The organism is Sphingomonas sp. R86520, from assembly GCF_042466285.1.
Lineage (GTDB): Bacteria > Pseudomonadota > Alphaproteobacteria > Sphingomonadales > Sphingomonadaceae > Sphingomonas.
Map to the genome: position 1 here is coordinate 1 of NZ_JAXHBZ010000001.1, position 54512 is coordinate 54512.

Below are 54512 nucleotides of genomic sequence, written 5' to 3' on the forward strand. Positions count from 1 at the left end.
TGCTTTCGCGGATGTAGTCGGTAACGTCGCGGCCGTTGAACTGGATCCGGCCTTTGACCCACCACGTCTTGCCGCGGGGGTAGGGTTCGAGCGGCATGCGCCATCCTCTAAAATATGATCGATCTGCTCGGGCGTAATCAGCATCGCCTTACCGAGCGTAAAATAGGACCCGGTGCTGCGGGCCTTGGCGCGTAGGGTGCGCTCCGACATTTCGATGTCGCGAGCGGCGAAGTGTTCGCACCATTGCGCCGGCGTTTTGGCTCGTTCGTGAGCGTACGTGATATCACCCACCAGCCGCCTCCTTCCCCCGACAACCCCCGCCGTCGCCCCCTGCTCAAGGTGCTGGCGGACGTCATGTGCAAGCTGAGTTAGGGCAACGCCGTCGACTGTCCGCATTCCGAGGCCCAGCGCGATCGCTCCCCGCGCAGTCCCGTTCGGCCAGAGCCAGTAGCCCACGCCGAAATTGATCGCGTTTCGTAGACCCCTGGCTGCCTTCACCCTCCGTTAGCTTCGCCGCCACGTCTGCAAAAGCCCCCGCCTCGGTGTTGGTGGTCGTCATTGCAGGGCTCCAAACAGGTTCATTCTCAGACGAAGGATTCGCGCGTTCTTTCGCCTTGCCTTACTGTCGGCCGGGTACTTGCGGTCCATGTGCGCGTTCATCTCGGCGTCGGTTTCGAGCGAATGGAGGAAGTCAGCCTCCCATACGGTCACCGGCTTTCTCCAGTGACCAAGCTCCACGACCTCGGCGAACATCTTCCCCCGGAACGCGCCGCACTTTCGGCACCAGCCCGCTCCATTGAGGTAGATTGATCGCCCTGGACGCTGACGGCCCCACAGGTGGCGACACGAAAATTCGCTTTCGAATTGTGCGAACGCCTTCACCTCGGCGTCGGCGATCGTCGGACCTTGCCGCGGATGAATGTGCCGGTCGGGAATGCCTCGAAAAACGGGGTGCTTGGGATAATGCCGTGGCCCCACTGGACCGTGCAATCATCCGGCCACGCGCAAGTCGGCGTGTACTGGACGTTCCCCGTCAGCAGTCCCGACAGCTTATGTTCTGCAGTCCCTGCCTGATGATGGCTTGCGATCCTCATCTTCCAGCCCCTTCGTGTTGCGAGCGTGAGGTGGCGAGAGCGTCAGTGAAAGCGGACATTCCACCGCCACCGGGGCTAAAGAACCGCGTGAGAGCTTCCCGGCTCAACACGGCTTTTGCGCGCTCCAAGTCGGCAGGATCGTCAGTGCGGAACGTGGCGATCGGCTTGAGGCCATCCGGGAACGCTGCTGCATAGGCCACGTCGCCCAATCCGCCCGTCAATGGTGTCGTGCAGGCCAGATCGGCTATGGTGCCGATCCGCTCGACCAACGCCACGCGTCGCGCCTCCCCCGCAACCGGCACCGCTTGCTGTTCTGATGTCGTCACTGGCCAGTCCCTCGCGTCCAAGCGCTTTCGCGAGCCTCAACGATGGCCGGATCCGCTGCGATGTTGAGCACGTTCGCAGCTTTGTCCGCAGCCTCGATCGCTTCGGGTGTGGTGGCTGTATCGAACATGGCGACGGTATCCGCGGTATCCGTGTTTGCCGGGGTGAGCTCGGCTTTGCGTTGTTCCATGATCGTCTGGAGCTTGTCGCGGAACGGTCGCATGTTCTTGTGCAGCCAGATCGTCTTCAGCTCGTCGGGAGTCTCAGCAGTGCGGATAGCGTGTTCGGCACCCTCGATCGTCGGCTCGTCGGATGCTGGCGCGACAACCTTCAACGGCTGCACGGTCGTCATCTTACGACTGCCCTTCTTCTCCTGAAGCGCGATCACGAGAGGCGCGGCAATGTCGGACATGCGCGAGACACGAGTACCGCCGACCTTCATGCCGCCCCAGGTCACGCCGGGGTCGGTGTAGAGCTCGATCGACCGACCGCGGTATGCGTTGGCATCGGCTCCCCATGCAGCAACGAGGATGCGGCTGACGGTCTTGCAGGGGCGAAAGACTTTGTCCGAGCCGGCAAGCTTGATCGATACCGGCTGTTCGGTTCCAGGCTTGATCGACACGTCCTCGATCGTGAAGGTGCGGGCGCCTCCTGCGAAGTCGTCGGCATTCCACTGGTCGCTCTTGGCAACGATGACGGATGACATATCCATTAGATGAGCTCTCCCTATAAAAAGAGCCGTGATTTTGTTTGGCGAAAGTTCGATACGCCTCTGCCGCAGCCTCGGGCGTGGGGTGCCTGCCAAGAAAATGGCTGCGCCCTTTCAAGGTCGCGCTAGCCAGCCAGCGGCGATTTTCTTTGTCCGACGTCACGCCCTTAAATCCTGACGTGTTGTGCTTACGTTTCCCGACGTTGCATTTGTTTTTCGCCATCGGTTGCAAGTCTAAGATTGCAGAGACGGTTATCGGATTTGCAGCCGTTGATATGGTCAATGAAACGGTCGGGAAGTTCGCCGTATACGATCCACCAGATCAACCGGTGCGCCACGTATTCTCGACCATTAAAGCCGATCTTCGTGTAGCCATCGTGATCCTTTTTCGAACCAACTACCCGGCGATGCCCGCCCTTAAACAGACGTGTCAGAACGCCGGCCTCTGGGTCATAGTGAAATGCGTCCTCTAGGCGTTCTGGCGCGCGAGCGGTCACAGGTGCATCTCCTGCTCGACGACACGCTCGGTGGGCACCCAACGCAGATCGCCAGCCTCAAGCCGCTTGTGGTAGGTGCCGATGGCGTCCTGCACGCGCTGTTCGAAGTCGCGGCCGGCCGCGATGATCGCGGTTTGCATGGCGTCGTTAGGTTCAACCCGGATCACAGCCATCGGCATGCCACCCGAGTACGACACGTAATCAATCCAGTTGCGTTCGGTGACGACCAGCCCGGATTGCAGCTGCAGGACATGCTCGTCAGGCGTGCCGTCGACGATCGTCTGCACCTGGAACCGTTGGCGGCGTGACTTGGCTTCCGCCTGGCCATCGTCGCCGACCAGCCAATCGGGCGAATACCCGAGCGTGAAACCGTGCAGGCTGTTCGTGATGAACCCGCACTCTGAAACCGTGCCGAACATCTCCGAATAGGCAAGCCGCGCACGGATCTCGTCCTCGTGGCCGCGCAACATTTCATCCCCGATGTAGGTCGGCTCGACATGCTGCGTGATCCGTTGCGCCGCGATCTCCCAAACGTGAGCACGGGTCTTGTCATTGTTCGCCATCTTGAGCGTAGGGGTCGAGGATCAGCTTGACCTCGCTGCGAGTGGAGCAACCCGCATCTGGCTTGAAGCCACGCTTCCGAGCCCTGCTCATACTCGGCATGGCAAACGATGTGCGGCTTCCCGATCGGCGAGTAGCTGGTGAATGCTGCGGGCGCGTTCAACGGACGTTCTCCACACGAGGAAGGGGAGCGGCGCGCGGGCCAGCAGAAACGAGAGTCCGACGCGGCCAAACAGCGGTGACGTAAGCCCCTTGAAAGACCAGCTTGCCGACCGACGTCGGGATCGCGCACCACGTCTGTTTGCACGCGGCCTCGATCGTCCGCTCGCTGGTGACGGCGCTGCGAATGGCGTCGTAGGCTTCGGGCAGCGTCGCCCGGGTGTTGATGTGCGCCTGGTAGGAAAGGGCTGCGGCTAGGGTGATGATCACGAAAGCAAACTCCCGAACAATGCAGCGAAAAAGGTCACGCCCATGATGGCGAAACAGGCGGTGCGAAGGGGGGTGGCGAACTCGGGCTCGACGGCGATTGGCATCAGGGCGATGTCGCGGTCGCGGATCGACAGGGCGGAGGGGTGCTGCCAGATCATGCGTCACCTGCGCGGGCGAGCGTGGCGGCGCGACGGAGGGCGGCGACCACCTCGGGCTGGGTGCGCTCGGGGGAGTCGTTCCAGCTTACGATCGACTGCCGACCGATCACCTTTCGCAGCGTGCTGAATATTACCGTCTCGTCTAGATCTTGGTCGGTACCGGCAGCGCGATCAATGGCACCCATTGCGCAAAAGCATTCTATGCCGTTCCGCTCCCCGACAAATGAGCCGCGTATCCAAGCACCTTCCGGCTCGATCAGATCAGCCGCGCGCTCCAGCACGTCAGCAACACAGAGTGGTGTATCGGTCAGCATGGGGTGGGCTCCTGGGTGCGGGCGCGGAGCATGGCGTCGGCGTACCGATAGGCGTTGCTCGCGCTCGACTGGCGTGGGTCGGGTTCCCAACTGTCTTGATTGGAAACAGCGTGGTTGGAGAGCAAACCGGCGAGCGCTTGACCGGCGAACCAGTCGCGCAAAGTCATGCCAGGCGAGCCTTCGCTGATACCGAACCCGTCGTGCGTGCGAACATCGGGGATCGGGAATGCGGGTGGGTTTTCCATGTTAAATATACCCCAGCTTTGCCAACGCAGCATCACGGTGCGCGTCGAAGGAAAGGTCGATCATCGCCTGCCCAGCAGCACGACGAGTGGCGTAGGTCGGGTCCGACAGCGCCGCCTCGATGCTGGCGATCAGCACGGATGCGTCCTCGTAGTCGTCAGGGTTTGCGAAACGCTGCGGGGTGGCGGTGAAGAAGGCGGTCACGAGAACGCCTCGTCACTGAACGGGTGAACGCTCTCCAGATAATCGGCATAGGAACCCGGCTCGTTGTACCCGAGTGCTCGAAGGCTACCGGCGGCGTGCTCCTGAGGGGCGCCGCGTCCAGTCCGCTGTGTCTGCTTGATTGCCTTGCAGGACTTGGAGCAGAACTTGCCCCAGCCGCGCTTACGATCGGCGACCCGCGCCATGAACGGCTGCTTGCAACGCTGACACTTCACCTCGACGGTTGCGGCGTTGATGGGATGCGCGTGCGTCACGAATACTTCTCCACTTCGCAGTCAGCCTCTTCGATCGCGGCAAGGGCACGCGAGAGGGCTTCGGTGATGGGGGACTCAGCGGGTTGCGCCTGCTCTTTCAGCGCGGCCTCGACGGCGAAGTACGCGCGGCCGAGGTCAGGGTTTGCCCAACCGGTCGGGGCGAACGAGGCGATTGCTGCAGCGCTCACGACCCGAAACCCCAGAACCGCGCGCTACGGATAGCGTCACGCGAGTTGCGATCGATCCGGGCCAGCCGTTCGCGCTCCTGGAACTGCACGATGTGGCGCACAGGCTCGCGGTGGAAATACATCGCCTCGCTGGCGGGGAGCATGGCGCTCACGACCGCACACCCAACGCCAGCTCAGCTTCATCCCGAATGTCGATCAGGATCATGTCGATGCCGCGGTCGATCTCGTCGGCGCCGTAGCTGTACGAGAACTCGCCGGTCAGGAGCCGGATCAGCTCGATCTGCTGGAGAGGGGGAAGGGCCAGCGCGGCTTGCGTCACTACCGACATGGGTAGGTCGTGCTGCGGGGCGGGGAAGCGGATGATGTTGGCGGGGGCGTTCATGCGACCGACTCCCATGCACGCGTCATCAGCGCCTTCATGGCGTCCGGCAGCGCGTCAGCAGCAGCCTTCACGACTGGGTCCTCGCTAGCGAGCGCGGCGGTGACGAGCGGCGTAAAGGGAAGGTTCTCGACGTGGTACTTGAAATCACAGCCAAGAGCCTCGCGCAGATTCTCCAGTGCCTCTGTGTTGTTCGGCGCTTCCTCGCCGTCCTCGCCTTCGACGGCCTCCCGAACTTTCGCGACAATGTTCGAGGCATGGTACTGCGTGTTCCAGACGCCGTTCTTGAACGCGTCCCACTTGCCTTCGTCCAGCGTCAGATCGGCGAAGTGGCGAGCGTTCAGGACTTCCGGCTTCTCAGCGGCCTCGGTGTTCTTTTCAGCCGCCTTGCTATCCGCGATAGCCTGCGCTTCCGCTTCGGTCCGCCACGCTTCGCTCTCGCGAACGATCCACGACGAACTGCCGCTGATGCTGGAGCGATATTTGACGGCTTGGCCTACGTGCAATTCCATGCCGGTAAGCGTGCGAGCGAGTGCCTTGCCAGCCCAATGCTCAACGTCGAGCGAGGGAAGGTCTCGGTTACCGTAGTAGCTCTTAGAGCAGCGCGGGCAGTCGGTTGTGAACTCGCCGCCAGCAGGCGAGAGGACCGCCCACTTCTTCGCGCCCAAGCAATCGGGGCACGGCAGCTTCTCAGTCTGACGCTCGACGCTTGCAACGTAAACAGTCTCACCGATCGCGAACATCGGCGTCGGTGCGGTAATGGTCTGGGACATAACGCCTCCAAATCGACGCGACCGAATGTCGCTGTCGTTGGAGGTGTTATGTGGGACGCATCCTACGGCGTCAAGCGCTAAATGTGGGACCTATCCCACTTTCCTCAATCGTCGTCCCAGACCGGGTCCGGCCAAAAGCCATCTGCGCCTGGTTCGGGCGCGTGTGGCTTCGGAGCGGGAAGCACCGGCTCTTCACTGTCGAATGCCACGCGGATCCAGCCGACCTTAGGCTCTAGCGCTTGGAAAATGGCTGCGGCCTCGTGACCCTGTCGACGCAGGGTGCCGATAAGCACGGCGCGCTCGGAGGCGAGGTAGCCGAGCTGAATACCGCGGCAGGAGAACACGGCTATGGCGTGCTCGTCGTGCGGGTTGTTCGGTTCTGGCCGCAGCTCGATCGGCTCGCCGGGGCGGCATATCTCAAGCTCGAAGCGGCGGGCCGGGCCGCGCTTGTTCGGGTAATCTATGCCGACGATAGCTAGGCTAAGAGGCCTCACCCCAATTTAGAAACTGCCGTTGCGACGACAACTAGAGCAGCGACCAGCCCAAGGTATATCTGCATCTTCAGCAACAGCTTATCGCCCAGAGTCGTCAAATCGGTTTTTGTCGCGACGGTTGCCTTAAGCACGGCGACGTCAGTTTTAATATCACTGACGTTAGGCTCGATCTTGCCTAAACGCGTATCCAAACTGGTAAGGCGAGTCTCAACGCTGTTCTGCCACGGGTCCATAGGCCCTGATGTGCTCCCTCCATCGTCGCCATGCAAGGGACCAGCCTTCCCACCTCTAGGAAACGTGTAGACTTTGCCATACTCAGCCATTCGGAACCGCGCCTTTACCCTCTAACAGGGTTTTCAATTCATCTGCAAAGCTTAGCCCCAATTCCATTGCCGCAAACTGCCTATAGAATCCGCACTGGGTACACACTGTCGACACGACAGGGAGGCCAGCTGCGGCTTGACCTGGGTAAACACCAAAGGTCGCGACGCCGATTCTATTGACCACCTCCGAGGGAACCTTGCCGCAATTCGGGCAGGGGTCGGAAGGGTCCTTAGCTCTTTGATTGATAGCATTAGCTACCTCGGTCACTTCTTCGTCAGAAAGTATGCCGGTAGGTGCCGGCATTATGCTTCCCGCCCTATCCAAATCACCCGGCCAAGAATGATCAAGTCGCCAGCGTCTACCTCCCGATTCCCTGCGATCGGGTTATCGGAGCGCACCTCGACCTTGCCCTTGCCGATAGCCTTTAGCCGTTTGACCGCACCGGCGCCGTAGACGCTGCATGCCCATATCTTATCGTCCAGGTTCAGTGTGCGCTGCGTCGTGTCGATCAGCACCCAGTCACCGTTCAGCAACGTCGGGAACATGCTGTCGCCGCGCGGACGCACGACGATGACCCGAGCGGCAGGCGATCGTGTGATCGAGCGCAGCAGGTTCAAATCGAACTCGACCGATTCCTCGTCGGCCCAGTCGTCGAGGTTCCCGCCGTCGCCCATCGCCAGGTTTAGGTCGACGACTTTGAGGCTGACGGTGCCGTCATCGGCTTTGCGCATCGGCGGTTGATCAGGCTCTTGTCGGGGTTGCGCCGCTGGAGCCGTCCGCGGAAAAACGATGCCCACAAGCTGCTCTTCCCGCAATCCAAGCACACGCTCAATCGCTCTCAACGTATCAACGCCCGGCTTTTTACTTTTGCCGCGCTCGATATCCCAAAGCGGCTTACCGGTCGTGTTGAGCTCCTTCTTGAGAAGCTGATCGTTCGCGTCACGCGTCCGTCCGGACGCCGCAACAGCATCTCGGATAGCTATCTGCAACGGGGTTGAACTGTCGTCATTCATGTGGGTTTCATCCCACAAATGTAGATCGACGGGAATGCTGGGACGAGTCCCACAGTTATTGCTTGACGGTGGGACGCATCCTACACTACGTTCCTGTTCATGCAGACCGAAACCCTCCCGCTGGGCGACGCAATCTCGACCTTCATCGAAGATCACGAGATGTCGCCGTTCACGTTTGGCCGAAAGGCTCTGCGCGACCCCCATTTCGTCAACCAGCTGCAGAAGGGCAGGCGGGTCTGGCCTGAGACCGAGGCCAAAGTGCGCGACTTCATGGCGTCCTACCAGCCCACCGACGTGCAGGCTGCGGCATGAAGCGCCTTAGCACCCCCACCAAGGCCACAATCCTCGAGTCCACCCCCATCGTCTGCGCCATCCGCAACGGTCCCATGATCAACCTGCACACCTCGCCGACTGAGCGGGTTGCTGTTCGGGTGTTTGGGAAGTGAGTGGGCAGGGTGCCTACTACAACGAGATCGACCCCTTCGCTGCGGCATGGCTGCGCGAACTCATAGCCGCTGGTCACATTGCACCCGGCATCGTCGATGAAAGGGATATCCGCGATGTTAGACCAGATGAGCTTTCTGGATATGTTCAGTGCCATTTCTTCGCCGGAATTGGAGTGTGGTCCTACGCCCTGCGCCGCGCCGGTTGGCCCGACGATCGACCGGTCTGGACCGGTTCCTGCCCATGCCAACCTTTCAGCGCGGCAGGCAAAGGAGGCGGGTTTGGTGACGAGCGGCACCTTTGGCCCGCTTGGCAGTGGCTCGTCGAGCAGTGCGGCCCTGTCGACATCATTGGCGAGCAGGTTGCGAGCAGCAACGTCGATCCTTGGCTCGACCTTGTACAAGCTGACGTGGAAGGAATGGGTTACGCCTTCGGGTGTACGCCGCTCCCGGCTGCGGGCTTCGGCTCTCCGAACATCCGCGACCGAGCGTTCTGGACGGCCCACGCCGATGGCGAAACAGGCAGGGCCGGACTTCGCGGTAGTGAACCGGCCAGGCTCGGGGTCGATGTTACTTCCTGCGGTCGCGACGCTCGCGGGGTGGCCGACGCCTCGTACGGAGGATGGGGAATCCTTGGGGGCTCGATGGGGCCGGGGCACGTTCGACACCCTGACCGCAATGGCGACACACCTAGCGGGCTGGCACACGCCAGTGGTTCGCGACCATCGGAACTCAGCGGGCAACGGGACGAACCCACGCGACCTGCCGCGCTCGGCTCCACTTGCGGGCTGGTCGACACCAGCAGCTTCGGACGGCGAACGGGCGGGTACGGGCATAACTCCGGGGATGACCGGCCAATCGCTGACGCAATCCGCGAAAATGACAGGTCCGCACCGACTAACGGCTTCTGGAGAGATGCTGACTGGCTCGGATGCCGAGATGGAAAGTGGCGGCCAGTTGAACCCGGCACATTCCCGCTGGCTCATGGGGCTCCCGCCCGTGTGGGACGACTGCGCGGTTACGGCAATGCAATTAATGCCGAAGTCGCGACGGGGTTCATCGAAGCCGTAATCGGTCATCTCGATGGCACTCCGGTGCAGGCCATCGCAGCATGAACACCCTCACCACCATCCTCGCCATCTGGCTCCCCGCCAGCGTGATCACCGGTTTCGTACTGGGCCCGATCCTCGCGCGGTCCACCCCAAGCCCCTGCGAACGCGACGCTCAGGATGGGCGCGGTGAGGGTGGCGAAGGGGCGATCCGTACAATTCATAGGAGTGCTTCTAAATGACGCAGCACAACAATTCTGCGGACGACGTCGGCATTGTCAGCCCTGATCGCGTCCAATGTGTATTCAAATCGGTTCTACGGGCGGCGCAGCTTGGCGGTTGGACCGACGAAGCGCTCGGTGCCGCGTCCGGTATTAAGCCACGCCGCATTAAGGCCTATCGGGTTGAGGACAAAGAGCCCCCGTTATCGGTGGCCCTCTCGATCGCAGTCGTCATTGGCAAGCCCGCAGTCGCAGCGATCATGGCAACGATCGGTTATTCCGCAACGCCTACCGACGAGCTGGAGGCCGACTGCCCGCTGGAGAGTGCTGTCGCTGCTATGCAGGCGCTCGGCACGTTCATGGGCTTTGCTGCCGATCGTCGTATCGATCATACTGAGGAAGCGCCGGCGACTGCAGCAGCAGACATCATCATTGCTGAGTTCCTGCCGTTCTCCAGCCAGGCGCGCGCATCATGAAGCGCACATGCACAACCTGCGACGTGGTTCTGCATGGTAGCAACCGCTGCGGCGTCTGCTGGGATTGCCAGAACAAGCGCACCTGCAGCGATTGCGGGGACAAGATCAGCTATCGGTCAAAGGGTCGGTGTCAGGCTTGCACCAACGCGATTGTCAACGCGGATCCGGACAAGCGCGCTTCTATGTCAGTCGCGATGAAGCGCTCATATGCGGATCCGGAAGTTCGCGCCCAGCGGCTCGCATCGGTTCGATCCGTAGCAGTTCGCATGATGCAGGATCCTGCTTACGCGGCTCGGTGCAGCCTTCTGGGTCGTACCGTCGGAGCTCGTAATTTCGAGAAGGGTCGCACGGTCGAGGTTGCCCGGAAGCGCGCGCCTGCGGTTAGCGCTGGCAAGCTGGCCCATATCCACCCTGCCTATCGCGAGCTCTACAAGACACTCCGCGGCAAGCATTTCACCGCCGCAGAGTCCTTGCAGATGGTCGAAGATCAGCGGCAGCAGACGAGCGGAACGCACCGCAGGTCATAGCCGCCAACGAAAACGCGATGGTCGAGAAGCACCGCCGCGAAGTTGCGAGCCGTTACTGATGACCGCCGCCCGTATCGCCCGCGAAGCCGTCCAAGAGGCCGTAAAGGCCGAACCGCTTCGGGTCCGCATCCTCGCGTATCAGTTTCGCTCGGCCATTTCCGACCAGGCTGCGGCTCGGTTGCGGAACCTGCTCAAGTGACCGCCGCGGCCCGCACCAACGTCGTACCGCTGCGTGCGGTGCCGGACATGGACGCTGCGTACCGCGCCGCGGTCAGCATCCACTACCCGAACTGCGACCCTCTTTCGATGGCGACGCGGGTCGAGATCATGGGGCTGCGGGATCGCGCGTCTGCGGCGTTGCGGCGAGCCAATCCCGAGGCACAATTCATTCTCGCCGAGGCTGCACGCATTGCGACGTTGGCATCGCTGTCTAGCGCGGACCCGCAGTCGCTCGCGTTCACCCGGGTCGCGATCGAGTCCCTGATCTTCTCGGCCGACATGATGCGGAGGGCCTACGCATGATCGAGCTCCGCCCGTATCAACAGAACCTGATTGCCGACATTCGCACGCAGTTCCGCAGCATGGACCGCACGGTGCTGGTGCAGCTCGCGACGGGGGGCGGCAAGACCGTCACGTCTGCGTACATGGTCAAGACTGCAGCCGAGCGCGGTCGCCGGTGCTGGTGGGTCGTTCACCGCCGCGAGATCATCCTGCAGGCCAGCCGCACGTTCTGGTCGATGGAGATCCCGCACTCACTGGTCATGGGTGGGTCGATCGGTGATCCCGATGCGATGGTGCAGGTCGGCTCGGTGCAGACCCTTGCGCGCCGGCTCGGCAAGCTTCCTCCGCCCGACCTGATCATCTTCGACGAGTGCCACCACATGGGCGCCGCGCAGTACCAGGCTATCTACGAGGCCTGCCCGCGTGCGCAGATCGTCGGCCTGACCGCCACGCCCTGGCGCCTGGATGGCCGCGGGCTGGGCACATGGTTCGATAGCATGGTGCAGGGGCCATCGGTCGCCGACCTCATGGAGCAGGGTGCGCTGTGCGATTACCAGCTCTACGCGCCGGCGATGTCGACCGACGTGTCGCGCGTCGCCTCGCAGGGCGGCGACTTCAAACGCGACGACCTCGCCAAGATCATGGATAAACCGTCGATCGTCGGCGACGCGGTGTCGCACTATCAGCGGCTCGCAGCAGGCAAGCGCGCGATCGTGTTCGCGGTATCGATCGAGCATAGTCGGAACATCGCTCAGCAGTTCCGCGACGCCGGGATCGCGGCCGCACATGTCGACGGCAGCATGGACAGCGGTGCGCGCGACGCGATCGTATCGGACTTCACCAGCGGCGCGATCACCGTCCTGAGCAACGCTGACCTGTTCGGCGAGGGCTTCGACGTTCCCGCGGTCGAGGCGGTTATCCTGCTGCGTCCGACGCAATCGCTGTCTCTCCACCTTCAACAGATCGGCCGCGGTCTGCGTCCCGCCGAGGGCAAGCCGCACGCGATCATTCTCGACCACGCGGGCAACGCCATGCGTCACGGGCTGCCCGACGACGATCGCGAATGGACCTTGGACGATCGCCCGAAGAAGAAGCGTGGGGAGAAATCCGAGGTGCCGGTCAAGCAATGCCCAAAATGCTTCCTGATCCACGCACCCCAACCTGAGTGCCCCGGCTGCGGCCACACCTACGCGATCCAGAGCCGTGAGATTGAGCAAGTCGAAGGCGAACTCGAGGTAGTCGATCTCGACGCCATCCGCGCGCGCAAGCGTACCGAGCTCAAGTCAGCGCGCACCCTGCAGGATCTGATCGAGCTCGGCCGTCAGCGTCGGTACAAATACCCGTCGCAGTGGGCCGGCCACATCATGCGCCAGCGCCAGCAGTGGGCGGCAGGCGCATGACGCACCACGATCTCGTCAACAAGCTCCTGCTGGCGGTCTCACCGCTCGGTCTCGCGTGGTCGAACAACACCGGCGCGCTCAAGAACGAGGGCCGCATGATCCGGTATGGTCTGCCGGGTTCGGCTGACATCCTCGCCTGCGTCAACGGTCGCATGATCGGCATCGAGGCCAAAGTCGGTCGCGATGCCTGGCGCCCGAAACAACAAGCCTTTGCCGCAGCGCTCAACCGCGCCGGCGGAACATATATTCTCCGCACGCTCCACCGATGGCTCCGGTGATGACGCGGTCGCGCTGACATTGGAACAGATCAATGGGTGAGCCGATCCCTCTCAACGCGTGGCGCGGAAACCTGCAGGTCGGGTCGAAGGGTGAGAAGAAAACGCTCTACAACCTCATGCAGTACATGAAGAATGTACCCGGCCTGGGGAAGCAGATCCGTCACAACGAGCTGACCGGGCAGGTCGAATGGTGCGGCGATCCGCTGTGCGATAGCGATTACGTCGACATTCAGACGATGATCGAGCAGGCCGGGTTCTCGCCAAGCAAGACCGACATCCCGGCTGCGGTCGCACGCACGGCTCTGTTCAATAAATACCATCCGGTGCGCGAATATCTCGACGCGCTGAAGTGGGACGGTACGAAGCGGCTCGATCGGTTCCTGCATATTCTGTTCGGCACCGCGGACGGGCCATACGAGCGCGCGGTCGGTGCCAAGTGGATGATCGGTGCCGTTGCCCGCGTCTATCAGCCCGGCTGCAAAATGGACACGATGCTGGTGTTAGAGGGTCCGCAGGGGCTGAAGAAGTCGACCGCACTGCGCACCCTGTTTGGCGCTTCCTACTTCACGGAAATGGTCAACGAGCTGCGCGACCATAAGCGCTTCGTCGAGCAGATCGCTGGCAAGTGGGTCGTCGAGTTCGCGGAGCTCTCCGCGTTGCGCAAGGCTGATGTCGAGCTCGTCAAGGCGATCATCACGATGCAGGTCGACAAGACCCGCCCGTCGTACGGTCGGCATACCGTCGAGTATCCGCGCCAGTGCGTGCTTGCCGCGTCGGTCAACCCGAAGGCGGGGCAGGGGTATCTTACGGACAGCACCGGCAATCGGCGCTTCTGGCCGGTTGCCTGTACGGCGATCGACCTTCCCCGCCTTGAGCGCAAGCGCGACCAGCTATGGGCTGAGGCGCTGACGAGGTTCCGCGATGGCGAGAACTGGTGGTTGAGCGAGGAAGAGTCCTCTCTGGCGATCCGTGAGCAGGATAGCCGCATGCAGGGCGACGTGTGGGAAGACACGGTCGCAAACCACCTGACGCCAGGGTTTGCGTACACCTCGGCGCAGTTGCTGACCGACGCGCTGAAGATGCCGGTCGCCCAACACGATCAACGCGCAAAGGACCGCATTGCCGCGATCATGGACGATCTGGGATGGTCGCAAGTGGTCCGCAAAGAGCGCCAGCCTGACGGCACCCGCCGCAGCGCGAGGCTCTGGAGGATGCCGGAATGACCCGGACTACACCCCCCATCCGCAAGCGTAGTCAATCGGGGACCAAGCGTAGTCACTTGGGACCGATGCGGCCGTTTGACCACACGCCTGACTACGCATTGACCACACTAGGGTGTAGTCAGCAAAAACGGCATATTTCTGCGGCTTTCACCCCCCTGACTACACTGACTACACCCTATTTTATAAATAAAGATATAGAGTGGAATATAGGGGTGGCTGAGGGTGTTTCAGGCCGGCTTCCGATTTCAACTAGGGGTGTAGTCACCCCGGGTGTGGTCACCGCGCCATGAAATTCCCCCTCACCGATTTCATCGTCGCCATGCTGCGTGCGGACCCGTCAGCGATCAGACGCGCGGACCCCACCAAACTAGCCGCCAAGTACGACATCGAGGTCAGCCACGCCGCTGGGTATCTCGCCCACCACTGCGGATCGCCAATGTCCCCCGTTACGAATGAAGGAGCAGGAAGATGAGTGCATATTACCGTTGGAGCGACAACGATCGCCGGCTGGGCCGCTTCATCTATGCTCGCGAGAAGACCTATCGGCCGCTGGCAGTCGAGATCACGTCGAACGGCGACGAGGATGACGAGCAGTTTTCCACGCTCCGTCTCCGCGCGTTTGGCCACACGCTGATTGTCATTCTGCCGCCCATCGTGAAGCCGTGGAAGCGCTGGGTCGATACCAGCGCCGCGCCGTGGTCGAGCAACCCGGCTGGCGGCTATTGGGATATGGGCAAGCGGGAATATGGCTTCTCGGTCACTGAGGGTTATCTGTCGGTTTCGCTAGGCCGCGTCACGAACGACAGCAGCACCGAGCAACGGTGGGGCTATTTCCTGCCTTGGACGCAATGGCGGTTCGTTGGGCATCGCCTTTACGGCATCGATGGCACGCTGTTCGCCAAGCTTCACAACCGCGCCAAGTGGAGGACACCTGAGAGCGACGAGAACGAGCGGTTGCAGGAGGTATGCCCCCGCGCGCTGTTCGAGTTCGACGACTACGACGGCGAGCGCATCACAGCGACGACGAAGATCGAGGAACGTGAATGGGCGTTCGGCGAGCGCTGGTGCAAGTTCCTGTCGCTGTTTCGCCGCAACAAGGTTCGCCGCTCGCTCGACCTCTGGTTCAGCGCTGAGACTGGCAAGCGCAAGGGATCATGGAAGGGCGGCACGCTGGGCCACAGCATCGATATGCTGCCGGGTGAACTGCATGAAGCTGCATTCCGCCGATACTGCGCTGCGCACGGCATGACTTTCGTTGGCGCCACCCCGGCCACCTCCGCATGACGCATCTTTTTGGGTTGGGGGAGTAGGGGGATTATGAGAACCGAAGACATCGCGATCCATTTCGCAGATCAGCTTTGCCGCACCCGTGCATTGACGACCGCCGAGTCCGATATGCTGCGCGTCGTGGTGATGAAGGAACGCCCGCGGATGACGTGGACGCCTGAGGACGACCAGGTCTTGCGCCGGTTGTCGGCCAGCCTTCCGGCGTATGCGGTCGCCGAGCAGATGGGGCGCACACCGTGGGCTATCAGGAACCGGACGCGGCGGTTGAAGCAGAGGGAGTTTGCACGTGGATAAGCGAGAGGTTGGCCGTCCAACATCGTTCAAGCCCGAGTTTGTCGAGCAGGCGCGTAAGCTAGCTTCGCTGGGGGCTACTGATCGGGAGGCGGCGGAGTTTTTTGAGGTCGCGGAGAGCACTCTCTACCTTTGGAAGCATACCCAGCCGGAATTTTCGGAGGCCCTAAAGGTCGGCAAGGAAACAGCCGATGCGCGTGTGGAGCAATCGCTGTACCGTCGTGCACTCGGTTACAGCCACGATGCGGTCAAGATCATGATGGCTGATGGCGTCCCGATCGTAGAACCCTACGTCGAGCATTATCCGCCAGACACCACCGCCGCTATCTTCTGGCTGAAGAACCGCAAGCCCGAGCAGTGGCGCGACAAGACCACTGTGGAGCATGAACTACCGAAGGACATGGGCGCGTGGCTGGGGGAACGCTGAGTCCCGTAGAGCGCGAGTTCATGGCCACGATGATGGCTCGCTACCCTGACAAGCTGTCGCGGCTCCGGGGGGGGTTCTATGACATCAAGAACAAGCAGGGGCAGCGCGTACCGTTCCGCATGAACGAGGACCAGGAAGAGTTCATTCTGAACCGTTGGAAGCTGGATATCATCCTCAAGGCGCGCCAACGCGGGTTCACGACGGTAATCCAGCTCGACATGTTGGACGACTGCCTATTTCTCGCGGACCTGTCTGCTGGCGTGATTGCGCATAACCTGGTCGATGCGAAGGCCTTCTTTCGCGACAAGATCAAGTATGCCTATGACCACCTGCCGGCGACCTTCCGTAAGATACGCGCAGCCGACAACGACAGCGCGGAAAGCTTGCGGTTCAACAATGGGTCGAGCATCCGCGTCGGCACCTCGTTGCGATCGGGCACGCTACAAAGGCTTCACGTTTCGGAGTTCGGAAAGCTTTGCGCCAAGTACCCCGAGCGTGCCGCAGAGGTCGTGTCAGGTGCGTTCAACACGGTCGCAGCAGGCCAGGTGATCACGATCGAAAGCACCGCGGAAGGGCGCGCTGGCGAGTATCACGATATGGTAAAGACGGCCCGGCAACTCCAAGATGCGGGTAAGAATCTGACGGACTTGGATTTCAGGTTTCACTTTTACCCCTGGTACCGGGATGAGGGATACTCGCTCGACGCTGATGTCGTCGAAACCACAGAGATGCGCGAGTATTTCTCCAAGCTGGCAGTATTCGGCATCAACCTGACCAAGGGGCAGCGCGCTTGGTACGTGAAGAAAGCCGAGCAGCAGGGCGAGAAGATGAAGCAGGAGTTCCCATCCACGCCTGACGAGGCATTCGAGGCCAGTGTGGAGGGCGCGTACTTCGGCCCCCAGATGCTAAAGATGCGCGCGCAGGGCCGGATATGCCGTATCCCGGTGCTAGACATTCCGGTCTACACGACGTGGGATCTGGGCGTCGGGGACGCGATGACGCTCTGCTTCTGGCAAGACGTTGGCATGGAGCGCCGGTTGATCGACTATTACGAGAACAGCGGGGAGGGGTTCAACCATTACGGAGCCGAGTTGACCAGGCGAGGGTACAACTACAGTGAGCACTTCATGCCCCACGATGCTGACCATCGCCGGCTGGGCAAGGACGCCAAGAGCGCCCGCCAGCACGCCGAGGAAGTGGGGATCAAGCCGGTGCGTGTCGTGCCGCGCATTTCGTCTGAACAGGACGGCATTGACGCGAGCCGTGCATACCTGCCCACCGTTTGGATTGACGAAGAGCGTTGCGCCCGACTGGTCGATTGCCTCGACAGCTACCGCAAGGAGTGGGACGATCGCTTGTCGGTGTGGAAGGATAAGCCGCTGCACGATCAGTTCAGCCATGGGTACAAGGCGTTCGAGACTGCTGCAGTCCGCAAGACGGCAAAACCGAAGGCCGCAACATCGGTCGTCGTGCCCTCGATGTCGGTCGGATTCAGGCGAGGTTGAGTGTCCGAGAAAGAGCGTTATCGGACACAGCTAAGACAAACTAAGACAAAATGACCGAACCGGTTCGCGCGCGTAATTGGTTCGGTCATGGCGGACACCGACGACACCACGGCACCCAAGCGCGAGACCACGAGCGAGCGTAACGCGAAGGTCCACGAGCGGGCCATGAAGCGGTTCGACGCGATCTGGGGCGTGGTGCGTGAAGAGCGTATGCAGAACCTGGCTGATCGCCGCTTTGCCCGTATCCGTGGAGCGCAGTGGGAAGGCCAGTACGCGATCGGCGAGACCGTCGACGACAACGGCGACCCGATCGACACCGGCGCGCCCCGCATGGAGGTGCCGAAGTTTCTGCGCCCGATCCGCCGCGTCAAAGGCGAGTACCGTTCGAGCCGCAAGCAGGTCGACTTCAAACCGAAGGGCGACGACAGCGACCGAGCCAGCGCCGACAACCTCGACGGACTGTACCGCGCCGATATGCTCGACAGCCCGGGTGGCTTCGGGTCTGCGCAGGACAACGCGTTCGACGAGGCGATTGACGGCGGGCTGGGTGGCTGGCGTCTGCGTGATCGCTGGGAAGATGACGAAGACGAGGCGAACGAGAATCAGCGTATCGGGTTCGAGCCGATCTATGATGCGGATCAGTCGATGTTCTTCGACCTGGACGCCAAGCACCAGGACAAGTCGGACGCTCGGTTCGCGTTCCTGCTGACCACGCTGAGCCGGGATGCGTTCGAAGAGAAGTACCCCGATGCCACGCCTTCCACGTTCGATGGCGTCAGCAACTATGATTACGACTGGATTCAGCCGGATAGCCTGACGCTGGCTGAGTATTTCGAGGTTGAAGACCGCTCGGTACTGCGCCGCACCTTCCAGATGAAGGGCGTCAATGTACTCGCCGATGACATGCGCCCCGAAGAGCGTACGTTCGATGACGCCGATCTAAAGGCTGAGCGCGACGACCAGCCGACGTTGGAGAGCGAGCTTGAGCAGCAGGGCTACGAGCAGATCAAGCAGCGCCGGATCAAGCGCCAGATCGTTCGCCGCTACCTACTGACTGGCGCGGAATGTCTCGAAGGCCCGACGACGATCCCAGGCAAGTTCATCCCGATCATCCCGCTTTATGCCGAGCGTTCGTATGTGCAGGGCATCGAGCGCGCGCAGGGCATGGTACGGCCGGCGATCGATGCGACCAGGCTTTACAACATCGTCGTCAGCAACCTTGCCGAGTCCGCGAGCGGGCCGAGCGATGACACGCCGATCGTTGCACCTGAGCAGGTCGATACCGCGATCCTCGACGCGTGGGCTAGCCGTAAGGTCAAGCGGCCTGCCGTGCTGTTGCTGAAGCCGATCTACGATGAGAACGGCGCGATCATCCAAGCTGGCATGTCGGGAACGCTGCCCGCCGCTCAGGTCTCGCCCGCGACCGCAGCGCTGATCCAGGTGGCCGGCGCCGACATTCCCGATCTGATGGGGATGAACGACCAGCCCGAGACTGTCCCCGCGAACACGTCGGCCGCTGCAATACAGCTGGTGAACGACCGCGGCGATGTGACAGACTTCCTCTGGCACGATAACTTCTCGCTGGCGCTGACACATTGCGGGCGCGTGTGGCTTTCGATGGCCGGCGATCTCTACGTCGAGGAGGGCCGCAAGATGGTCAGCCTCGACGCCGAGGGTAAGCAGTCCACCATCACGCTCGCCGAGCCGCGTACCGATGATGGCGGCGAGCACCGCGTGAATGACCTGACGACGGGCAAGTACGATGTCGTGGTCGACGTCGGCCCTGCGACCAAGACGCGCCAGGATGCGACGGTGAAGTCGATGACTGGGCTCGCATCGGCCTACACCGCCAATGGCAACGCCGCGAATGCAGACGCCGCACTGGGTGTCGCTGTCCTCAACATGGAGGGCGAAGGCACCGAGGCTTACCGCTCGTTCATCCGTAAGCAGGGGCTCCAAGGCGGCTGGGTCGAGCCGAGTGAGGAAGAGGCGGCGCAGTTGCAGCAGGCCGCAGAGGCTGCGGGTCAGCAGCAGGATCCGAACATGATCGTTGCGCAGTCGCAACTCATGCTCGCCCAGGCTGAGCAGACCAAGGCGCAGGTCGCGCTAATCGAGGCAGAAACGAAGCGGATCACCGCCGAAGCCAACGCCGAGAAGGCCAAGGCGCAGACCGCGGCCGCACTCGCCACGATCGATCGCGACGACCGTGCGCAGGTCTTGGACGAGGTCGAACGCGCCACGAACATCGAGCACACCGACGAACAGCACCAGCACGACCGCACGATGGGCGCAGTCGATGCATCCATGCGCGTCGAGCAGCACGAACGACAGATGAACCAGCCGGAGAGAGACAATGCAAGTTGAAGAAATCCGTATTTGGGCCTTTCAGCAACTGGCCTCTATGCCCGCACCCCCTGGAGGGCTGTTGAACCTGAAGCAGTTCATTGCAGATGCTGATGTATTGGTAAGCTGGGTCGTGCACGGCCATCCGGAGGCGCCGGATGGCAGAGATTAAGCGAGAGCCGATTGTGCGTGATGATGGCGATAGCGTCACGTTTGACGCCGATCATACCCACTCGGACATCTTACGCTACGTTATTGGCGATCTAGGTGCTGAAGACGCTGTATTTCTCATGAACCTACTGGCTGAGGAGGTGCGGGTTGATGGCAACGCAGCTTGAAGACGACTTCACCGAAGACGCACCCGATCTGGATCTCGACGACGAGCAGGAGGCGGATGCTGAGGCGAACGATAACGATCAGGAGCCTGACGATCTCGACGACGACAGCAATGACCAGGACGACGATGCAGAGGAAGACGTCGTCACGTTCGGTGCTGACGATGTCCGCGGCGAGGACGAGCCCGAGGGCATCCGGAATCTTCGCGAGGAACTGAAGCGTCAGAAGGCCCGCGTCCGTGAGCTTGAAGGCGCTGGCGCTGCGCCCGTCGAGGTTGGCGCGCGCCCGAAGCTTGAAGACTTCGACTACGACGAGGACGCGCACGGCGAGGCTGTCGAGGCGTGGATCGACAAGAAGCGCAACGCCGATGCTCAAGTAACGGCTCGCGATGAATTGATCCGCCAGGCGCAGGAGAAGTTCAACACGCAGCAGCGCGCGTTCGAGGACGGCTGGAGCGCTCTACGTGTCACCGGCAAGGATGCGGCGCGCGCTAAGGTCGAGGACACGTTCGATCCAACGCAGCAGGCGATGCTGATCAAGGCGGCGCGAGGCAACGGTGCGGGCCTGATGCTGTATCTCGGCACGTCCGCCGCCAGCCTCGATAAGCTGAAAGCCCTCGTCAACGATCCCGCCGAGTTCATCGCAGAAGCAGCCGTGATGGCGAAGGAGGTCAAGGTGGAACGACGCAAACCGGCAACAACGCCGATCGAGCCGGTGCGGGGCGGCACTGGCGGCGCTGCTAAGGGAGACGCCCGCCGCGCACGCCTGGAACGCGATGCCGACACCAGCGGGGATTACTCCGCACTCATCAAGTACGATCGTGATTTGGAGATGAAACGCCGTGGCTAATCTGACCGCACGCGAAAAGGCGCTGCTTCGTGCAGCGATGGAAACCGAGTTCTCGCGGCTCGACAAGGACGCGCAGAACACGTCCAGCGAATACCTCTCCGCATACCCCCGGATGATGTATCGCATGACCGATGTCGAAGAGACGACGGTCCTGACGACGCACAACGACGGGCGCCCACGCGAGGTGCGGATCGATAACCAGTTCGCCGGGCTGCTGTGCGACACGATCATCGCCGAGACCGCCGACGAGGCCGAGGCGCTGACTGCTGATGGCTGGGATATCAGCCCGCAGGCCGCGCATGGTGTTGTGACCGGGATGGCCGCAGCAACGACCGCGAAGGACGACGAGATCGCCGCGCTGCGTGCCGAGCTGGCGGCTGAGCGTGCGACCAAGACCGGTGGGAAGGGCTCCTCGAAGGGGCCACCGGAAACGCTTGCACTGGCCGAATAGTTCGGGTATCTGGATACCCGCGCCATCGGTCCCCAGACAACCGTGATGTCTGAGTAGCGGCGAAACCGGGCTTCGGCCCCGCTACTCAGGGATCACCACATGGCTTCATCGTTTTTCAAGGAAGAGCGCGTCGCATTCACCAACATGGTGAAGGCATTCGAGGATCAGCTTGCTTACGGGCAGGCCGCGACGCTGTTCGACGAGCTTACCCCGGCCGAAATGGTCTACACGCGCGATCGCGTTTGGGTCGACACGCCGATGATCGGCTCGAGCTACGACGGATTCGATCAGACCAGCAACTTCGACGGCCTGACCGAACTGGTCGTGCCGGCATCGGTCGGCTTCCACAAGGCTAGCCCCAAGGTGCTGTCGTCGAAGAACCTGCGCAACGAGCGGGCAATGACGCGCTGGATGGACTCGGCGAAGGCCAAGCTCGCATCGGACGTGAACGCCGCGGTTCGCCGTCGCGTCGCGCTCGAGGCCGCGATCTTCACCAAACGCACCGTTGCGCCGACCGGCTTCGACGACCTCGCTGTCAGCCAGGCGCAGATGGACGAGATTGGCGTTCCGGTCGACGACCGCGTTGCCTTCATCGGCACGCGCGCCGCGATCGGCATGGCATCCAACCTCGCCAGCCGTCAGACCATGAACGGCGTCAATCTCTCGGCCTACGAGAAGACGAAGCTGATCGATATCGCGAACTACGAGGTCTATCGCGACGACCAGCCCATCCGCCTAGCTGCGGCTGCTGGCGGTGCCACGACCGTCAACGGCGCCAACCAGTACTGGGAGCCTGCCGCGTTCACGACCGAACCGGACGGCGAGCAGGTCAACCGCGACAACCGCTATTCGCAGCTCGTCGTGACTGCTGCTGCAATCGCCTCGGTCAAGCAGGGCGATGCCTTCACGATCGCGGGCGTCAATGCGATGCACCGGATCTCGAAGCAGGACACCGGCCAGCTACAGACGTTCCGCGTGATTGCTGTCAACACGTCGACCAACACGCTGACGATCGCCCCTGCGATCATCTCGAACGGTGGTGCGACGATCGCCGGCCGCGAATACCAGAACGTGACCGCCACGCCTGCAAACGGTGCGACGATCACGTGGCTCAACACCACGACCGCGGAGATCAACCCGTTCTTCTCGCGTCGCTCGGTGCTGCTGCTGCCGGGTTCGTTCAAGGTCGATGCAGGCGACGGCTGGTCGGTGATGAAGGCAACCACGCCGGTTCTCGGTCTTCCGATCACCTACACGCGCCAGGGCAACATCAACGACCTGTCGCTCAAGGCTCGCGTCGACATCGACTTCGGCACGGCGCTTCTCGCGCCCGACCAGGCCGGCGTCGTCATGTTCAATCAGGCATAAGGAGCGGACACGATGACGACCAAGAAAGACACGACCGGCACGAACCTCGCCGACAACGCGCCCGCTGGCCTCACGGTCACGGACGCGGAAGCGGAGAAGGCACGCCACGAAGGCGCTCTGGACGCGGTGAAGGACGCCGCCAAGGATGCCCGTATCTCTCTGACCGATGGCGCGCAGCCGGGCGACCCCGCTGTCGATCGCTGGCCCGGCTCGGACGAGTCGCAGCAGTATGCGTATATGTTGGAGGACGCGCCCGATGCGTTCGACAAGCGCGTGAACGGTAAGGACAGCCCCGTCACCGACGTGATGGCAGCTGGCTTGCTAAAGCTCGAGCGCGCTGGCCAAAATCGTACCCCGTACGTCAAGACGCTGCTGAAGCGCCTCGGCCTCAAGGGTTCGGAGATCGGCGAAGTGACGTCGGCTGGCCCGGCGTACACCAACGACATGTCGCTCATCAGCGGCCTGTAAGCTTGACGTGGGTGGCGCGGGAATACCCCCGACTGCGTCACCCACGTTGAGAACCGGGGCAGGGGGACACCTGATGCGCAATATCATCTTACTGGCGCTGGCATTGGTCGCGTCGCCTGCCACGGCTCAAACCGCCCGCCCCGTCGCCGTTCAGACCCAGTCGAGCGGCGCCGCATCTGGAGCCGTCGTAATGACCGGCGTAGGGCAGGCTAGCAGCGTCAACATCGTCAATGGCGCGACGGCTGGGTACGCCGTACTATACGATAGCCTGACGGTCCCCGCAGACGGCGCGTTGACGCCTTCCCTGATCCGCTGGTGCATGCCTGTCGCGATAAATACCGGGCTGCGCGACACATTCCCCGCGCCCCTCCCATTCTATAACGGGCTTGCCGCGTTCGTATCGTCCACGAGCTGCACGACAAAAGCCGCGGTCGCCTACGCGTTCGCATCGGCGCAGGTCCAGTAATGCGCTGGCTCGCCCTTCTCGCGTTTGTTGCAACGCCTGCGCACGCCCAGCTCGTATCGCCTCCAGGTGTGACGATCGGCCAAGTCCAGGCGCTGATGGACCAGTCTATCGCGCCGGTCTTGGCCAAGGCTGACAGCGCCATGACGAAGGCCGACGCGGCTATCGCCGATGGCCTGACCAGCGCAAACCGTCAGCAGGCGTTGCGGATCCAGGTTACACCCGATGCCAATGGCCGGGCGGTGTTCACCTACCCGATGCCGTACGTTGCTGGGACCAAGCCCGCGGTCACCACGACAGCCGAGACACCCAACGGCGCGACCTATCGCAATGACGCCAGCGTCGAGGAGAACAGCGCCACGAACACGCAGGTCGTGATCCTCGTGCAGCGCGTGCCCAAGACGATCGTCGTCAGCCTGCTGGGCGCTGTCACGAACATCATAGCCCCCGTCACCACCCCTGTCTGGATCAACGTGCTGGTGAGGGCTCCAGTATGACCCATATCGCAAGGAACGCCGCATGACCGTCCGCCTTCTCGTTCCTGCTTATGGCAAGCAGACCAACGCGCTTTACACTGGTACTCAGGCCGCAGAGCGTGCGCTGATCGACGCGGGGCAGGCGGATAACCAGCTTGACGCGTCGTTCGATTACCCGGCTTATCTGGCGGGCAAGTCCATGGCGGTTGGTACATTAACTCAGACCTCGGTAGATGCTGCCGTAGCTTCTGGCGTAGGATTCGCTGACCCCACGGCACGGGCCGTCGTTGCCCGGATAGGCGCATTGCCAAAGTGGCGGAGAGCGATGGCACGTGTGCGGGCGGGTAAAGGTCGGGGACGGATCTTGATTGTCGGGGATAGCACGAAGGTCGGCGTTGGCGCTGGCAGTGGCGGATTTCCCGCGCTTACCGGCGCTCGCGCTCGTAGCTTCGGGGTACGTTTGGCTGAGGGTATTTCCCAAGCCGGCCTACTTGCTGTCCATACGAATTTCATGGGTACTGGCACCACCAAGGGCAGTGGCGGCAACGGTGTTTTCGCAACCGGCTATGATCCGCGTCTGACCTTCGGTGCAGGTTGGACTTACGGGACTGCTGATGGTGTCGGCGGTCCGATGTTCTTCAACGGTACGACGACGAACAGCATGGACTTCGCCATTCCGGGTCAAAGCGACACCATCGAGATATACTCGCCGCGCAATTCCGGGCTGGGGGCCTTCACCGCAGCCGTAGATGGCGGCGCGGTGCTGCAAACGGTTGTCCAGGATGGGGTAGACGGGTTCATTAAAACGACGATCACGGTCACGCGAGGTGCGCACACGCTCAACCTCTCCCGTGTTTCCGGTCTTGTGTTCATCACAGGTGTTATCGCTTTTGATAGCACCGTGCCAGCAGTCGATGTTGTCAGCGCGGGTTGGTCGTCTTCCACCGCTGGCTTATGGGTGTTTGCTAGTTCAGCGTTTACTTTTGGTGCGATTAGGGGGCAGTCGGTAATTGGGCCGGACCTGACAATTATTGCGCTAACAATTAACGAGGCGCTCACAGCAAGCGCAACCCCTATCGCGACCTACCGAACAAGCCTCCAGGCACTCATCACACAGGCAAAGTTGAGCGGCGACTGCCTGTTGATGACAGGTATGCCGAGCGATTTCAGCTTAGCGACGGCCGACGCTCAGGCTCAAGTTGTAGCGGTGATGGCCGAATTAGCAGCATCCAATGATCTCCTGTTTATCAACAACCATGCGCGAACTGGCGGCTGGGCGGCGCTAAACGCGCTTGGGGAGATATTCGACGGCCTCCACGGAAACGACCTTTACTATGCTGACGAGGCCAACGCCACACGCGCATTCTTAATGGACTACATGTAATAACAAAGTGTTAAGACACTTACCAACGGTAAATCCTTCAAATGAGTTTACCGCTTTGGCGTGTCGCGTTATGGCGCTCGCCGGGGGATTAATCTTTCCCGATTAGGCGGTAAAAGAGGTGAGCCTTGATCCGAGCATTTCCTTGGTGCCTACGCATTTTCAGCCGGCTAGCATCGGTTGTGGGAGAGGTTAACAACTCAAGGAGGAGCGCGCAGTCTACCCGCCGGGCGAACCCCGATGGCGGGCGCTGTCACAGTTGCGGGACTGTGACAGATGCTGGTTCCAAGGAGTGCTGGGAATGTGTGCTGGATCGGCAATGGTGACAAGGGCTAGCCAACAACCCCACATTTAAGCTATATCACCACCGTCGAGTAAAAGCGGCGCCGGCACCGCTCCAGCAATTCATGCGGAGCCGTGCTATATGACCACCAGAGCCAGCATCCTCTCTCGAGCCTTCGGACGCCTCGCGATGGGCGACTACGAGTTCGACGTGACGCCTGACGAGCGAGCGCAGGCGCGGGACTCGCTGGATACGATGCTGGGCGAGTGGGCGGCGGTCGGCGTTGATCTCCGTCATACTCCTAGTGATGGCGATAACGACGCCGAAGAGATGACGACGCCCAGCTGGTCGGATCAGGGCGTGATCGCGAACCTCGCGCTCCGGATGGCCGCAGATTTCGGCAAAACGCCGGGTTCTGGCCTCACCAAAGACGCCAAGCGCGGGTATGACCTTGCCACCGCCAAGACGCTCGCAATCCCGACAGCACAGCGCGCGCAGTCCGTCGCGCATGGTGGTGGTGAGCGATACTATCGCCGGTTCTCGTACTGATGGTGCAGATCCCCATCCTGTCGGGCATCTACGCCAAGACGACGGCGGATTTCGCGCGTTCGTTTCCGGTCAACCTAATGCCGATCGCGGAGAGCGGCGACGGCACCGGGACGGGCATCAGCAAAGGCTATCTGAAGGTAGCGCCGGGCTTGCGCAAGATGGCTGACACGCTGGGCGAGGACCGCGGCGGTTATGTCTTCAAGGGTGAGCATCTGCGAGTGCTGGGGACCTTCCTATACCGCGTCGCAACGACCGGCCATGTGCTCGCTGTCGGCAACGTCGGGCTTGGCGGTCCGGTCACGTTTGCAGAGTCCTTCGACCGTCTCGGCATCGCATCGGGCGGTGACCTTTGGTATTACGACGGCACGAACCTGACGCAGGTGACCGATCCCGACCTTGGGCCGGTGCTTTCGATGGCTTGGCAGGATGGCTATTTCATCACAACTGACGGCGCCTCGCTGGTCGTGACTGAACTGAACGATCCGACGTCGGTCGACCCGCTCAAGTACGGATCCTCGGAAGCGGACCCGGACCCGGTAACTGGCGTGCTGGCGTTGCGTGGGCAGGTCTATGCGCTGAACCGCTACACGATCGAGGTCTTTATCAACGGAGGTTCTACCGGCTTCCCGTTCGCGCGGTCGCGTGGTGGGCAGATACCGAAAGGATGCGTCGGACCGCACGGGTTCACGCCGTTCGTCGAGACGTTCGCGTTCTGCGGTTCGGGCCGGAATGAGTCGCCTGCGATCTACCTTGCGGGATCGGGGCAGGGCATTCGGATCAGCCCCCGCGGCCTCGACGACGCTCTGGCCGCGCTCACCGAAAGCGAGTTGGTGCTGGTCGAGCTCGAGGCGCGCAATGGCGCAGGCATGACCGAGTTGCTTGTCCACCTTCCGACCGAATCGTGGGTCTATCACTGGACGGCATCACAGCAATTCGACCTTCCCGTGTGGTCGCGGCTGGCGGGCGGGATTGATCTATCGCTTGCCTACCCCGCGCGGCACTTCACGTTCTATAACAACCAGTGGTGGTGCGGGACCGTCAGCGCGATCGGGGTGGTCGACGAGATGGAGCCGACGCTGTTCGGTGCCGAGTACGCGTTCCAGTTCGACACGCCACTGGTTTACAATGGGCGAGCCGGTGCGATCGTACATGACCTGGAGCTGGTGCCGCTGGGTGGCCGGTCCGTCACCGAGACGTTCGTCGATATGAGCTACACCGACGACGGCGTAACCTGGAGCCAGAAGCGGACGGCATCGCTTGGTGCGATCGGCGAACGTGAGACGCGGCCGGGCTGGCGTCGGGGTGGGCGGATCAGGCGCTGGCGTGGCTACCGGTTCTCCGGGCTGGTCACCGGCGCCGCGGCCTTCGCGCGCTTGGAGGCTCAACTGGAGCCCTTGAATGGTTAGCAGGGTCACAGACAACGAGTACACGTTCCTCACCGATCGCGAGATTGCGGCGTCGGGCATTGGATCCAGCCCGTCTGCGGTTCAGGCTTATGGGGACTTGCAACGCGCCGTTTACGAGCTCGCTCCCGCTGACGTCGGCGATGCGCAGGCTGCTGCTGAGGCCGCGGATGGCAAGGCCACAGGAGCGCAAGAGGCGGCGGAAACAGCGGACGGCAAAGCTGAAGACGCTGGTACGCGGGCGGATGCCGCACAGGGCCGCGCGGATGACGCCTATGACCTCGCGGACACGAAGGTATCGAAAAACGTGGGCCCCGTGTTCTCGGCGCCTAGCGGCGGGGCCTCACGCAGCGCCTTACCCGCCTACGCCGGGGGCACCGCCTCTGCGGTCTACACCCCCTCTGATGTGCAAGCACTGATGGACCAGGTCGCAGCACTTACGTCGCGGGTCGCGGCGCTGATCGTGGATGGGCGCTCGAACCAATCACTGAAGAGCTGATGCTGTCTGTACAGCCGATCAAGGATAGCGCCGCGACCAACGCCATCCTCTGTAACCCGTGGGTGCACGCCAAGCTTGCGCAGGACGGACGCGAGCCTGGTTATATCGACCACCCGCTCGTCAGCTACCACGGCGCCTACGTAGACGGCTCGCTCGTCGGCGTGTTTATCGCCGTTCAGTTCACGCGATGGGAGGTCGAGGTTCACGCCGCGATGCTGCGCCCCGCTATCCCGCACGGTCGCGCGCTCGGGAGGCTGTTCTTGGATACGGTGTTCGCAACCCCTGACGTGTTACGCGCTACCGCCTATGTGCTCGGCTCGTTGCCGTCCGCAGCAAACTACTGCCGGCGTCTAGGCTTTGTCGACGAGGGTGTGCGGCGCTCGGCTTGCATGGTTGGCGGGGTGCCGACTGACATTGTCGTGCTAGGGTTAGTTAGGGGCGCCCTTCTCTCCACAGCGATAGGCCACGGCAGCAACCATTAGTTGCATTGCATCGCCGTTACGCGCCGACGCCGGGAGGAGATCATACACCGCCCGGTATGCTCGGGGCATTTCGGCAGCAGTTGGCAGGCATTTGGCCCCCTGTTTTTCAGCCGATTGCACCGCAACGCCTGCGACCAATAGGCACTTCGCAGCGCTGAAAGGGGCGACATCGTCTACCCCGACCGGAACGTCCTCACCCTTCTCAGCTAGGGCGCAGCCGATGTATAGGTCCTTGGCTTGCGGCACATCATGTCCGTAGCGTTTCGTTGAGCGCGGCGCCGTGGGCTCGGTGACGAGAACGGTTGGCCCGCCATAGCTGCGGCATGTGACCGTATCGAATAAACGATTGCACGTGGTCGTCACCTGCAACGCGACAGCAAGAAACAGCATTCATCCTCCCGCGGGTATTGCAATACCCGAATCGCCGTGGCATACCTTAGCCACCGCGTATTGCACAGTCCGGTCGTGCTCCTGAACTTGTTTCGGAGCAACGGGCTTGAGTTTCATCGGCGACGCGATTGGTTCAGTCCTCGGTGGTATCACCGGCGCGAACCAGTCCGCCAAAGGTGCGCAGGCAGCAGCTCAAACGCAGGCAACCGCCGCAGATAAGGCTATCGCCGAGCAAGTAGCCGCGCGCGGTGAGGCTCGTGGCCTTCAGCAACCATTCGTCAACGCCGGCACCGCTTCCCTCACGCAGCAGATGGCGCTGCTTGGTCTCAACGGCACAGCCGACCAGCAGACGTCGATCAGCGCGCTCCTGTCCTCGCCTCAGTACACCAGCGGCGTCCAGCAGGGCGAGGAAGCGATTCTGGCGAACGCGTCCGCAACTGGCGGGCTTCGGGGCGGCAACACGCAGAACAGCCTGTCGCGCTTTCGTGCCGACCTGCTGAACACGACCATTCAGAACCAGATGCAGAACCTGAACGGGCTGACCTCGCTGGGGCAGAACGCCGCGGCGGGCGTGGGCAACAACGCGATGAACTCGGCGAATAACATCGGCTCGCTGCTCAACCAGCAAGGCGCCGCGATCGCGGGTGGGCAGATCGCCAAGGGCAACGTCGTGGCGAACAATTACAACACCATGCTGCAAGCAGCTGGCGCGATTGCGGGGTTCTGACGATGGCCATGGGACCTATTGATTACAATTCGATGCAGACGCGGTTGGACTTCAGCCCGTTGGTGCAGGGCCTTCAGCTTCGTCAGCAGAAGCAGAACATCGAGGCGGACAACCAGCGGCAGGAGAAGCTGGCCCAACTCGCGCGCGACAAGTTTACGATCGACCAGCAGGAGCACGCCGCATACCTGGCGGATGTCGAAGCGTACAAGGCTGACCCAACGCCAACACGTCTGCGCGATATCGGTCTAAAGCATCCCGAGCAGGCCGCTGCACTTCAGAAGGCAGGCGACAGCTACACGACCTCGCAGAAGCAGGATCTGATCGGGACGGGCTTCGGTGCCCTTGGCGCGCTAGCCGCTGGCAACAATGACCTGGCGGCGTCCACTCTGGAGAAGCGGATCGAGGCACTTAAGAACAGCGGCATCGATACCTCGCACACTCAGGCCGCGGTCGACATGATCAAGGCTGGGAAGGCCAAGGAGGCTACAGCTTACCTGTCGTACGCGATGGCTGGGCTTGTCGGGTCGGATCATGCGGCAAGTGTCATGGAGACGCTCGGCGTTGGTGGTAAGGCCGACGACAAGCGGGCTGACAATGAGCGTGCTGACCGCCGGGCCGAGCTAGAAGAGCGCCGCGTGACGAACAGCGAGCGTGCCACGAACGCGGCCATTGCTCGCGGGGACGCCGCAAGCGCTCGCGCTGAGCGTGCTTCGGATCGTGCCGATCGCAAGGCAGCTGGCGGCGGTAAGGGCGGAAAGAAGGGGGCGTTCAGCGACTCCCAACTTGACGCGTTGATTCAGTAATGGCTGCGACCGGACAGCTAAAGGAGCGGATTCAGCTGCTACAGGCGGCGAAGGCGCGCGCGGAGTCGCTCGGGAAAACGCTGAAGCCAGAGGTCCAGAAGGAACTCGACAGCTATTCGTCTCAGGGGCTGCTGGGTTCGTCTGCGGCCGGCGCTGCGGGCGGCAAGGTATCTGAGGGGGAGCGTAAGACTGCCTTCCTAGCGACACGTCTTGCGGGATCGCTGGACCAGCTCAACGACGTGCCCGCGGATCAGCAGCGACCTGGCTGGTTCCAGGAGGCTGTTCGTGGCGTGGCGCCCGAAGCGATCGCGAACAGCCTAACCGGCAGTGACCGCCAGCGAGTTGAGGCCGCGCAGGGTGACATCCTTGACGCAGCGCTGACACTCGGCACGGGCGCGGCGTATACGAAGGAGCAGCTGACCGGTTACCGTAAGAGCTACTTCCCCCAGCTTGGCGACAGCGACGAGGTTATCAAGGATAAGACGAAGCGGCTCAACACGCTGCTTCAGTCTGCGCGCATCGGCGCCGGTGGCGCTGCTCCACAGATCGATGAGGCTCTGAAGAAGTCCGGGTTCGCGGTTCCCGGTGCGACAGAGGCGAAAGGAGGTGATCCTAAATCCGGCACGACGGGGGCAGCGGTTGCTGCTGGCGGCCAGCCCCCGGCGGGTCCAACTCCGCCAAGCGGTCCTGACAGTCGCGGAGGCGTGCAGTTCAACGGCGAGGGACCGCAACTCGCGGCTGGCGTCTCGAAGCTGTCGCCCGAGGCGCAGGAGAAGCTTTACCAATTCTCGCTGACGAAGCCGAACGCGGCGCAGCTCAAGCAGTATTATGACACGCTGGGCGCCGGTGTGCTGCCTGACGCAAACGCACAGCAAATCGCGGACTATTACGGCAAGGGCGGCACCGAGCGCATCGGTGTCAGCTACGACAAGGCCGAAGTAGCGCCTGTTGATGCTGGCGACGGCTCGGTGGGTGCGGCTGCTCGCGGCGCTGGGAATGCGCTGACGCTGGGCTTTCTCGACGAGGCTGGCGCGCTGGCGGATACCGTCACGCAGGGCGGAACCTACGACCAGAACCTCGACCGTCGCCGCGGCCAGGAACTGTTCGACGAGCAGAACAGCGGTGTCGCGCGCTTCGCCGGGCAGATGGTCGGCTCGCTCCCCTTGGGTGGGATCGAGTTCGCCGGCGCGCGTGCCGCGTCGCGCGCGGCTGGTGTTGCGGCGATCCGGCAGGGGCTGGGTCGTGAAGTTGCCGCGATGCAGGCGAACCGGACCTTTGCCATGCGTTCGGCCATGGAGGGCGCTGGGATCGGTGCCGTCTATGGCGCGGGTGAGGCTGAAGGCGGTCTAGGCGATCGCGCTATCGGCGCGGCTGGTGGCGCTGCTTTCGGCGGTGCTGCTGCGGGTGCGCTGTCGCTTGGTGGGGGTGCAGTGCTGGCGCGTCGGGCTGCTGCTGCGCGTGGCGTGGCTCCAGCGCTTACTGAAGGGCAGCAGACCCTCGCCGCTATGGAGCGGCAGGGTATTACGCCCTTGCCTGCTGACGTTGGCGGTACAGCAACGCGGATGGCGACATCAGGCGTCGCGCAGACGATCGGCGGAGGCGGTGCTGTACGCAGGGCTGCACAAGCTACCGTCGACACTTCGCAGGCTGTCCGCGATCGCGTGGCCGCTTCGCTTGGCATGGCAACTAATCCGGAGGCCGCAGGTGAAGCCGCGCGCGCTGGCGCTGATCAGTACATCCGGACGACCGGGCAACGTATCGGGCGGATCTATGACGTCGCGGAATCTGCTGGCGGCCAAGCCCGGGTGGATACGCCCGACGCGTTGCGCGTGCTCAATCAAGAGATCGGACCGCTTGAAGAAAGCCCAGTTGCGAGCCCCGGCTTGGCGGTCCTCCAAGGCCTTCGCGACGCTTTGCAGCAGCCGAATACTATCCGCGGCCTGCGGAACATGCGGACGGCTGTCCGGGACCAGTTTGAGGCTACGGGCCTTCGCGGTTCCAACATCCAGCGAGTCGCAGATCGTGTCGTTACCGCCGCGACCGACGACATCGTCAATGGCCTGCGATCGCAAGGTCTCGATCGCGCAGCCAATGCATACCGGCGCGCCGATCGCCTTTGGTCCGAGCGCCTGCGCGTTATCGATGACGAGCTCGAGCCTATCCTTGGCAAAAATACCGAGAAGTCGGGCGAACAGATCGTCGGCGCGCTGAAGTCGGCAATGAGCGGCAATAACCGCCGGTTCGTCGGCTTCCTGGATGCATTGCCGGCCAACGAGCAGGGCATCGTTCGCGCGTCCCTAGTCCAGCGGCTTGGGCAGGCGACCAAGGGCAATCAGGACGAGACGGGCGAGGTGTTTTCGCTTTCGACGTTTCTGACACACTGGAACGATATTGGCGAGACCGCAAAGAACCGTCTGCTCGGTGCTGAGGGACGCGCGGCTCTCAACGATCTAGCCCGCGTGGCCTCGTCGGCAAAACAAGCCCAGAAGTTCAATAATCATTCGAACAGCGCATCTGCGCTCGGGGTTGGCGGCGGTGCTATCAAGCTGGCGGAAGGCGCCGCAGCGTACGCCTCGGTCGGCAAGGTTCTTGGTCTTACCTACGGCGCAGGCCGCTTACTGGCATCGCCGCGGTTCGCTCGATGGTTGGCGCGTCCTCCACGCGTACCGACACCCGCAGCCTCTCAAGCTTGGGCAGAGCGCCTAACCCGTATCGCCAAGGCTGAGCCGGCCATCGCTCAAGATGTCCTTGGGATTCAATCGGGGCTTCGGAGACTGACGCAAGGAGCTTCCGTCCCAGCAACCGCGCAGGAAGGCACTGCACCCGCCCAGATAATCGACGGGCAAAACAGCCAGCAACAGGCCCCAGCAGAAGGGGCGCAACAATGATCGCATCCGTGGAGCGTAGCAGCAATGGTTGACAGCACCTATCAGGTTTTCGTCGACCTTGACGCGACGGCGCTAGAGGGCGGTTACGTCTGGGTTGGGCCTGCCTATGGCAACCCGGAGGCGACCCCGAGCCCGTTGTATTGGGACGCCGCTAAGACCATTCCGGCCGCCCAGCCTTTGCGCACGTCGGGCGGGTACATCGTGCGAGACGGTACGCCGTCCGACGTGTTCGGCGAGGACGAGCTTTTCTCTGTCCGGGTGCGTAACCGTGCCGGGCGCATCGTCTATTATGCTGGCTCAACTGGCGCAGGCATCCCCGCGTCACGTCGCAAGTTCCCGATCGCAGCCGGCGCGCAAGGTGATCCCGGTGCGAAGGGCGATAAAGGAGACGAGGGACTTCAGGGCCCAATCGACCAGCATTCAGAGTCTGCCCTAGCTGCGCTACCGCATCTGTCACGCGCAGTCCGCGATCGCGCCTTCTCGACCACGCCGATCAAGATTGCAGGCTTCGGCTCGTCGAACATGCTCAACGAGGATGGAGGGCTGGCTGGGCCCGGCAACAGCCCCGTCGAGATCGCGCTGCGTGAGTTGAAAGCCGCGCTCGATCCGCAGGGTAACTGCGTATGGGAGTTCATCAATCTCGGCGTCAACGGAACGGCCTATTCCGGTTGGAACGCGGCGATCGACCGTCCAAAGTCTCCGCGGGAATATGCCGAGGAGTACGGCCCCGATCTCCTTATCGGCTGCTACGGCACCAACGACTATTCGCCCGAGAACTTCAACGTCGGCGAGACGCGCAGTCTCGTGCCGGTATTCATGGCCGCCATCTACGCTTGGTGCGACGAGCACAACTGCGACGTGATCAACATGATCCCGCCAATGCCGCACGTCGGCAAGTCTAAGCAGACCCGTACGGATCCCGTGACGTTGCTGCCAGTGCAGGGCCGCGCGCTCAATTACACGGTGCCGACGTCGTATCCGACACGCAGTTTCCAGCGCGGGCAGAAGAACGACCAGGCACCCGATGGCGATCTGCTCGTATCGTTCTCTGGCGGCAACACGATCACGTCCGATGCAGGCACGTTCGACGATAGCTCACTCTATCCGGGTGCGATCATCTGGGTAGCAAACCCGGATCTGCTCTCGCCTATCGTCAACGGCGGATATTACCGCATCGCCTCGGTGTCGGTGAACAAGGCGCAGCTCGTCCTGAACAACGTCGCCACGGTCAACGCCTACGACTACGTGATTGGCGCCCCAGTGGCCTTGACGACGGCGGGCCCAACGCGGGTGACGATCTGGCGGGTCGCGATCGATCCGTTCACCGAGTTAACTCCGAGCTTTACAGAGGCGTTCGGGTTCATCGACGTCGACGGTACGCCTGTCGAGATCCTGACGCGAGAGCAATTGGTGTCGCAGGACATCCGACAGCAGACCGCGGCATCAGCGTATAACGCTGTCCTGCTCGACGTGATGTTCGATTACGTTCGGGCCGTCGTGAGGCACGGCGAGGATCGATATTACGACCCGCTGCAGATCGTTCACTGGAACAGCGTCTGTGTCGATGAGGTCATCGCGCCAGCCTTCCGTAAGCTGGCAAAATCGCTGGTCGAGTCTCCAGCGGGAATCGCAGCGGTTCAGCCTGCCTTTGTTCCGCGCATTGCGGTCCGGCCTGAGGGCACGCCTGCGCAAACCGCTGCCGGCATGGGCATCAACCGCGCCGTCGATATCCAGATGGCGATCGGCGAAAGCGCGGTTATCCGCGTGCCCACGTTCGAGGAGATCGCCGGGGCGCTACACACCGAGTTCCTGCCTACCGGCGCCACAATCAGCCACCTCGGCAGCGCCGGCCTACCGTTCAAGCGCGTGCCCATCGTGCTGGTCGAGGCGAACGTATCGCAGACGACCGGCGTCGTTATCCCGCTGCCGGTCAGTACGGTCCTGTACGGCTACATCTTCGGCGAGCAACCCGGCGTTGGCGTGCAGATGCGGCGGATTACGGCGTTCAATTCGGCCGGCGTCATCACGATCCAGGTCAGCAACGAAGCCAGCACTGCCGGCGACGTGTTTTCGATCACGACGCAGACGAACAGCCTGAAGCTGTCGGTCCTTGGCGCCAACACACAGCTCTGGACGGACCTGACGTCGGCACCGTTCACTTATGGGGCGTACCAGTACTGATGACCCACATCCACAACAGGGAGGGGTAGGGGCGTGAACACTTACTGGATCGCACATCTAACCGTCTGGGGCGCTGCGATGCTCTACGCGGCGCCCGGAGCCTATTACGCAGCCTTCCGGCAACGCAGTGCGCGAACCGGAGACGCAATGCGCCTGGCGGTGTTCCTCGTCGCGCTGGTGATGAACTCGCATATCGCCCGCTGGTTAATCGCGCCGAACGACCTGGGGTCATGGAAGGCGATCTACTTCGTCGGCTTCCTGACGGGTCTCTACGTGATCCGGCTGATGGTTTCCTACGGGCGCGGCAAGCCACTGGCTACCGCTGGCGAGGACTTCGACCATGGATAGCATCGCCAAATGGATCGCGGAAATCACGCCAGGCGGGGTTGGAATCTGGACCGCTGTTGGCCTGATCGTCGTCGCGCTGATCCGTCAAAAGCCCATCACACAAAAGCTCACCGACGAACGAGAGGGCAATCTGTTGAAGGAACGCGCGGCGGACATGAAGGGGATGCGGCGTCGGATTACCGAGCTGGAGGCAGAGCAGCGCGTCGATCGGCACAACATCGGCAACCTCGAACAGGTGCTCGATATGATCCTGAACATGATCGAGATCGACCCCGGTCGTGCGGTGGCAATCGCTGCGAAGGCTCGCGAGGTTCGCGCCGCGCAGAAGCTGGAATTGGCGACGGAAAAGGCTGGGCTTCACAGCGGCAAGATAACGGCAGCGGAGGACGCGGAATGACCAAGACCATCGACCAGCTCGTCGACGAGGTAATCGGCAGGGAAGGTGATTATTCGAACCACCCGGCAGACAAGGGCGGGCCGACGCGCTGGGGCGTCACGGAACAGGTGGCGCGGGCGTTCGGCTACAAGGGCGACATGCAGGTGTTCCCGCGCGAATCCGCGGTGACGATCTACAAGCGCCGCTATTGGACCGACGTGCGGTTCGACCAGGTCGCTACGGTCTTCCCGAGGGTCGCTGCCGAGATGTTCGATACGGGCATCAACATGGGGCAGGCGATTGCAGGCGGCTTCCTACAGCGCGCGCTCAACCTGCTGAACGCCGGCGCAACGCTCTATCCGGATATGCTGGTCGACGGCCAGATCGGCGCGATGTCGATAGCCGGTTTGCAAAGCTATAAGCAGCGGCGGGGAGTAGCCGGCGAGGAAGTGCTTCTCAAGACGATCGACGGGTTCCAGGTCGGACGATACGCCGACATCACGGAAGCACGTCCGGCGAATGAGGCGTTCTTCTACGGCTGGATCGCGAACCGCATTGGGATCGCGGCATGATCCAGCGCCCCGAACTAGCCCTAGTCGCCACCCTCTACGACAAGAACGCCAGCGACGTGCCGGCGATGCTGCGCAAGTCGGCGGACAGCATCGAGGCTGAAACCGATGACGACGACCGAACCCGCGCGATGGTCGGCGTGCAACTCAGCCACGGCGAGGCCATCTCGATCTACGGCTGGGGAGCGCTCGACCGGTTCACCGCGATCGGCGTGTTGCAGGCTGCGATCACGAAGCTGACCGATGGCGTGGAGGAGAACGAGATATGAACTCGACCGAGATGCAGTATCGCGCATTCCTCGCGGCAATCGGCGCCGCCCTGATCGTGGCGCTTGCCCCTATTGTCGTCAGCGGCATCCGCGGCGTTGCGCTGCCGGATAGCCTGATCGCGATCGCCGACAAGTCCGTCGTCGCCTTCGCCGGTTTGCTCGGCACCATCGGGGCGCTGCTGTTCCGCCAGAATCAGATCGACGAGAAGCGAGCCGACAACAACACCAAGGCATTCGAAGCGATCGCCGCTGCCCAGGCCAGCACGCCGCCACAGGACGGGCCGACCGGCACGCCTGCAGACCCAGTCAACGTGAAGGACGTTCAACCATGAAAATCCCCGGCCTCGGCGCAATCGCCAACTTACTCCTAAAGCGCATCGTCCTCCCCGCAATCGGAAAGGCCATCGCGGATCCTGCAAACCCGATGACCAAGCAGAAGGTCAAGGACATCCTGGTCGATGCGGTAGAGGCTGAGGCGGGGCGGCAGATCGGGAAGCGGTTGGGGGCTTAATACCGCATAGCCCCGTTCTTCTCCGTAATGACCAACCCCGAGCCAAACGGATCACGCCGCATGTCAGCCCCGTTCGGTCTGGCCTCTTTCGGGCGCTTCCCGCATGCACTGCACCGGAAGAACCGCTTCATCGCCGGCACCTCGTAGTTTCCGGGGTATTTGTCGACGTTGACCACAGCATGACGACCGCAACTGCACCACAGATGGAGCGAGCGGATACCGAGGGACCGCATGTTGTCTAGGTCCATCGGGCTCGTGGTGTCGGTCATGCGCCGCATTAGAACAGGTCGGGAACGATTCCGCTAGGGGTGGTAAGAACAGGTCGGTCTTTCCCGACTGCCAACCCGTTTCCGGGTGAGGTGCATGGCAACCTCCTATGGTCTCGTCTAAAGCCACCCTCAGGCAGCAGCGATACATACCCGCTAGCATTTCTGTCCGAGTCGTGGCAAGAGGGTTTCGCTGCGGCGGTGTCCACTATCGGGCAACAGGTGCGCCAGTAACCGGGTCCGCGGGCCGCAGCGACATAGTTGGGTATGGCATGGTGCTGCTGACGGGATTTCTAGACCCGGAGGCGAATGTGGATCGTAACCGCGCCCGACGCCAGTTTCAGGTCCCCGCTCTGCCATCGCGGCATCGGGCTAGGGTCGGCGGGGTTGGTGTTCGTAGAGCGCCGCCCCGCTGGCTACGGAGCGCGCCTCTTATCTAACTGCGCTGCGAAATGCCCGATGAGGCATCCCATCACGACCATAGCAATCGCATGATACCCCGCCTTGTCCGCGATCGAGGCCAGCAGGACTATGCAGCCTGCGACAATGATGTGCCGGTGCTTCCTCACCCCTCCGATCCTTTCGACAGAGCGAGGGCGTGACGGGCGCGGCGTAGGTGGTCGCCATAGATCGCATAGTCCTCGCCCGCCGCTGGCCTGTAAACGTAGAAGTCTGAAAAGCCGTTCGACTCTCCGACGATCTCACCGGCTTTCGCGAACGGCTGCAATGCTGCCTCCAGTTCCTCGATCCGGTCCGCAGCATCGCCACACCATTTCGCGATCGTGCCGATACCTGGATACGCCATCGCCGGCATAGCAACGAACTGCCGCAGCCGTTCGGCAAGCACCCGCTCTTCAAGCAATCCCATCGTCGGCTCCTGATGTTGGGGGTGGGGTGCGTTTGTGGCGGTCGTCGGCGATCGCGTTCAGCACCCACATGAGGATCGCAGCGGTAAGTGCGATGTCCGTTCGATCGCCAACGTCCCAGCCATCGCGCCAGACAGGCACGTTCAGCGCCTTGCCGATGAACCAGCCCAGCGCGCCGGCGAGAATGATCGCATACAGCCTCATACCGCCACCCCGCCAAGCTGGTCGGTCTCGGAGGTGGGGGTGGGCTCAGGAAACAAGATTGGGCGTATCTGCTGCCAGCTTGCCTCAACCCACGCCTCGTTCTCGCGGTGTTCGCTGACCTCTTCGGGGCTGTGGTAGTGCGGCGTATCCTTGCCGCAAATCGGGCATGCAAATGTTCCGACAGTCGCCGGGTTGTTCTCGCTCATGCTGCTTGCTCCAATTGTATGAGGGGGGAGGCGTCCCGGAACAGTGTCAAGAAACACACCGACAGCACAGCAATCGAAGCCCACCACGGCACTTGATGACGCACCAGCCAGTCAGCGATCAGCACCATAAGTAGAAACAACGGGAAGGGCTTCATGTCAGTGCTCCAGTCTTGGTGGTGGATGGAGTTGGCGATGGCCGCGTATTCCACAGAGCCTGAGCCTCTTCCGCGCTGGTATCGCTCGCTCGTTCAGCCCCACACGCGCCACATTCGACAGACCAGATCGTCAGGTCTTCGGTAGCCCGCGTGATGGACTCTGTGGGCGAGCGCGCTCCACAGAACGGGCAGGGGAGTAGCTCGTGTGACGCATCCGGAACCGAGACCGACTTGCTCGGATACTGCGGATCACGCGCGGCGAGATACGCCGCCACGTAAATCGGGCTATCCTTCAACCGCTCACCACTCAGGTTTCGCGCCTCGCACCAGCCGTCGAAGCCCTCGACGCGATCAATCAGCGCGATAAACGGCTGCATTGCGGCGCGTACATCAGCAACGGCATTGCAGATTATCGAGACGATCTCGCGCTCGTGGTCCAAAGCCCCGACCGAAGTAGACGCCCCGTAGTGGTCGAGCATCATGCAGAAGTTCGCGACGTCGACCGGGTCGCCCTTCTCAGCGTGCGCGTACATTAGCCGCGCAAGGGTATCCGGCGAACACCGCTCGGGGTCGTTCCAGCCCTCTCGCCCCTTGGCTCGGCTTGCGGCCATCTTCGTCCTCATCTTATCCGCGAACGCATCAATGGCAGCGTCGTCGGTCCATGCATCAATCGCTGCGACCAACTCGTCCCGCGTGGCGGCTTGGAGACCCCGGTCGTCGTTGCTGTCGTCCGCGCCATCGTAATCGGGATGCGTAGCCGACCAATCGAACTGCCGGCATGGGATCGGCGGGTGGTCGAACGACAACAGCCAGCCCTTGTAGCGATCCTGGGTGACATTCTGTGTCATGCTGAATGATCCTTTTTGACGAGGGCGCGAGCTTCTTGACGCGCGGCATGCCGAAGCGATTTTGCCACGGCCTTCGCGTGCTGCTTGGGATTGTCGGCAGTTCGGTGATGGACGCAGTGTCCGCCGTCGCTGCGCCCGCGATTGTTATCGGGTCCGTAGGGCTTCATGCCGCCCCTCCACACCAGCCGACACACTCGCTATCGGCAGCGTCTTCCTCGATGTCGCTCATTGGCAGCAAAGGGTTGTTCTTGATGTGCGCGAGAATGTCCGCGACGCTCATGTAGCCGAACGAGAAGTTGCGCTTGCGCTCGTGCGCGCCCCAATAATTGTCGAGGCCGACCGGGTCGCGGCGAGCGCGAGCAATCCGGGCCTTGTCGCTGAGAAACGGGCAGTTGTCGCAATTGCCGGTGCCGCGTTCGAGCATGAGATTGAACGGCTGGCACTCCCACCAGCGCAGCACGTCAGCCTTACGGACACCGGCGTCGGCGAGGGGGAAACGCAATTTACGGTCGGCGTTGTTCGGCTTGCGGGGCAACTCGTGCACCCGGTCGTATTCGTCGGCGCGGAACCCGATCACTTCGGTGTAAGTGCCGCGCGGGTATCCTTGCGCTTCCATGAAGTCGTGAAGGACACCGACCTTGCAATACTGGGTGCACCAGCGCCCGGTCACGGTCGAGAACAGGGCTTGCTTGCGAGCGATCAGCCGGTCGAGCGGTTCACCCTCACGGCTAGCGCTGTTGTAACCGACTTCCTCGTACCGGCTGGTCGCGCCACCCTTGCGAAGATCGGTAACGAACTCCAGCCAATGGATATGAACGCCCCAGCGCGTACCGCACTCGTGAACGAAGCGGAGGGTTTCCTCGCGCTCCTTCCCGGTGTTGGCGAAACACACGAACACGTCATCTGGCAGCTTGCCGCCGTGCGCCTCGACGATGTGCTTGAGCATTCTGCCCGACGTGCGCCCACCCGAGAACGAGATCAGCGCAGGGCCGGTAATAAAGTACGGGTTGCCGCTCATAGCGCCACCCGATTCGCGAACGTCAAAACCCTTGTACGAGCCGTGTACGCGCGTTCCGGTTTTGTGCGCGTAAATCGCTGCATCAAAGTGCGAGCATGGCGCGAGGCTGGTGGTGAAAACCCTAGGTTTTCTGGTGCACCCGACTGGATTCGAACCAGTGGCCTCTGCCTTCGGAGGGCAGCGCTCTATCCAGCTGAGCTACGGGTGCCGGACGGTCCGCCTAGCAAAGCGAAACGGCGTACGCCAGACGTTTTCGCGATCATGGCGCTTCACTGGCCGGATCGGGGTCCGCTACGGGTGCCGAAGTCGCGCCCGATTTGCTTTTCGGCGGCGGCGTCTTCGGCTTGAACGCGCATAGATCGCGGACGATGCACCGCCAGCATTCGGGGGTCCGCGCCTTGCAGACATAGCGGCCGTGCAGGATCAGCCAGTGATGCGCGTGGAGACGGAACGGTTGCGGCGTCGCCTTGTCGAGTTTCAATTCGACCGCCAGCGGAGTCTTGCCGCGCGCGAGGCCGGTACGGTTGCCGACGCGAAAGATGTGCGTGTCGACCGCGAACGTCTCCGCGCCGAACGCGACGTTCATGACGACGTTGGCGGTCTTGCGACCGACACCCGGCAGGCGTTCGAGCGACTCACGATCGGCGGGCACTTCGCCGCCGAACTCGTCGATCAGCATCTGCGAGAGCGCGATGACGTTCTTCGCCTTGGTGTTGAACAGCCCGATCGTCTTGATGTGGCGCTTCAGCTCGTCGAGCCCGAGCGCGACCATCTTGTCCGGCGTGTCGACCTCGCGGAACAGGGCGCGCGTCGCCTTGTTGACGCCGACGTCGGTGGCTTGCGCCGACAGCGCGACGGCGACCACGAGCGTATAGGGATTGACGAATTCGAGCTCGGTCTCTGGGTGCGGGTCGGCCTCGGCCAGACGCGCGTAGAACTCGATGACGTCGGCCTTCTTCATGCGGTCACAGCCCGAGCACGTCGCCCATCCGGTAGCGGCCGGCGGGCTGGCCGGCGAGCCAGATCGCCGCACGGACCGCGCCGCGCGCGAAGATCGACCGATCGTCGCCGCGGTGGTTGAGTTCGATCCGTTCGCCCTCGCCCGCGAAGATCACGCTGTGGTCGCCGATCACCGATCCGCCGCGCAGCGATGCGAAGCCGATCGTCCCCTCGGTCCGCGCGCCCACGAGACCCGCGCGACTGTCGACGCGAAGTTCGGCGAGCGACGATCCGCGCCCCTTGGCGGCCGCGTCGCCGAGCAGGAGCGCGGTGCCGGACGGCGCGTCGACCTTGTGCTTGTGGTGCATCTCGACGATCTCGACGTCCCAATCGGGGCCGAGCCGCGCGGCGGCTTCGCGAACGAGGATGCCGAGCAACGTCACGCCGAGCGACGTGTTGCCGGTCTGCAGGATGGCAATATCGCGCGCAGCGTCATCGATCATCGACTGATTTTGCGGCGACAGGCCGGTCGTGCCGATGACGATAGCGGTACCAGCGTCGCGCGCGGCGGCGAGATGCGCTTCGACGGCCGAAGCGGTGGAGAAATCGACCAGGACGTCGGCGACCCGTGCAAGCGGCTTGGGGTCTTCTCGTGCATCGACACCGCCGGCGAGCGATGCGCCGGCGGCCTCGATCGCATCGACGATCGCGCGACCCATGCGTCCGGCGCTACCATAGATGCCGATCGAGGTCGTGGCGACGGCGTGCGGGGCGGGCTGCGGTGCGAGATTTTGCATGGCCGCGCTTTGCACCAAGCAGGAGTTCGGTGACAGGGGCGAACGATCATTCGGGGCATTTTCTTCTGCCTCGACCCCGCCTTTCGACGACATTATCCGGCAGCCAGCTAAATCTCCGCCCCCCGGATAATCATCCGTCACCCCAGCAGACGCCGGGGTATCCTGCGTGGCACGCGACCTCGCCTTACGAGGAGATCCCAGCTTTCGCAGGGAGACGGGTGGGGGGAACGGGCAGGGGTAACGGCGGGAAGGCTGACGGATCGTCGCCGTCAGGGTCGCGCGGTCAGTGTCCGGACAAGGTCGAGATCTGCCGGCTTGTCGACGTCGACCGCTGCCAGCCCGAAGGGGGTCGAGACCGCCGCGGCGTTCAGCCCGGCGAGGCGGCCGAGATGGGCGACCGCCGCGACCAGCGTCAGGCGGCCCGACATATAGCGGACGAGCGTACCGATGCCGAGTTTCCGGACGATGCGCCAGGGTCGCTTGCGATCCGCCTCGACCTGCGCCCACAGGTCCAGCGCGGCGACGGCGCGCGGGCTAGCGAAATGGAACAGGTTGCAGCCCGACCAGGCGCCATCGGCAAACCGCAGATACGTACGATGCGTACCCGGCGCAGCAGCCTCGATCACGTCCTTGCGCGCGAGCAGCGCGGCGACATCGGCTTGGGCGGGGACGTCGGCGAGGAAGCGGGTGATCCATTCGGGCCGGAGTAGCGCATGGTCGGCGGTGGTGACGAGCAGCGGCGTGCCTAACGCTTCGATCCCTTCGCGAACGCTGAGGCTGGGGCCTGCGGCGGCGGTCAGGACGGTCAGCCCAAGCTCGGTCGCGTGGGTGCGGACGGCAGCGTCGGAGACCGAAACCGCAATGTCGGTCGCACCCGCGTCTCGCAGCGACTGGGCGACGCGCGCCAGCAACGTCCTGCCGTCGAGCATGATCAGTGCCTTGTGCGACGCGCCGCCATAGGCCGCGACAGGATCGATACCGCCCCGCGAGCCGGCAAGGATCAGAGCACCGAAGCCTGCGCTCATGCGGGTTTCGCACGCTCGTTCGTGCGCGCACGCCACACGCGCCAGAACACGCCGGGCGCGGCGAGGATCGGATGCTTTTCACGCCACGGAGTCAGCGGTACGGGGATGCCGGTATGTCGCTCAACCTTCCATGCGCCGTACCGCGCCGCGCCCTCGAAGGTGAAGGCGGCCCGGACCAACCGGATGACGTTGATCGGCTTGCCCGCCCGTCGCCGATGCCGCCATGCGCGCAACAGCGCCGACCGACGGGGGGCGGAAAGCGTGGGTTCGAGCACGCCTGCCATGTCGGAGAACGCGATGCCGTCGGCTGTCCAGGCGAGCGGCAGAAGCGCGTCGTAGCGCTTCGGGTCGAAGCCGAGGATCTGGCCCTCGCGGCCCTTGCGTTCGACGCGCAGCTCGGCGGCATAGGTCTGGCGGAACAACGCACGCCAGTAATCGTCCGCGGTCCCGCGTTCAGGGCCGAGCGCGGCGGCGAACCGCGCGGCCGACTTGGCGGCGTCGCCGATCGCGACGACGATCGTCTCGGTGTTCGCGCCGTCGCGCACCCAGACCAGCGCCGACGGCTGGACGAAGCGCGTCCAGATCGTGGTGTCGAGCGTCCGCGCCGCCGCAGCCCTGGCGAAGGTCGTCAGCCGCATCGTCGCGATCTTGGCGCGAAGCCGCTCGCCGTGCAGATCGAACTCGCGGTAGCTGACTGTCGGCCAGATGCCACGCTCGGGCGGGCCGGCCGTCAGGACGTAGAAATCGAGCACGCCCTCGGTCGCCCCGGTACGCAGGTTCGACCCATAGAACAGCACGGCGACCACGTCGGCCGGCTCGGCGAGCAGCGCCGCGACGTCGCGAACGGCAGGGATCGTCGGCACCCGAAGCTGGCGCCGAACGACGTCGTCCAGGACCGTCACGGCCTGAGCCTGGTCACGGCCTGAGCCTTGTCACGGGACGACGAAGCGGATCGGCTTGCCTTCGCGCACGATCAGCTCGCCGCCCGGATAGATCTCACCGTCCAGGATGAAGCCCGACTCCATCGACAGATCGAGCGCCGGCGCATCGATCCGGTGATAGCCCGCGCGGTCGAGCCATGCGGCACGCGAACCGGCGACGATCAATGGAGTAGCGGCGGCCAACCAGCGCGGCGGCGCGTCGACGACGAGCGTCTTCATGCCCGCGCGGGGTACGCCGAACGGACGGATGCCGACCGGCATCCGCTTCAAAGTCGAGGCCAGCATCAGATACCGCGCCCGGTCGGTGCAGGCGTTGGCAAGCGGTGCGTGCTCGCCATCCGCCGCGCCGCCCTGATAGCGGATGCCCATCCGGCTGCCCTTGCGCCAGGCGCTGTTGGCGCCGCCGAACAAGGTCTGCAGGATCGCCCAGCACAGCGCCAGCCCGACCGCGACGCCGTTGAAGGCGCCCGCGCGATGCGTCCGCTGCGCCAGAGCCGTCGCCTGGACGAACGCGCCCGCGCCGAACAGGAAGCCGTGAAGGCGCGTGCCGGTATCCTTGCGGACGATCTCGATGGGGCTACGCGTTTTCACGTTGCCGTCGCGGGCCGCCGTCAGCGCCTGATCGAGCGTCCATGTATCGGGGATGCCAAGATCCAGCGCGAGCGCGTTGGTCTTGCCCGAGGGCACGATCGCAACCCGCGGCGCGCGGCCGGTCCAGACGCGCGCGGCGGCCGTCATCACGTCGCGGATCGTGCCGTCGCCGCCGTCGATTACCAGCAATTCGATGCCGTGACGGGCAAAATCGGCCAGCACTTCGGCAAGTTCGGCCTGCGTGCGCGGCGTCACGGCGAGCACGGTTCCCGACAGGAAGGGCTTGGTCGCCTCGACGCTGCTGCGGTTCCGGTGACTCTTGGGGTTGCAGATGATCCCGGTACGGATCTGTGCCGCAGCGTCGCGCGGACTCATGCCGTTGCGCTCGAACGCGGTCCATTCGGGGACAGCGGTGGGCAGCCACGCCGGCGGCGATCCAGCCGGGGGCGGCAGGGGGTTCCCGCCAAAGGCGCGAAAATCGGAAACAGTATCAGCCACAGTTCAAGCTACCCGTCACGGTACGATACCGCTACAAATTTATGTCGGTTATGCGACGGTTTCGTCTCACCGACGATACCGCATCTTCATGCGCACCGTCGATCCGCCTGCCGGCAGGACGAATCGGACCGCCTCGAATGACGGCAATCCAACCGACGTCGGCGCGTCGTTGGAAAAACCGAAGCCCTCCTTCGGCATGAACAGCGTCCGGTTGAAGCTATGGTCGCTGTTCTCGTCGTGATATTGCGCGACCGCGTAATAGCCGGGTTTCAGCCAGAAGCAGGCGCGCGGCGCTCCGGCCGAAACGCGTGCCCGGACCAGCTTGCCGCCTTTCGACAGGAACCGCGACTTGTCGTCCGGATAGACGGTGAAGGCGACCTCGCCCACCGCGTTGTGCATCGTCGTCGCTTCGAGCACGAGTTTCGCCGCGCCGTTGCCCGGCGCGCCTTCGCAAGCCTCGGCCGCGCTGGCTTGCAGCGGCGCAACGAGCGCAGCCGCAGCGAGGCCAATAGAGATCAGATACGTCATCGGTCGACTAAGACCCCGGAAAAGTGGCGATAGAGCGGCGCGCAGATGACATTTGCGACGTGAACGGGGCGTTTATCATCCGCGCCCGGATCGTTCGGCCGAAGCCGGGCGGTGTCACCGATGCGCGCGCGTCATCCTTGCCGCTGCAAACCCCAGCAGGATCGCCACCGCCACGGATCCCGCTGCGACCGCCGCGGCGATGCCCGTCGAGCCGTACGTTGGCATCAGCGCGAATGCCGCGACGAACAACAGGACCACACCGATCGCCCGGATCGCGAACACCGTGCCGGCGCGGTGCAGCGCGGTCATCACCGTGTCCAGGCTGACGGTCGCGAGATCGAAACATCCCGCCGCGGCAAGCCACAACAGCACCGGATAGGCGTGACCGAATGATTTGCCGCCGACCAGCTTCAGGATCGGCTCGCCCACCAGTGCCACGATCGCAAGGATGACGAGCGCCGCCGCGGTCGAGGCGAGCATCGTCCTGACCAGGATGCGACGCAGCCGGGTCGGCTCGGCGACCCGCACCGCGCGAACGATCTCGGGGAACGCGGCGCGCGACATCATCTGCGACAGCTTCGCCAGCGCCTGGGCGAGCTGCGTGGCAAGTCTGAACGCGCCAGCCGCCGCCGGGCCGATCGACGCACCGACCAGCAATAGCGGGATCTGCTTGCTCGACAGCCCGAGCGTCGCGCTGGCGTTGGTACTCAGCGAAAACCGGACGATGCCCGGATTTTCGTCGCGTATCTGCGCCCAGCGTCCTCGACCCGCCGACAGCAGGCGCAAGTCGCCGCTTCTCGCGACCATGATCCAGTAGGTCGCCGCCGTCACGATCTCCGCGGCGGCCCAGGCGAGCATGAACCCGCGAATCGTCGGCTCGAAGATCATCGCGGCGCCTGCGCCCACGAAGCGCATGATCGGCGTCATGCTGTCGGCGACCGCGGACAACGAGAATTTATCGCGCAACCGCAGGATGCCGAGCGGGGTCGAGCGGATGGTGACGAGCTGCACGACCGCGAACATCAGCGTGTCGCGCATCAGGTCGGGCGGGATGCCGAAACCGTCGCTCCAGGCATAGAGTATCCCGACGCTCAGGACCGCACCGACCAGCGCACTGCACAGGTCGAGCAGCGCCGACAGCCGCAGCAGGCGTGCGAGCCGGGGCGTGTCACCATTCTGCATCGGCTCGACGCCGTACTGGACGATGATCTGCCATGTCTGGAAGCCGACGAACGTCGCGAGTGCCTGTGCCGCACCGCTGATGAGTGCGAAGCGGCCGAAATCGACCACGCCGAGCGTGCGTGTCGCGAAGCCGAGATAGAAGAGCGAGAGGATCGCCAGCACGCTGCGGCTCGCGAGCAGCCAGCCAAGGTTGCGTGCTGCTGCCCGGAATATCCCGGTCGAGCCGGCAGGGGCCGGGGAAGGAGCGGGATCCTGAACCATAGTTGCCCGCCCCTATAACGCGATGATCGATGCGGCAAGTGCGCCGCGACAGGTCGCTGGAGAGATCCCGGAGGTGACAAAGCGGCAGCCGGCTTATAGATCGCCGACGATCGGGCGAGCATACCGCCCCGGTATCGAGGATCATTCTCTATCTGCGGAATTGCCGGCCTCTACGCCCGCGGAAGCGGCACGGTGTCCGACCGGCTCGTCGCTGCGCAATGCGATACGATCCTGCACCGCGGACCGGACGATCAGGGTGTGTTGACCGACGGCGACTTCGGATTCGGGATGCGCCGGCTGAGCATCATCGACATCGCCGGCGGACACCAGCCGTTCCATTCGCCCGACCACCGCTATGCGCTGGTGTTCAACGGCGAAATCTACAATTTTCGTGAATTGCGGCGCGAGTTGCAGGGGCTTGGCCGCGTGTTCGAGAGCGCCGGCGATACAGAGGTCATCCTGGCCGGGTACGAGCGCTGGGGCGACGACGTCTGGGCGAAGCTCGACGGGATGTTTGCGGTCGCGGTGTGGGATACGCACGCCCGGCGCCTGACGCTGGCGCGCGATCCGATCGGGATCAAGCCGCTTTATTATACCGACCAGCCCGCCGGCTTCGCGTTCGGCTCCGAGCTGAAGACGCTGACGATGTTGCCGGGCTTCGCGTTCGACGTCGATCGGCGCTCGCTCCACGATTATTTCAGTTTCGGCCATGTCCGCACGCCGCGCTCGATCTACGCGCAGGTCCGGACCTTGCCACCGGGGCATGTCATGATCGTCGAGGGGAGCGGCTCGCCGACGATGCGCGCGTATTGGACGCCTGCCTATCACCCCGCCGAGCCCTTGTCGGAAGCCCAGTGGATCGAGCGGTTTCGCGACGAGTGGCTGGATACGATCCGCGGCCAGATGGTAGCGGATGTCGATGTCGGCGCGTTCCTGTCGGGGGGCGTGGATTCATCGGCGGTGGTCGCAGCGATGGCACAGGTGTCGGACCGGCCGGTGCGGACGTTCACGATCGGCTTCCCCGACCCGCGCTTCGACGAATCGCCGCATGCCGAGGCGATCGCGCGGCACCTCGGTTGCAACCACGTCACGCGCACGCTCGAACTCGCGGATGCGCAGGCGATGCTGCCGGAAGTCCAGCATTGCTATGACGAGCCCTTCGCAGATCCGTCCGCGGTGCCGACCTGGTACGTCAGCCAGATCGCCGCACAGGAGGTGAAGGTCGCGCTGTCGGGCGATGGCGGCGACGAACTGTTCTTCGGGTATAAACGGCACGCGACCGAGCGGCGGATCGGGTCGCTGCCCGCGCCGCTGCGTCGGCTTGCGCGGGCGCTCGATGCGGTACCGACGCTGCCGTCGCGCCATGCGAACGCGGTGTTGCAGCGCTGGCGCAAGACGACCGGCAGCGCTGCGCTCCCGAACGGCGTCGCGCGGTTCTTCGCCAAGACGCAGATTACGAACGAGGCCTTCCGTCGCGAGATCTTCTCGGCGGAGTTCATCGCTGAGGAAGAAGGCGGGATCGCCGCGCTGTGTGCGGAATATTTCCCCGATGCCGACGCGATCTCGTCCGACACGCTGGAGCAGTTCGGCCTCGCCGATCTGGCGCTGAACCTCCCTGGCGCGATGCTGACCAAGGTGGACCGGGCGAGCATGGCGCATTCGCTCGAGGTGCGCGTGCCGATGCTGGGGCAGGGGATGGTAGACCTCGCGCTGTCGATGCCCGCCGACATGAAGCTGAAGGGACGGACGGGCAAATACGTCATCCGCCAGGCAATCGCGCCGTGGCTGCCGGAGGGGATCCTCGACCGGCGGAAACAGGGCTTCCAGATGCCGCTCGCCGCCTGGTTCGCGGGCGATTTCGGCGCGTATGCCGAGCAGTTGTGGCGTGATAGCGGCGTGCGCGAGCAGGGCATCTGGCGTGCCGGCGCGGTCGACAAGGTGTTCGCGGATCACCGCGCCGGGAAGCGGGATTACAGCCGGTTCCTGTATGCGCTGGCGATCTATTGCTTGTGGTGGGTGGGGCGTCCCAAAGCGCTGGTCAACGCAGCCTTCTGATCGTTCTCCTGCGAACGCAGGAGTCCAGGGTCACAGGCGGCGGCATTCGTAACCCTGGGCTCCTGCGTTCGCACGAGAACGAGGGGCTAACCTACGCCAGCCAGCTCACCAACGTCTCACCCTTGGCCTTGCGCATCATCGCCTGCACCAGCCGCACGAGATGCACGACCAGCGAGATCGCAGTCCATGCCGCGACGCCGATGATCCCCCAGTCCGGCCGCGTCACCAGCAGCCCCGCGAACAGGATCACCATGTTCGGGTTCCGCCGCGCGGTGATCAGCCGGAACCAGCTGTCGAACCGCTCCCACACATGGATATGCATCCCGAAGCGGACGATGAACGCGCCCTCGATCAGGCGTTGCGCGACATAGCCGAACAGCATCGTCCCGATCACCGCCCAGAACACGCCGTCCTCAAGCGGTCGGCCATAGGGCGCGCACCCCGCCGCCCAGGCCCACCACCAGAAGGGCGGGTGGACCAGGTCGACGCCGTGATCCCACGCATTGCCGAGCTTCGACGAGGTGATCGTACACCGCGCGAGCTTCCCATCGACGGTGTCGAGCACCATGAAGAACAGCCCGGTGCCGAGCCCGGTCCAGAACCAGCCATACCAGAACGCTACCGTCGCGATGATGCACAGCACCGATCCGAGCGCGGTCACCTGGTTCGGCGTGATTCCGGCGCGCGCGCAGACCCGCGTGATCGCCAGCGCCCATTCCGGCCAGAGATACTTGGTCAGCAGGTCGGTGACACCCTTGTACGCACCGACATAACTCGCGCGCTCGATCGCCGGCACCGCGGCGGGGGTGAGCAATTCGGCGAACGGGCGCTCACGCTTGCGGAGTGCCTCGTTGAAGATTCCCTCCTCGGCCTCGGCGGCGATCACCGTCAGGCCGGTCACCAGCGGCGCCTCGCCGAGCATCGCCGCGGTCATCCGTTCACGTTCGTCGGCGTCGCGGACGTGCGCGAGCACGGGCACGCCGGTGCGCGTCACGACGGTGCCGGGGCGCGTCTTCAGATACGCGATCCACATCGGGTCGAACGCGTAGCAAAGATTGGCGAGGATCACCGGGCCGGTCGCGCTGTCGGTATCGCCGGGAAGCCCCTGCGCGACGCCGATCCGGCGTATCCGCTCGGCATTGGTCATGCCCCATAACAGCGTGTCGTTCGCCCGGACGGTCCGGAGCGCTGGCGTAGGGGAGGTTGGATCTACCATGCCGCACCCGTTACCCGATCTGGTCGTGAAAGCGAGAGGGGGCGGTGATCCGCCGCTGTCCTCGATCGCTTCTTGTTCCCTCGCGAACGCGGGGGCCCAGGATCAAGCAGCGCTGCGGCTGGTATCCTGGACCCCCGCTTCCGCGGGGGAACGGCCATTCACGTGACTGAAGTGGCTTCCAGCAATCGCAGGATCTCTCCAGCCGCCCAAGCCGCACCGCCCTCGACCGCTCCCAGCGATTGCTCGGCAAACTCCGCTTGCACGACCGCATACTCCTGGTGAAGCAACGCCGCGCGATCGACTGCGGCGACCACGTCCGCGACATCGCCGACCACCTCCCCACACGCCCACATTGCGTAGTTCGGATCACCCTCCCACGCGACACCCCCGGCGTTCAGAAACACGCAAGGACGCGGCCGCATCAGGAATTCGATCACCTGGCTCGACGTATCGCCGAGATACACGTCCGCGACGCCGGTATAACTCCCGTCGACCATCGCGAACCCGTCGATGTCGCAGTGGACATGGGGCAGGTCGCCGATCTCGCGCATCAGGTCCGCCACCTCCGGCGCACGCTCGATCAGTCGCTGGTGCGGCGCAAAGATCAAATTGTAGCGTCCGTCCGCGACGATCCGCCGCACCACTTCCGCCCCCCAGCGCCACCAGGACGAGCGATGCTGCTGCCAATGCGGTGTGTAGAGAACGACCGGCCGCGTGTCTGCGAACGGCGGCGATGCGTGCGTACGGTGCCTGAAATCGGCCTTCACATACCCGGTCGCGACGAACCGATCGGGTGCAAATCCGCGATCGAGATACGTCTGTCGTTCCAGCTCGCTCGGCACCAAGGTCAACGCCGCCGCCCGCCTGCGCGGGTCGTCGCGTGCGCTCATCGAACCGACGCCGTGCGAGGTCTTCACGAACTTCGCCCGCATAGGGAATAGTCGCGGCAACCACAGGCTCGTCTGCTCGGCACAGACGACGATGCCCGCGCCACGCAGATAGGGGAGCAACCGCAGCAGCATCGGGATCTTGGCCGGCAGCACCGGATTCCGCCCACTGCCATCGTCGGCGACGTGACGGAAGCCAGCGGCCCGACGAATGCGGACGGTCGGAAAAGAGGCGCTCCAGCGCGTCAGCAGCGTCTCATGAACCGATGTGCTCACCCAGAGCTCGATCGGTATTTCGAACTTGGCGGCGAGCGCCTCGACGATCGGATAGAGATGCGGGATCAGCAGCGTCTCGCCGAGGAACAGGAACGCGACCTTGCGTTTCATGGCCGGTCGTCGCGTTCCCAGAGCGCGATGTCCTCCGGGCGGTCGATCTCCTGCCAGTGCGCGCCGGGTGCGATTCTGACTGCCCGCACGCCCGGCCCCTGCGCGACGCGGGCGACGACCGCGTGGTGATAGGCGTGGATGCCGTTCTCCTCGCCGATCACCGCGCGCAACGCCTCGGCATAGGCCGAGCCGCCATGCGACACGATCAGGCCAAGCGAGCGATCGGTTGCGGCATGCCCGACCAAATGCTTGCCGACTGCAATCACCCGGTCGCCTTTCGCCTCGACCAGCATGTCGTCGAGACCGGCGTCGACCAGCGGCTCGACCAGCAATGCCACGCCGTTCGCGTCGCCGGCAAGCGCAGCGCGCAGGATCGCCGGCTCGAACACGGTGTCGCCGTTCATCAGCGCGAACGGACTCGTGAGGTGCGCGATGGCCGCCCAGACGCTGCCGATGCTGTTGGCGCTCGACCAGAACGGGTTGAAGACGAGTTCGGTCGGAAGTGCGGCATCGCGCGTGCTCAGATGCGCGGCGATCTGGTCGATCCGGTAGCCGCCGACGATCACTGCCCCGTCGAAGCCCGCGGCGGCGACCGCGTCGAGCTGATGGTCGAGGATCGCGCGACCGCCCACCTCGACCAGGCATTTCGGCGTGGTCAGCGTCAACGGCAGGAGCCGCGATCCGTGGCCCGCGGCAAGGATGATGGCCTTCATGGGGTGCGGCTGTACCGGCGAAGTGTGGCAGGAAAATGCATGCGGTCAGGCGGCTTCCGACCTGCTGCGTGTTCTCCCGCGGAAGCGGGCGCCCAGGACCACGAACGCTGCGCTGCTTGATCCTGGCCCCCCGCCTTCGCAGGGGAACACTATTGCCGCACCGCCGCCGCATCCTCGCGCGACCAGCCGCCGCCCATTGCCTGGTACAGCGTCACATACGCCGTCAGCCGGTCCGCGCGCGCCTGTACCAGCGACAGTTCGGCCGTGAGCAGGCCGCGTTGCGCATCGAGCTGATCGATATACGCCGAATAGCCCGCACGGTAGCGGTTCGAGGCGTTGCGCAACGCCCCAGCCAGAGCGTCGCGTTGCCCGGCGAGCGCCACCGCCTGCTGGCCCGAACGCTGGACGCCTGCCAGGCTGTCGTCGACCTCGCGGAACGCCTGTAACGCGGCGCGGCGATAGGCGAAGGCGGCCTGGTCGCGGCGCGCTGTGGCGGCGTCGGCCTGCGCGCCGAGCCGCCCGCCGTCGAAGATCGGACTGAGGACGCTGGCGCCGATCGAGAACACGCCGATCGGGTTGGCGAGCGCGCTGGACAACACCACACCTGCCGAGCCGGTGAGCGCGAGGTTCGGCAACATTGCCGCACGCGCGCTGTCGAGCGATCGATCGGTGGCGACCAGCGTCTGCTCCGTCTGGTACAGGTCAGGGCGGCGGCGGAGCAGGTCGGCGGGGAGACCGTCCGGAATCGCGGGTGCGGCGATTTGATCGAGCGTTCGGCCGCGCGCGATCGGGCCGGGCGTGTCGCCGAGCAACAGGCTGAGCGCGTTCTCCTGCCGGCTGATCGCGAGTTCGGCGGCGGGGACGAGCTGTTCGGTGGCGTGATACTCCGCTTCGGCTTGGCGCAGTTCGAGG

The 54512-nt window shown here is 63.5% G+C and carries 72 protein-coding genes and 1 tRNA gene (1 of these 73 running past the window's edge); 37 read left to right on the forward strand and 36 right to left on the reverse strand.

Annotation, left to right across the window (positions count from 1 at the left end):
- Positions 1-555: 555 nt before the first annotated feature.
- The 18 genes from SJY41_RS00005 to SJY41_RS00090 form a co-directional block, all read right to left on the reverse strand.
- Positions 556-753: a hypothetical protein gene (locus tag SJY41_RS00005; RefSeq protein ID WP_380778006.1), complete on the reverse strand. Its 198-nt coding sequence runs from the start codon at positions 751-753 to the stop codon at positions 556-558.
- A gap of 337 nt (positions 754-1090) precedes the next feature.
- Positions 1091-1420, reverse strand: a complete 330-nt coding sequence (locus tag SJY41_RS00010) for a hypothetical protein (RefSeq protein WP_380778008.1) — start codon at positions 1418-1420, stop codon at positions 1091-1093.
- A complete protein-coding gene (locus SJY41_RS00015; protein WP_380778009.1) occupies positions 1417-2130 on the reverse strand; it encodes a hypothetical protein in 714 nt (237 codons plus the stop codon). Before SJY41_RS00015 ends, SJY41_RS00010 begins: the two co-directional genes overlap by 4 nt.
- Positions 2131-2315: 185 nt before the next feature.
- A complete protein-coding gene (locus SJY41_RS00020) occupies positions 2316-2624 on the reverse strand; it encodes an HNH endonuclease signature motif containing protein (RefSeq protein ID WP_380778011.1) in 309 nt (102 codons plus the stop codon).
- On the reverse strand, positions 2621-3187 hold the full coding sequence (locus tag SJY41_RS00025; protein WP_380778013.1) for a YqaJ viral recombinase family protein: 567 nt from the start codon (positions 3185-3187) through the stop codon (positions 2621-2623). Before SJY41_RS00025 ends, SJY41_RS00020 begins: the two co-directional genes overlap by 4 nt.
- 157 nt (positions 3188-3344) lie before the next feature.
- Positions 3345-3614, reverse strand: a complete 270-nt coding sequence (locus SJY41_RS00030) for a hypothetical protein (RefSeq protein WP_380778014.1) — start codon at positions 3612-3614, stop codon at positions 3345-3347.
- Positions 3611-3772 (reverse strand): hypothetical protein, encoded by a 162-nt coding sequence (locus tag SJY41_RS00035; RefSeq protein WP_380778016.1) that lies wholly within the window; start codon positions 3770-3772, stop codon positions 3611-3613. The genes SJY41_RS00030 and SJY41_RS00035 overlap by 4 nt, the downstream gene beginning before the upstream one ends.
- A complete protein-coding gene (locus SJY41_RS00040; protein WP_380778018.1) occupies positions 3769-4086 on the reverse strand; it encodes a hypothetical protein in 318 nt (105 codons plus the stop codon). Before SJY41_RS00040 ends, SJY41_RS00035 begins: the two co-directional genes overlap by 4 nt.
- Positions 4080-4331: a hypothetical protein gene (locus SJY41_RS00045; RefSeq protein WP_380778019.1), complete on the reverse strand. Its 252-nt coding sequence runs from the start codon at positions 4329-4331 to the stop codon at positions 4080-4082. The genes SJY41_RS00040 and SJY41_RS00045 overlap by 7 nt, the downstream gene beginning before the upstream one ends.
- A 1-nt stretch (position 4332) precedes the next feature.
- On the reverse strand, positions 4333-4533 hold the full coding sequence (locus SJY41_RS00050) for a hypothetical protein (protein WP_380778021.1): 201 nt from the start codon (positions 4531-4533) through the stop codon (positions 4333-4335).
- The gene (locus SJY41_RS00055) at positions 4530-4805 is read right to left on the reverse strand and encodes a hypothetical protein (RefSeq protein ID WP_380778023.1); all 276 of its coding nucleotides are present in this window, start codon (positions 4803-4805) and stop codon (positions 4530-4532) included. Before SJY41_RS00055 ends, SJY41_RS00050 begins: the two co-directional genes overlap by 4 nt.
- Complete coding sequence (locus tag SJY41_RS00060) at positions 4802-4993, reverse strand: hypothetical protein (protein ID WP_380778024.1); 192 nt, start codon at positions 4991-4993, stop codon at positions 4802-4804. The genes SJY41_RS00055 and SJY41_RS00060 overlap by 4 nt, the downstream gene beginning before the upstream one ends.
- Positions 4990-5145 carry a hypothetical protein gene (locus SJY41_RS00065; protein WP_380778026.1) on the reverse strand — a complete coding sequence of 52 codons (156 nt, stop codon included), beginning with the start codon at positions 5143-5145 and terminating at the stop codon, positions 4990-4992. The genes SJY41_RS00060 and SJY41_RS00065 overlap by 4 nt, the downstream gene beginning before the upstream one ends.
- Entirely contained in the window at positions 5142-5375 is a 234-nt protein-coding gene (locus tag SJY41_RS00070; RefSeq protein WP_380778028.1) for a hypothetical protein, read from the reverse strand. The genes SJY41_RS00065 and SJY41_RS00070 overlap by 4 nt, the downstream gene beginning before the upstream one ends.
- The gene (locus tag SJY41_RS00075) at positions 5372-6145 is read right to left on the reverse strand and encodes a hypothetical protein (protein ID WP_380778030.1); all 774 of its coding nucleotides are present in this window, start codon (positions 6143-6145) and stop codon (positions 5372-5374) included. The genes SJY41_RS00070 and SJY41_RS00075 overlap by 4 nt, the downstream gene beginning before the upstream one ends.
- Before the next feature lie 104 nt (positions 6146-6249).
- Positions 6250-6639, reverse strand: a complete 390-nt coding sequence (locus tag SJY41_RS00080; protein WP_380778032.1) for an HIRAN domain-containing protein — start codon at positions 6637-6639, stop codon at positions 6250-6252.
- Entirely contained in the window at positions 6636-6962 is a 327-nt protein-coding gene (locus SJY41_RS00085; RefSeq protein WP_380778034.1) for a hypothetical protein, read from the reverse strand. Before SJY41_RS00085 ends, SJY41_RS00080 begins: the two co-directional genes overlap by 4 nt.
- A gap of 303 nt (positions 6963-7265) precedes the next feature.
- The gene (locus SJY41_RS00090) at positions 7266-7976 is read right to left on the reverse strand and encodes a helix-turn-helix transcriptional regulator (RefSeq protein ID WP_380778035.1); all 711 of its coding nucleotides are present in this window, start codon (positions 7974-7976) and stop codon (positions 7266-7268) included.
- Positions 7977-8075: 99 nt separating this feature from the next.
- Between SJY41_RS00090 and SJY41_RS00095 the strand changes: the two genes are divergently transcribed.
- The 36 genes from SJY41_RS00095 (at position 8076) to SJY41_RS00270 (ending at position 38017) form a co-directional block, all read left to right on the forward strand.
- On the forward strand, positions 8076-8288 hold the full coding sequence (locus SJY41_RS00095; protein ID WP_380778037.1) for a hypothetical protein: 213 nt from the start codon (positions 8076-8078) through the stop codon (positions 8286-8288).
- 307 nt (positions 8289-8595) lie between these two features.
- The gene (locus tag SJY41_RS00100; protein ID WP_380784019.1) at positions 8596-9534 is read left to right on the forward strand and encodes a DNA cytosine methyltransferase; all 939 of its coding nucleotides are present in this window, start codon (positions 8596-8598) and stop codon (positions 9532-9534) included.
- A 172-nt stretch (positions 9535-9706) separates the two neighbouring features.
- Positions 9707-10165 carry a hypothetical protein gene (locus tag SJY41_RS00105; protein ID WP_380778038.1) on the forward strand — a complete coding sequence of 153 codons (459 nt, stop codon included), beginning with the start codon at positions 9707-9709 and terminating at the stop codon, positions 10163-10165.
- A gap of 266 nt (positions 10166-10431) precedes the next feature.
- Positions 10432-10692, forward strand: coding sequence for a hypothetical protein (locus tag SJY41_RS00110; RefSeq protein WP_380778040.1), 261 nt, complete (start codon positions 10432-10434; stop codon positions 10690-10692).
- Positions 10693-10750: 58 nt separating this feature from the next.
- Positions 10751-10891 carry a hypothetical protein gene (locus SJY41_RS00115; RefSeq protein ID WP_380778042.1) on the forward strand — a complete coding sequence of 47 codons (141 nt, stop codon included), beginning with the start codon at positions 10751-10753 and terminating at the stop codon, positions 10889-10891.
- Positions 10888-11214: a hypothetical protein gene (locus tag SJY41_RS00120; RefSeq protein WP_380778043.1), complete on the forward strand. Its 327-nt coding sequence runs from the start codon at positions 10888-10890 to the stop codon at positions 11212-11214. Before SJY41_RS00115 ends, SJY41_RS00120 begins: the two co-directional genes overlap by 4 nt.
- The gene (locus SJY41_RS00125) at positions 11211-12593 is read left to right on the forward strand and encodes a DEAD/DEAH box helicase (protein ID WP_380778045.1); all 1383 of its coding nucleotides are present in this window, start codon (positions 11211-11213) and stop codon (positions 12591-12593) included. Before SJY41_RS00120 ends, SJY41_RS00125 begins: the two co-directional genes overlap by 4 nt.
- Positions 12590-12871 (forward strand): hypothetical protein, encoded by a 282-nt coding sequence (locus SJY41_RS00130; RefSeq protein WP_380778047.1) that lies wholly within the window; start codon positions 12590-12592, stop codon positions 12869-12871. The genes SJY41_RS00125 and SJY41_RS00130 overlap by 4 nt, the downstream gene beginning before the upstream one ends.
- Before the next feature lie 32 nt (positions 12872-12903).
- Positions 12904-14094 carry a VapE domain-containing protein gene (locus SJY41_RS00135; protein WP_380778048.1) on the forward strand — a complete coding sequence of 397 codons (1191 nt, stop codon included), beginning with the start codon at positions 12904-12906 and terminating at the stop codon, positions 14092-14094.
- A 468-nt stretch (positions 14095-14562) separates the two neighbouring features.
- Positions 14563-15378, forward strand: a complete 816-nt coding sequence (locus SJY41_RS00140; protein ID WP_380778050.1) for a hypothetical protein — start codon at positions 14563-14565, stop codon at positions 15376-15378.
- 33 nt (positions 15379-15411) lie between these two features.
- Entirely contained in the window at positions 15412-15675 is a 264-nt protein-coding gene (locus tag SJY41_RS00145; RefSeq protein WP_380778051.1) for a hypothetical protein, read from the forward strand.
- Positions 15668-16099: a helix-turn-helix domain-containing protein gene (locus SJY41_RS00150; RefSeq protein ID WP_380778053.1), complete on the forward strand. Its 432-nt coding sequence runs from the start codon at positions 15668-15670 to the stop codon at positions 16097-16099. Before SJY41_RS00145 ends, SJY41_RS00150 begins: the two co-directional genes overlap by 8 nt.
- Before the next feature lie 20 nt (positions 16100-16119).
- Positions 16120-17604, forward strand: a complete 1485-nt coding sequence (locus tag SJY41_RS00155) for a hypothetical protein (RefSeq protein ID WP_380778056.1) — start codon at positions 16120-16122, stop codon at positions 17602-17604.
- An 87-nt stretch (positions 17605-17691) separates the two neighbouring features.
- Positions 17692-19968 carry a portal protein gene (locus SJY41_RS00160; RefSeq protein ID WP_380778057.1) on the forward strand — a complete coding sequence of 759 codons (2277 nt, stop codon included), beginning with the start codon at positions 17692-17694 and terminating at the stop codon, positions 19966-19968.
- Between the two features lie 137 nt (positions 19969-20105).
- The gene (locus SJY41_RS00165) at positions 20106-20285 is read left to right on the forward strand and encodes a hypothetical protein (protein ID WP_380778060.1); all 180 of its coding nucleotides are present in this window, start codon (positions 20106-20108) and stop codon (positions 20283-20285) included.
- Positions 20269-21132 (forward strand): hypothetical protein, encoded by an 864-nt coding sequence (locus SJY41_RS00170; RefSeq protein ID WP_380778062.1) that lies wholly within the window; start codon positions 20269-20271, stop codon positions 21130-21132. Before SJY41_RS00165 ends, SJY41_RS00170 begins: the two co-directional genes overlap by 17 nt.
- Complete coding sequence (locus tag SJY41_RS00175) at positions 21125-21583, forward strand: hypothetical protein (protein ID WP_380778064.1); 459 nt, start codon at positions 21125-21127, stop codon at positions 21581-21583. The genes SJY41_RS00170 and SJY41_RS00175 overlap by 8 nt, the downstream gene beginning before the upstream one ends.
- A 99-nt stretch (positions 21584-21682) precedes the next feature.
- A complete protein-coding gene (locus SJY41_RS00180) occupies positions 21683-22951 on the forward strand; it encodes a P22 phage major capsid protein family protein (RefSeq protein WP_380778066.1) in 1269 nt (422 codons plus the stop codon).
- Positions 22952-22963: 12 nt separating this feature from the next.
- Positions 22964-23419, forward strand: a complete 456-nt coding sequence (locus SJY41_RS00185; protein WP_380778068.1) for a hypothetical protein — start codon at positions 22964-22966, stop codon at positions 23417-23419.
- 73 nt (positions 23420-23492) lie between these two features.
- The gene (locus SJY41_RS00190; RefSeq protein ID WP_380778069.1) at positions 23493-23885 is read left to right on the forward strand and encodes a hypothetical protein; all 393 of its coding nucleotides are present in this window, start codon (positions 23493-23495) and stop codon (positions 23883-23885) included.
- Positions 23885-24379: a hypothetical protein gene (locus tag SJY41_RS00195; RefSeq protein ID WP_380778071.1), complete on the forward strand. Its 495-nt coding sequence runs from the start codon at positions 23885-23887 to the stop codon at positions 24377-24379. Before SJY41_RS00190 ends, SJY41_RS00195 begins: the two co-directional genes overlap by 1 nt.
- A 22-nt stretch (positions 24380-24401) precedes the next feature.
- Positions 24402-25742 carry a hypothetical protein gene (locus tag SJY41_RS00200; RefSeq protein WP_380778072.1) on the forward strand — a complete coding sequence of 447 codons (1341 nt, stop codon included), beginning with the start codon at positions 24402-24404 and terminating at the stop codon, positions 25740-25742.
- A gap of 421 nt (positions 25743-26163) precedes the next feature.
- Positions 26164-26571, forward strand: a complete 408-nt coding sequence (locus SJY41_RS00205; RefSeq protein ID WP_380778074.1) for a packaged DNA stabilization gp4 family protein — start codon at positions 26164-26166, stop codon at positions 26569-26571.
- Positions 26571-27977: a packaged DNA stabilization protein gene (locus tag SJY41_RS00210; protein ID WP_380778075.1), complete on the forward strand. Its 1407-nt coding sequence runs from the start codon at positions 26571-26573 to the stop codon at positions 27975-27977. The genes SJY41_RS00205 and SJY41_RS00210 overlap by 1 nt, the downstream gene beginning before the upstream one ends.
- On the forward strand, positions 27970-28473 hold the full coding sequence (locus SJY41_RS00215) for a hypothetical protein (protein ID WP_380778077.1): 504 nt from the start codon (positions 27970-27972) through the stop codon (positions 28471-28473). Before SJY41_RS00210 ends, SJY41_RS00215 begins: the two co-directional genes overlap by 8 nt.
- Positions 28473-28955: a GNAT family N-acetyltransferase gene (locus tag SJY41_RS00220; protein WP_380778079.1), complete on the forward strand. Its 483-nt coding sequence runs from the start codon at positions 28473-28475 to the stop codon at positions 28953-28955. The genes SJY41_RS00215 and SJY41_RS00220 overlap by 1 nt, the downstream gene beginning before the upstream one ends.
- A 496-nt stretch (positions 28956-29451) precedes the next feature.
- Positions 29452-30072, forward strand: a complete 621-nt coding sequence (locus tag SJY41_RS00225; protein WP_380778081.1) for a hypothetical protein — start codon at positions 29452-29454, stop codon at positions 30070-30072.
- Positions 30073-30116: 44 nt separating this feature from the next.
- On the forward strand, positions 30117-30875 hold the full coding sequence (locus SJY41_RS00230) for a hypothetical protein (protein ID WP_380778082.1): 759 nt from the start codon (positions 30117-30119) through the stop codon (positions 30873-30875).
- The gene (locus SJY41_RS00235; protein WP_380778084.1) at positions 30875-33763 is read left to right on the forward strand and encodes a hypothetical protein; all 2889 of its coding nucleotides are present in this window, start codon (positions 30875-30877) and stop codon (positions 33761-33763) included. The genes SJY41_RS00230 and SJY41_RS00235 overlap by 1 nt, the downstream gene beginning before the upstream one ends.
- A 24-nt stretch (positions 33764-33787) precedes the next feature.
- A complete protein-coding gene (locus tag SJY41_RS00240) occupies positions 33788-35944 on the forward strand; it encodes a hypothetical protein (RefSeq protein ID WP_380778085.1) in 2157 nt (718 codons plus the stop codon).
- A gap of 33 nt (positions 35945-35977) precedes the next feature.
- On the forward strand, positions 35978-36292 hold the full coding sequence (locus tag SJY41_RS00245; RefSeq protein WP_380778087.1) for a hypothetical protein: 315 nt from the start codon (positions 35978-35980) through the stop codon (positions 36290-36292).
- Positions 36285-36689 carry a hypothetical protein gene (locus SJY41_RS00250; RefSeq protein WP_380778089.1) on the forward strand — a complete coding sequence of 135 codons (405 nt, stop codon included), beginning with the start codon at positions 36285-36287 and terminating at the stop codon, positions 36687-36689. The genes SJY41_RS00245 and SJY41_RS00250 overlap by 8 nt, the downstream gene beginning before the upstream one ends.
- On the forward strand, positions 36686-37240 hold the full coding sequence (locus tag SJY41_RS00255) for a glycoside hydrolase family 108 protein (protein WP_380778090.1): 555 nt from the start codon (positions 36686-36688) through the stop codon (positions 37238-37240). Before SJY41_RS00250 ends, SJY41_RS00255 begins: the two co-directional genes overlap by 4 nt.
- Positions 37237-37506 carry a hypothetical protein gene (locus tag SJY41_RS00260; RefSeq protein WP_380778092.1) on the forward strand — a complete coding sequence of 90 codons (270 nt, stop codon included), beginning with the start codon at positions 37237-37239 and terminating at the stop codon, positions 37504-37506. The genes SJY41_RS00255 and SJY41_RS00260 overlap by 4 nt, the downstream gene beginning before the upstream one ends.
- Positions 37503-37838: a hypothetical protein gene (locus tag SJY41_RS00265; RefSeq protein WP_380778093.1), complete on the forward strand. Its 336-nt coding sequence runs from the start codon at positions 37503-37505 to the stop codon at positions 37836-37838. The genes SJY41_RS00260 and SJY41_RS00265 overlap by 4 nt, the downstream gene beginning before the upstream one ends.
- The gene (locus SJY41_RS00270; protein WP_380778095.1) at positions 37835-38017 is read left to right on the forward strand and encodes a hypothetical protein; all 183 of its coding nucleotides are present in this window, start codon (positions 37835-37837) and stop codon (positions 38015-38017) included. The genes SJY41_RS00265 and SJY41_RS00270 overlap by 4 nt, the downstream gene beginning before the upstream one ends.
- Before the next feature lie 831 nt (positions 38018-38848).
- Here SJY41_RS00270 and SJY41_RS00275 read toward each other — a convergent pair.
- The 14 genes from SJY41_RS00275 to SJY41_RS00340 form a co-directional block, all read right to left on the reverse strand.
- Positions 38849-39151, reverse strand: a complete 303-nt coding sequence (locus tag SJY41_RS00275; protein ID WP_380778097.1) for a hypothetical protein — start codon at positions 39149-39151, stop codon at positions 38849-38851.
- Positions 39138-39353 carry a hypothetical protein gene (locus tag SJY41_RS00280; protein WP_380778098.1) on the reverse strand — a complete coding sequence of 72 codons (216 nt, stop codon included), beginning with the start codon at positions 39351-39353 and terminating at the stop codon, positions 39138-39140. Before SJY41_RS00280 ends, SJY41_RS00275 begins: the two co-directional genes overlap by 14 nt.
- A complete protein-coding gene (locus SJY41_RS00285; protein ID WP_380778100.1) occupies positions 39350-39559 on the reverse strand; it encodes a hypothetical protein in 210 nt (69 codons plus the stop codon). The genes SJY41_RS00280 and SJY41_RS00285 overlap by 4 nt, the downstream gene beginning before the upstream one ends.
- Positions 39556-39714, reverse strand: coding sequence for a hypothetical protein (locus SJY41_RS00290; RefSeq protein ID WP_380778102.1), 159 nt, complete (start codon positions 39712-39714; stop codon positions 39556-39558). Before SJY41_RS00290 ends, SJY41_RS00285 begins: the two co-directional genes overlap by 4 nt.
- Complete coding sequence (locus tag SJY41_RS00295) at positions 39711-40562, reverse strand: Lar family restriction alleviation protein (RefSeq protein WP_380778103.1); 852 nt, start codon at positions 40560-40562, stop codon at positions 39711-39713. Before SJY41_RS00295 ends, SJY41_RS00290 begins: the two co-directional genes overlap by 4 nt.
- 163 nt (positions 40563-40725) lie before the next feature.
- Entirely contained in the window at positions 40726-41580 is an 855-nt protein-coding gene (locus tag SJY41_RS00300) for a hypothetical protein (protein ID WP_380778105.1), read from the reverse strand.
- Between the two features lie 131 nt (positions 41581-41711).
- Positions 41712-41788: transfer RNA gene (locus SJY41_RS00305), tRNA-Arg, on the reverse strand.
- 51 nt (positions 41789-41839) lie between these two features.
- The gene (gene nth, locus SJY41_RS00310) at positions 41840-42541 is read right to left on the reverse strand and encodes an endonuclease III (protein ID WP_380778107.1); all 702 of its coding nucleotides are present in this window, start codon (positions 42539-42541) and stop codon (positions 41840-41842) included.
- Between the two features lie 4 nt (positions 42542-42545).
- Positions 42546-43316, reverse strand: coding sequence for a 4-hydroxy-tetrahydrodipicolinate reductase (gene dapB, locus SJY41_RS00315; RefSeq protein ID WP_380778108.1), 771 nt, complete (start codon positions 43314-43316; stop codon positions 42546-42548).
- A gap of 269 nt (positions 43317-43585) precedes the next feature.
- Positions 43586-44341, reverse strand: coding sequence for a nucleotidyltransferase family protein (locus tag SJY41_RS00320; protein WP_380778110.1), 756 nt, complete (start codon positions 44339-44341; stop codon positions 43586-43588).
- Complete coding sequence (locus tag SJY41_RS00325; protein ID WP_380778111.1) at positions 44338-45243, reverse strand: hypothetical protein; 906 nt, start codon at positions 45241-45243, stop codon at positions 44338-44340. The genes SJY41_RS00320 and SJY41_RS00325 overlap by 4 nt, the downstream gene beginning before the upstream one ends.
- 30 nt (positions 45244-45273) lie before the next feature.
- Positions 45274-46371, reverse strand: coding sequence for a diacylglycerol/lipid kinase family protein (locus SJY41_RS00330; RefSeq protein WP_380778113.1), 1098 nt, complete (start codon positions 46369-46371; stop codon positions 45274-45276).
- Between the two features lie 66 nt (positions 46372-46437).
- Entirely contained in the window at positions 46438-46899 is a 462-nt protein-coding gene (locus SJY41_RS00335; protein WP_380778115.1) for a DUF2141 domain-containing protein, read from the reverse strand.
- 114 nt (positions 46900-47013) lie between these two features.
- Entirely contained in the window at positions 47014-48342 is a 1329-nt protein-coding gene (locus tag SJY41_RS00340; protein WP_380778117.1) for a lipopolysaccharide biosynthesis protein, read from the reverse strand.
- Positions 48343-48501: 159 nt separating this feature from the next.
- On the opposite strand from SJY41_RS00340, the gene asnB reads away from it, so the two are divergent.
- Complete coding sequence (gene asnB, locus SJY41_RS00345; RefSeq protein WP_380784020.1) at positions 48502-50397, forward strand: asparagine synthase (glutamine-hydrolyzing); 1896 nt, start codon at positions 48502-48504, stop codon at positions 50395-50397.
- Positions 50398-50488: 91 nt separating this feature from the next.
- On the opposite strand, the gene SJY41_RS00350 is transcribed toward asnB, so the two are convergent.
- The 4 genes from SJY41_RS00350 to SJY41_RS00365 form a co-directional block, all read right to left on the reverse strand.
- On the reverse strand, positions 50489-51613 hold the full coding sequence (locus SJY41_RS00350) for a CDP-alcohol phosphatidyltransferase family protein (protein WP_380778118.1): 1125 nt from the start codon (positions 51611-51613) through the stop codon (positions 50489-50491).
- A gap of 158 nt (positions 51614-51771) precedes the next feature.
- Positions 51772-52887: a hypothetical protein gene (locus SJY41_RS00355; protein WP_380778120.1), complete on the reverse strand. Its 1116-nt coding sequence runs from the start codon at positions 52885-52887 to the stop codon at positions 51772-51774.
- The gene (locus SJY41_RS00360) at positions 52884-53600 is read right to left on the reverse strand and encodes an NTP transferase domain-containing protein (protein ID WP_380778122.1); all 717 of its coding nucleotides are present in this window, start codon (positions 53598-53600) and stop codon (positions 52884-52886) included. The genes SJY41_RS00355 and SJY41_RS00360 overlap by 4 nt, the downstream gene beginning before the upstream one ends.
- A 149-nt stretch (positions 53601-53749) precedes the next feature.
- Positions 53750-54512, reverse strand: the 3' portion of a protein-coding gene (locus SJY41_RS00365; RefSeq protein ID WP_380778124.1) for an efflux transporter outer membrane subunit. 638 nt of this gene lie beyond the right edge of the window; only the last 763 of its 1401 coding nucleotides appear in the window; its start codon lies off the right edge, out of view; the stop codon is at positions 53750-53752.

Excerpts from the sequence above, each read along its gene's own strand:
- SJY41_RS00105 (WP_380778038.1), top strand. The coding sequence starts at position 9,707 with ATGACGCAGCACAACAATTCTGCGGACGACGTCGGCATTGTCAGCCCT.
- SJY41_RS00045 (WP_380778019.1), bottom strand. The coding sequence starts at position 4,331 with ATGGAAAACCCACCCGCATTCCCGATCCCCGATGTTCGCACGCACGAC.
- SJY41_RS00190 (WP_380778069.1), top strand. The coding sequence starts at position 23,493 with ATGCGCAATATCATCTTACTGGCGCTGGCATTGGTCGCGTCGCCTGCC.
- SJY41_RS00260 (WP_380778092.1), top strand. The coding sequence starts at position 37,237 with ATGATCCAGCGCCCCGAACTAGCCCTAGTCGCCACCCTCTACGACAAG.
- SJY41_RS00295 (WP_380778103.1), bottom strand. The coding sequence starts at position 40,562 with ATGACACAGAATGTCACCCAGGATCGCTACAAGGGCTGGCTGTTGTCG.
- SJY41_RS00250 (WP_380778089.1), top strand. The coding sequence starts at position 36,285 with ATGGATAGCATCGCCAAATGGATCGCGGAAATCACGCCAGGCGGGGTT.
- SJY41_RS00140 (WP_380778050.1), top strand. The coding sequence starts at position 14,563 with ATGAGTGCATATTACCGTTGGAGCGACAACGATCGCCGGCTGGGCCGC.
- SJY41_RS00095 (WP_380778037.1), top strand. The coding sequence starts at position 8,076 with ATGCAGACCGAAACCCTCCCGCTGGGCGACGCAATCTCGACCTTCATC.
- SJY41_RS00025 (WP_380778013.1), bottom strand. The coding sequence starts at position 3,187 with ATGGCGAACAATGACAAGACCCGTGCTCACGTTTGGGAGATCGCGGCG.
- nth (WP_380778107.1), bottom strand. The coding sequence starts at position 42,541 with ATGAAGAAGGCCGACGTCATCGAGTTCTACGCGCGTCTGGCCGAGGCC.
- SJY41_RS00200 (WP_380778072.1), top strand. The coding sequence starts at position 24,402 with ATGACCGTCCGCCTTCTCGTTCCTGCTTATGGCAAGCAGACCAACGCG.
- SJY41_RS00090 (WP_380778035.1), bottom strand. The coding sequence starts at position 7,976 with ATGAATGACGACAGTTCAACCCCGTTGCAGATAGCTATCCGAGATGCT.
- SJY41_RS00300 (WP_380778105.1), bottom strand. The coding sequence starts at position 41,580 with ATGAGCGGCAACCCGTACTTTATTACCGGCCCTGCGCTGATCTCGTTC.
- SJY41_RS00340 (WP_380778117.1), bottom strand. The coding sequence starts at position 48,342 with ATGGTTCAGGATCCCGCTCCTTCCCCGGCCCCTGCCGGCTCGACCGGG.
- SJY41_RS00185 (WP_380778068.1), top strand. The coding sequence starts at position 22,964 with ATGACGACCAAGAAAGACACGACCGGCACGAACCTCGCCGACAACGCG.
- SJY41_RS00015 (WP_380778009.1), bottom strand. The coding sequence starts at position 2,130 with ATGGATATGTCATCCGTCATCGTTGCCAAGAGCGACCAGTGGAATGCC.
- SJY41_RS00035 (WP_380778016.1), bottom strand. The coding sequence starts at position 3,772 with ATGATCTGGCAGCACCCCTCCGCCCTGTCGATCCGCGACCGCGACATC.
- SJY41_RS00205 (WP_380778074.1), top strand. The coding sequence starts at position 26,164 with ATGACCACCAGAGCCAGCATCCTCTCTCGAGCCTTCGGACGCCTCGCG.
- SJY41_RS00360 (WP_380778122.1), bottom strand. The coding sequence starts at position 53,600 with ATGAAGGCCATCATCCTTGCCGCGGGCCACGGATCGCGGCTCCTGCCG.
- SJY41_RS00210 (WP_380778075.1), top strand. The coding sequence starts at position 26,571 with ATGGTGCAGATCCCCATCCTGTCGGGCATCTACGCCAAGACGACGGCG.
- SJY41_RS00255 (WP_380778090.1), top strand. The coding sequence starts at position 36,686 with ATGACCAAGACCATCGACCAGCTCGTCGACGAGGTAATCGGCAGGGAA.
- SJY41_RS00350 (WP_380778118.1), bottom strand. The coding sequence starts at position 51,613 with ATGGTAGATCCAACCTCCCCTACGCCAGCGCTCCGGACCGTCCGGGCG.
- SJY41_RS00265 (WP_380778093.1), top strand. The coding sequence starts at position 37,503 with ATGAACTCGACCGAGATGCAGTATCGCGCATTCCTCGCGGCAATCGGC.
- SJY41_RS00180 (WP_380778066.1), top strand. The coding sequence starts at position 21,683 with ATGGCTTCATCGTTTTTCAAGGAAGAGCGCGTCGCATTCACCAACATG.
- SJY41_RS00110 (WP_380778040.1), top strand. The coding sequence starts at position 10,432 with ATGATGCAGGATCCTGCTTACGCGGCTCGGTGCAGCCTTCTGGGTCGT.
- SJY41_RS00170 (WP_380778062.1), top strand. The coding sequence starts at position 20,269 with ATGGCAACGCAGCTTGAAGACGACTTCACCGAAGACGCACCCGATCTG.
- dapB (WP_380778108.1), bottom strand. The coding sequence starts at position 43,316 with ATGCAAAATCTCGCACCGCAGCCCGCCCCGCACGCCGTCGCCACGACC.
- SJY41_RS00280 (WP_380778098.1), bottom strand. The coding sequence starts at position 39,353 with ATGAGGCTGTATGCGATCATTCTCGCCGGCGCGCTGGGCTGGTTCATC.
- SJY41_RS00290 (WP_380778102.1), bottom strand. The coding sequence starts at position 39,714 with ATGAAGCCCTTCCCGTTGTTTCTACTTATGGTGCTGATCGCTGACTGG.
- SJY41_RS00135 (WP_380778048.1), top strand. The coding sequence starts at position 12,904 with ATGGGTGAGCCGATCCCTCTCAACGCGTGGCGCGGAAACCTGCAGGTC.
- SJY41_RS00355 (WP_380778120.1), bottom strand. The coding sequence starts at position 52,887 with ATGAAACGCAAGGTCGCGTTCCTGTTCCTCGGCGAGACGCTGCTGATC.
- SJY41_RS00155 (WP_380778056.1), top strand. The coding sequence starts at position 16,120 with ATGGCCACGATGATGGCTCGCTACCCTGACAAGCTGTCGCGGCTCCGG.
- SJY41_RS00270 (WP_380778095.1), top strand. The coding sequence starts at position 37,835 with ATGAAAATCCCCGGCCTCGGCGCAATCGCCAACTTACTCCTAAAGCGC.
- SJY41_RS00235 (WP_380778084.1), top strand. The coding sequence starts at position 30,875 with ATGGCTGCGACCGGACAGCTAAAGGAGCGGATTCAGCTGCTACAGGCG.
- SJY41_RS00335 (WP_380778115.1), bottom strand. The coding sequence starts at position 46,899 with ATGACGTATCTGATCTCTATTGGCCTCGCTGCGGCTGCGCTCGTTGCG.
- SJY41_RS00005 (WP_380778006.1), bottom strand. The coding sequence starts at position 753 with ATGTTCGCCGAGGTCGTGGAGCTTGGTCACTGGAGAAAGCCGGTGACC.
- SJY41_RS00075 (WP_380778030.1), bottom strand. The coding sequence starts at position 6,145 with ATGTCCCAGACCATTACCGCACCGACGCCGATGTTCGCGATCGGTGAG.
- SJY41_RS00220 (WP_380778079.1), top strand. The coding sequence starts at position 28,473 with ATGCTGTCTGTACAGCCGATCAAGGATAGCGCCGCGACCAACGCCATC.
- SJY41_RS00215 (WP_380778077.1), top strand. The coding sequence starts at position 27,970 with ATGGTTAGCAGGGTCACAGACAACGAGTACACGTTCCTCACCGATCGC.
- SJY41_RS00165 (WP_380778060.1), top strand. The coding sequence starts at position 20,106 with ATGGCAGAGATTAAGCGAGAGCCGATTGTGCGTGATGATGGCGATAGC.
- SJY41_RS00130 (WP_380778047.1), top strand. The coding sequence starts at position 12,590 with ATGACGCACCACGATCTCGTCAACAAGCTCCTGCTGGCGGTCTCACCG.
- SJY41_RS00125 (WP_380778045.1), top strand. The coding sequence starts at position 11,211 with ATGATCGAGCTCCGCCCGTATCAACAGAACCTGATTGCCGACATTCGC.
- SJY41_RS00240 (WP_380778085.1), top strand. The coding sequence starts at position 33,788 with ATGGTTGACAGCACCTATCAGGTTTTCGTCGACCTTGACGCGACGGCG.
- SJY41_RS00195 (WP_380778071.1), top strand. The coding sequence starts at position 23,885 with ATGCGCTGGCTCGCCCTTCTCGCGTTTGTTGCAACGCCTGCGCACGCC.
- SJY41_RS00160 (WP_380778057.1), top strand. The coding sequence starts at position 17,692 with ATGGCGGACACCGACGACACCACGGCACCCAAGCGCGAGACCACGAGC.
- SJY41_RS00070 (WP_380778028.1), bottom strand. The coding sequence starts at position 5,375 with ATGAACGCCCCCGCCAACATCATCCGCTTCCCCGCCCCGCAGCACGAC.
- SJY41_RS00275 (WP_380778097.1), bottom strand. The coding sequence starts at position 39,151 with ATGGGATTGCTTGAAGAGCGGGTGCTTGCCGAACGGCTGCGGCAGTTC.
- SJY41_RS00285 (WP_380778100.1), bottom strand. The coding sequence starts at position 39,559 with ATGAGCGAGAACAACCCGGCGACTGTCGGAACATTTGCATGCCCGATT.
- SJY41_RS00085 (WP_380778034.1), bottom strand. The coding sequence starts at position 6,962 with ATGGCTGAGTATGGCAAAGTCTACACGTTTCCTAGAGGTGGGAAGGCT.
- SJY41_RS00115 (WP_380778042.1), top strand. The coding sequence starts at position 10,751 with ATGACCGCCGCCCGTATCGCCCGCGAAGCCGTCCAAGAGGCCGTAAAG.
- SJY41_RS00320 (WP_380778110.1), bottom strand. The coding sequence starts at position 44,341 with ATGAGCGCAGGCTTCGGTGCTCTGATCCTTGCCGGCTCGCGGGGCGGT.
- SJY41_RS00145 (WP_380778051.1), top strand. The coding sequence starts at position 15,412 with ATGAGAACCGAAGACATCGCGATCCATTTCGCAGATCAGCTTTGCCGC.
- SJY41_RS00040 (WP_380778018.1), bottom strand. The coding sequence starts at position 4,086 with ATGCTGACCGATACACCACTCTGTGTTGCTGACGTGCTGGAGCGCGCG.